General features: G+C 73.0%; 49 protein-coding genes. 28 read left to right on the top strand and 21 right to left on the bottom strand.

The window, feature by feature from the left end; all coding sequences use genetic code 11:
• Positions 1 to 133: 133 nt before the first annotated feature.
• A complete protein-coding gene (locus ACWERV_RS15740) occupies positions 134 to 580 on the top strand; it encodes a DUF2550 domain-containing protein (RefSeq protein WP_398186419.1) in 447 nt (148 codons plus the stop codon).
• Between the two features lie 12 nt (positions 581 to 592).
• Here the strand turns inward: ACWERV_RS15740 and ACWERV_RS15745 are convergent, their stop codons facing one another.
• Positions 593 to 1165 carry a cob(I)yrinic acid a,c-diamide adenosyltransferase gene (locus ACWERV_RS15745; protein ID WP_452933160.1) on the bottom strand — a complete coding sequence of 191 codons (573 nt, stop codon included), beginning with the start codon at positions 1163 to 1165 and terminating at the stop codon, positions 593 to 595.
• Positions 1166 to 1334: 169 nt separating this feature from the next.
• On the opposite strand from ACWERV_RS15745, the gene ACWERV_RS15750 reads away from it, so the two are divergent.
• From ACWERV_RS15750 to ACWERV_RS15760, 3 genes are all read left to right on the top strand, one after another.
• Positions 1335 to 2183: a 3-hydroxyacyl-CoA dehydrogenase family protein gene (locus ACWERV_RS15750; RefSeq protein ID WP_398186413.1), complete on the top strand. Its 849-nt coding sequence runs from the start codon at positions 1335 to 1337 to the stop codon at positions 2181 to 2183.
• A gap of 154 nt (positions 2184 to 2337) precedes the next feature.
• Positions 2338 to 2658: an STAS domain-containing protein gene (locus ACWERV_RS15755; protein ID WP_398186411.1), complete on the top strand. Its 321-nt coding sequence runs from the start codon at positions 2338 to 2340 to the stop codon at positions 2656 to 2658.
• A 163-nt stretch (positions 2659 to 2821) separates the two neighbouring features.
• The gene (locus ACWERV_RS15760; protein ID WP_452933163.1) at positions 2822 to 5554 is read left to right on the top strand and encodes an ATP-binding protein; all 2733 of its coding nucleotides are present in this window, start codon (positions 2822 to 2824) and stop codon (positions 5552 to 5554) included.
• Between the two features lie 406 nt (positions 5555 to 5960).
• Here ACWERV_RS15760 and nucS read toward each other — a convergent pair whose 3' ends face one another.
• Positions 5961 to 6623, bottom strand: a complete 663-nt coding sequence (gene nucS, locus ACWERV_RS15765) for an endonuclease NucS (RefSeq protein ID WP_452933165.1) — start codon at positions 6621 to 6623, stop codon at positions 5961 to 5963.
• A gap of 307 nt (positions 6624 to 6930) precedes the next feature.
• Between nucS and ACWERV_RS15770 the strand changes: the two genes are divergently transcribed.
• On the top strand, positions 6931 to 7323 hold the full coding sequence (locus ACWERV_RS15770; protein WP_398186403.1) for an SCO5389 family protein: 393 nt from the start codon (positions 6931 to 6933) through the stop codon (positions 7321 to 7323).
• A gap of 50 nt (positions 7324 to 7373) precedes the next feature.
• On the opposite strand, the gene ACWERV_RS15775 is transcribed toward ACWERV_RS15770, so the two are convergent.
• Positions 7374 to 8399: an LLM class flavin-dependent oxidoreductase gene (locus tag ACWERV_RS15775; protein WP_452933167.1), complete on the bottom strand. Its 1026-nt coding sequence runs from the start codon at positions 8397 to 8399 to the stop codon at positions 7374 to 7376.
• Between the two features lie 298 nt (positions 8400 to 8697).
• On the opposite strand from ACWERV_RS15775, the gene ACWERV_RS15780 reads away from it, so the two are divergent.
• Complete coding sequence (locus ACWERV_RS15780; RefSeq protein ID WP_398186398.1) at positions 8698 to 9015, top strand: ATP/GTP-binding protein; 318 nt, start codon at positions 8698 to 8700, stop codon at positions 9013 to 9015.
• A gap of 36 nt (positions 9016 to 9051) precedes the next feature.
• Here the strand turns inward: ACWERV_RS15780 and ACWERV_RS15785 are convergent, their stop codons facing one another.
• From ACWERV_RS15785 to mce, 5 genes are all read right to left on the bottom strand, one after another.
• Positions 9052 to 9825: an ABC transporter permease gene (locus ACWERV_RS15785; RefSeq protein WP_398186396.1), complete on the bottom strand. Its 774-nt coding sequence runs from the start codon at positions 9823 to 9825 to the stop codon at positions 9052 to 9054.
• A gap of 1 nt (position 9826) precedes the next feature.
• On the bottom strand, positions 9827 to 10873 hold the full coding sequence (locus ACWERV_RS15790) for an ABC transporter ATP-binding protein (RefSeq protein ID WP_452933170.1): 1047 nt from the start codon (positions 10871 to 10873) through the stop codon (positions 9827 to 9829).
• A 135-nt stretch (positions 10874 to 11008) separates the two neighbouring features.
• Entirely contained in the window at positions 11009 to 11944 is a 936-nt protein-coding gene (locus ACWERV_RS15795; protein WP_398186390.1) for a coiled-coil domain-containing protein, read from the bottom strand.
• Positions 11945 to 12049: 105 nt separating this feature from the next.
• Positions 12050 to 15613 carry a polarized growth protein Scy gene (gene scy / locus ACWERV_RS15800; RefSeq protein ID WP_452933172.1) on the bottom strand — a complete coding sequence of 1188 codons (3564 nt, stop codon included), beginning with the start codon at positions 15611 to 15613 and terminating at the stop codon, positions 12050 to 12052.
• 177 nt (positions 15614 to 15790) lie between these two features.
• Positions 15791 to 16273 (bottom strand): methylmalonyl-CoA epimerase, encoded by a 483-nt coding sequence (mce, locus tag ACWERV_RS15805; RefSeq protein WP_452933173.1) that lies wholly within the window; start codon positions 16271 to 16273, stop codon positions 15791 to 15793.
• 137 nt (positions 16274 to 16410) lie between these two features.
• Here mce and ACWERV_RS15810 point away from each other — a divergent pair, with 137 nt between their 5' ends.
• A complete protein-coding gene (locus tag ACWERV_RS15810; RefSeq protein WP_398186381.1) occupies positions 16411 to 17616 on the top strand; it encodes an acetyl-CoA C-acetyltransferase in 1206 nt (401 codons plus the stop codon).
• A 20-nt stretch (positions 17617 to 17636) separates the two neighbouring features.
• The gene (meaB, locus tag ACWERV_RS15815) at positions 17637 to 18593 is read left to right on the top strand and encodes a methylmalonyl Co-A mutase-associated GTPase MeaB (protein WP_398186377.1); all 957 of its coding nucleotides are present in this window, start codon (positions 17637 to 17639) and stop codon (positions 18591 to 18593) included.
• A 9-nt stretch (positions 18594 to 18602) separates the two neighbouring features.
• Here meaB and ACWERV_RS15820 read toward each other — a convergent pair whose 3' ends face one another.
• Together ACWERV_RS15820 and murJ are read right to left on the bottom strand one after the other, a co-directional pair.
• The gene (locus tag ACWERV_RS15820; RefSeq protein WP_452933175.1) at positions 18603 to 19163 is read right to left on the bottom strand and encodes a PadR family transcriptional regulator; all 561 of its coding nucleotides are present in this window, start codon (positions 19161 to 19163) and stop codon (positions 18603 to 18605) included.
• A 115-nt stretch (positions 19164 to 19278) separates the two neighbouring features.
• Positions 19279 to 20820, bottom strand: coding sequence for a murein biosynthesis integral membrane protein MurJ (gene murJ / locus ACWERV_RS15825; protein ID WP_398186514.1), 1542 nt, complete (start codon positions 20818 to 20820; stop codon positions 19279 to 19281).
• A gap of 546 nt (positions 20821 to 21366) precedes the next feature.
• Here murJ and ACWERV_RS15830 point away from each other — a divergent pair.
• Positions 21367 to 22554: a lipid II:glycine glycyltransferase FemX gene (locus ACWERV_RS15830; protein WP_452933294.1), complete on the top strand. Its 1188-nt coding sequence runs from the start codon at positions 21367 to 21369 to the stop codon at positions 22552 to 22554.
• Positions 22555 to 22612: 58 nt separating this feature from the next.
• On the opposite strand, the gene ACWERV_RS15835 is transcribed toward ACWERV_RS15830, so the two are convergent.
• Positions 22613 to 23974: an MFS transporter gene (locus ACWERV_RS15835; RefSeq protein ID WP_452933177.1), complete on the bottom strand. Its 1362-nt coding sequence runs from the start codon at positions 23972 to 23974 to the stop codon at positions 22613 to 22615.
• Positions 23975 to 24043: 69 nt separating this feature from the next.
• Here ACWERV_RS15835 and ACWERV_RS15840 point away from each other — a divergent pair, with 69 nt between their 5' ends.
• A complete protein-coding gene (locus tag ACWERV_RS15840) occupies positions 24044 to 25030 on the top strand; it encodes a DUF5937 family protein (protein WP_452933295.1) in 987 nt (328 codons plus the stop codon).
• Positions 25031 to 25147: 117 nt separating this feature from the next.
• On the opposite strand, the gene ACWERV_RS15845 is transcribed toward ACWERV_RS15840, so the two are convergent.
• A complete protein-coding gene (locus ACWERV_RS15845; RefSeq protein ID WP_452933178.1) occupies positions 25148 to 25441 on the bottom strand; it encodes an MTH1187 family thiamine-binding protein in 294 nt (97 codons plus the stop codon).
• Positions 25438 to 25788 carry a DUF3817 domain-containing protein gene (locus ACWERV_RS15850; RefSeq protein WP_452933180.1) on the bottom strand — a complete coding sequence of 117 codons (351 nt, stop codon included), beginning with the start codon at positions 25786 to 25788 and terminating at the stop codon, positions 25438 to 25440. Before ACWERV_RS15850 ends, ACWERV_RS15845 begins: the two co-directional genes overlap by 4 nt.
• Before the next feature lie 232 nt (positions 25789 to 26020).
• Here ACWERV_RS15850 and ACWERV_RS15855 point away from each other — a divergent pair, with 232 nt between their 5' ends.
• The 12 genes from ACWERV_RS15855 to ACWERV_RS15910 all read left to right on the top strand — a co-directional run bounded on the left by ACWERV_RS15855 (position 26021) and on the right by ACWERV_RS15910 (position 35465).
• The gene (locus tag ACWERV_RS15855; protein WP_452933182.1) at positions 26021 to 26836 is read left to right on the top strand and encodes a DUF2127 domain-containing protein; all 816 of its coding nucleotides are present in this window, start codon (positions 26021 to 26023) and stop codon (positions 26834 to 26836) included.
• Between the two features lie 3 nt (positions 26837 to 26839).
• Positions 26840 to 27478: an AIM24 family protein gene (locus tag ACWERV_RS15860; RefSeq protein WP_452933184.1), complete on the top strand. Its 639-nt coding sequence runs from the start codon at positions 26840 to 26842 to the stop codon at positions 27476 to 27478.
• A complete protein-coding gene (locus tag ACWERV_RS15865; RefSeq protein ID WP_398186356.1) occupies positions 27478 to 28128 on the top strand; it encodes an AIM24 family protein in 651 nt (216 codons plus the stop codon). The genes ACWERV_RS15860 and ACWERV_RS15865 overlap by 1 nt, the downstream gene beginning before the upstream one ends.
• A complete protein-coding gene (locus ACWERV_RS15870) occupies positions 28125 to 28850 on the top strand; it encodes an AIM24 family protein (RefSeq protein WP_398186353.1) in 726 nt (241 codons plus the stop codon). The genes ACWERV_RS15865 and ACWERV_RS15870 overlap by 4 nt, the downstream gene beginning before the upstream one ends.
• 76 nt (positions 28851 to 28926) lie before the next feature.
• Positions 28927 to 29409: a MarR family winged helix-turn-helix transcriptional regulator gene (locus ACWERV_RS15875; protein ID WP_452933186.1), complete on the top strand. Its 483-nt coding sequence runs from the start codon at positions 28927 to 28929 to the stop codon at positions 29407 to 29409.
• A gap of 172 nt (positions 29410 to 29581) precedes the next feature.
• Positions 29582 to 30142, top strand: coding sequence for a SigE family RNA polymerase sigma factor (locus ACWERV_RS15880; protein WP_452933188.1), 561 nt, complete (start codon positions 29582 to 29584; stop codon positions 30140 to 30142).
• Positions 30135 to 31082 (top strand): hypothetical protein, encoded by a 948-nt coding sequence (locus ACWERV_RS15885; protein WP_452933189.1) that lies wholly within the window; start codon positions 30135 to 30137, stop codon positions 31080 to 31082. The genes ACWERV_RS15880 and ACWERV_RS15885 overlap by 8 nt, the downstream gene beginning before the upstream one ends.
• Before the next feature lie 37 nt (positions 31083 to 31119).
• Entirely contained in the window at positions 31120 to 32376 is a 1257-nt protein-coding gene (locus ACWERV_RS15890; RefSeq protein WP_452933191.1) for an Ig-like domain-containing protein, read from the top strand.
• Between the two features lie 87 nt (positions 32377 to 32463).
• Positions 32464 to 32973 carry a MarR family winged helix-turn-helix transcriptional regulator gene (locus ACWERV_RS15895; protein WP_398186337.1) on the top strand — a complete coding sequence of 170 codons (510 nt, stop codon included), beginning with the start codon at positions 32464 to 32466 and terminating at the stop codon, positions 32971 to 32973.
• A 50-nt stretch (positions 32974 to 33023) separates the two neighbouring features.
• Entirely contained in the window at positions 33024 to 33380 is a 357-nt protein-coding gene (locus ACWERV_RS15900) for a DUF3817 domain-containing protein (protein WP_398186334.1), read from the top strand.
• An 87-nt stretch (positions 33381 to 33467) separates the two neighbouring features.
• Positions 33468 to 35168, top strand: coding sequence for an acyl-CoA mutase large subunit family protein (locus tag ACWERV_RS15905; protein WP_398186331.1), 1701 nt, complete (start codon positions 33468 to 33470; stop codon positions 35166 to 35168).
• Positions 35169 to 35222: 54 nt separating this feature from the next.
• A complete protein-coding gene (locus ACWERV_RS15910) occupies positions 35223 to 35465 on the top strand; it encodes a hypothetical protein (RefSeq protein ID WP_398344117.1) in 243 nt (80 codons plus the stop codon).
• A 151-nt stretch (positions 35466 to 35616) separates the two neighbouring features.
• On the opposite strand, the gene ACWERV_RS15915 is transcribed toward ACWERV_RS15910, so the two are convergent.
• Positions 35617 to 36264: a TetR/AcrR family transcriptional regulator gene (locus tag ACWERV_RS15915; RefSeq protein ID WP_398186325.1), complete on the bottom strand. Its 648-nt coding sequence runs from the start codon at positions 36262 to 36264 to the stop codon at positions 35617 to 35619.
• A gap of 288 nt (positions 36265 to 36552) precedes the next feature.
• Here ACWERV_RS15915 and ACWERV_RS15920 point away from each other — a divergent pair, with 288 nt between their 5' ends.
• From ACWERV_RS15920 to ACWERV_RS15935, 4 genes are all read left to right on the top strand, one after another.
• Positions 36553 to 37527, top strand: a complete 975-nt coding sequence (locus ACWERV_RS15920) for a co-chaperone YbbN (RefSeq protein WP_452933195.1) — start codon at positions 36553 to 36555, stop codon at positions 37525 to 37527.
• Positions 37528 to 38197: 670 nt separating this feature from the next.
• Positions 38198 to 38836, top strand: coding sequence for a DUF6230 family protein (locus tag ACWERV_RS15925; protein ID WP_452933197.1), 639 nt, complete (start codon positions 38198 to 38200; stop codon positions 38834 to 38836).
• Between the two features lie 96 nt (positions 38837 to 38932).
• Positions 38933 to 39514 (top strand): DUF6114 domain-containing protein, encoded by a 582-nt coding sequence (locus tag ACWERV_RS15930; RefSeq protein ID WP_452933199.1) that lies wholly within the window; start codon positions 38933 to 38935, stop codon positions 39512 to 39514.
• Entirely contained in the window at positions 39504 to 40814 is a 1311-nt protein-coding gene (locus ACWERV_RS15935) for a hypothetical protein (protein ID WP_452933201.1), read from the top strand. The genes ACWERV_RS15930 and ACWERV_RS15935 overlap by 11 nt, the downstream gene beginning before the upstream one ends.
• An 88-nt stretch (positions 40815 to 40902) precedes the next feature.
• Here the strand turns inward: ACWERV_RS15935 and pyk are convergent, their stop codons facing one another.
• The 3 genes from pyk to pta form a co-directional block, all read right to left on the bottom strand.
• Positions 40903 to 42321 (bottom strand): pyruvate kinase, encoded by a 1419-nt coding sequence (gene pyk, locus ACWERV_RS15940; protein WP_398186312.1) that lies wholly within the window; start codon positions 42319 to 42321, stop codon positions 40903 to 40905.
• A gap of 66 nt (positions 42322 to 42387) precedes the next feature.
• Positions 42388 to 43560: an acetate/propionate family kinase gene (locus tag ACWERV_RS15945; protein ID WP_398186309.1), complete on the bottom strand. Its 1173-nt coding sequence runs from the start codon at positions 43558 to 43560 to the stop codon at positions 42388 to 42390.
• A complete protein-coding gene (pta, locus tag ACWERV_RS15950; protein ID WP_398186306.1) occupies positions 43557 to 45641 on the bottom strand; it encodes a phosphate acetyltransferase in 2085 nt (694 codons plus the stop codon). Before pta ends, ACWERV_RS15945 begins: the two co-directional genes overlap by 4 nt.
• A 233-nt stretch (positions 45642 to 45874) precedes the next feature.
• On the opposite strand from pta, the gene ACWERV_RS15955 reads away from it, so the two are divergent.
• Together ACWERV_RS15955 and ACWERV_RS15960 are read left to right on the top strand one after the other, a co-directional pair.
• A complete protein-coding gene (locus ACWERV_RS15955) occupies positions 45875 to 46873 on the top strand; it encodes a 2-hydroxyacid dehydrogenase (protein ID WP_452933204.1) in 999 nt (332 codons plus the stop codon).
• Between the two features lie 23 nt (positions 46874 to 46896).
• Positions 46897 to 47922: an ATP-dependent 6-phosphofructokinase gene (locus tag ACWERV_RS15960; RefSeq protein ID WP_452933206.1), complete on the top strand. Its 1026-nt coding sequence runs from the start codon at positions 46897 to 46899 to the stop codon at positions 47920 to 47922.
• 21 nt (positions 47923 to 47943) lie between these two features.
• Here the strand turns inward: ACWERV_RS15960 and glgB are convergent, their stop codons facing one another.
• The 4 genes from glgB to ACWERV_RS15980 all read right to left on the bottom strand — a co-directional run bounded on the left by glgB (position 47944) and on the right by ACWERV_RS15980 (position 56226).
• Entirely contained in the window at positions 47944 to 50472 is a 2529-nt protein-coding gene (gene glgB, locus ACWERV_RS15965; RefSeq protein WP_452933208.1) for a 1,4-alpha-glucan branching enzyme, read from the bottom strand.
• Between the two features lie 54 nt (positions 50473 to 50526).
• Positions 50527 to 52176, bottom strand: a complete 1650-nt coding sequence (locus ACWERV_RS15970; RefSeq protein ID WP_452933210.1) for a maltokinase N-terminal cap-like domain-containing protein — start codon at positions 52174 to 52176, stop codon at positions 50527 to 50529.
• Between the two features lie 367 nt (positions 52177 to 52543).
• A complete protein-coding gene (gene treS / locus ACWERV_RS15975) occupies positions 52544 to 54244 on the bottom strand; it encodes a maltose alpha-D-glucosyltransferase (protein WP_398186293.1) in 1701 nt (566 codons plus the stop codon).
• Complete coding sequence (locus ACWERV_RS15980; RefSeq protein ID WP_452933212.1) at positions 54241 to 56226, bottom strand: alpha-1,4-glucan--maltose-1-phosphate maltosyltransferase; 1986 nt, start codon at positions 56224 to 56226, stop codon at positions 54241 to 54243. The genes treS and ACWERV_RS15980 overlap by 4 nt, the downstream gene beginning before the upstream one ends.
• Positions 56227 to 56687: the final 461 nt, after the last annotated feature.

The following is a 56687-nucleotide window of genomic DNA, read 5'->3' on the forward strand; positions in this document are numbered from 1 at the left end:
GGCCCGGCGGGGGCGTCAGGACAGAGGTGGGGGGTTGCCGGTCACGGCGTCTCCTGGGTGCGTGTGAGGGGACCGGACCCGTCCGGGGCCTGCGGCGACGTATCCAGCAGACCCAGGAGAGGAGGCCGGTGACATGATCCTCTCCGTGGAGGTGATCGGCGCGGTCGTGGCCGCGCTGCTGCTCGGGCTCTTCGTCTTCGGGCTGCGCCGCCGGCTGATCCAGCGCTCCGGGGGCACCTTCGACTGCAGCCTGCGGCTCGCCCTGCCGGGCGTCGCCGAGCCCGGCGGAAAGGGCTGGCTCTACGGGGTGGCCCGCTACAACGGCGACCGCGTCGAGTGGTTCCGGGTCTTCTCCTACGCCCCGCGCCCGCGCCAGGTGCTGGAGCGGCACGCGATCGAGGTCGAGGGCCGCCGCCAGCCGCAGGGCACCGAGGAGCTGGCGCTGCTGTCGGACGCGGTGGTGCTGGCCTGCGAACACCAGGGCACCCGGCTGGAGCTGGCGATGAGCGACGACGCCCTGACCGGGTTCCTCGCCTGGCTGGAGGCCGCCCCGCCCGGCCAGCGCGTCAACGTCGCCTGAGCCCGCCCGCCGTCAGCGGTTCTCGCCGGGCACCCACAGCACGTCGCCGCGCTCCTTGTTCGCCGTCCTGGCCAGGATGAAAAGCAGGTCCGAGAGCCGGTTGAGATAGGTCGCGGTGAGCGCGTTCATGCTGTCGCCGTGCTCGGCCAGCGCCGCCCACGTCGAACGCTCCGCCCGGCGCACCACCGTGCAGGCCTGGTGCAGCAGGGCCGCGCCCGCGGTGCCGCCCGGCAGGATGAAGCTGCGCAGCTTCTCCAGCTCCGCCAGGAAGGTGTCGCAGTCGCCCTCCAGCCGGTCGACGTAGCTCTGCTCGACCCGCAGCGGCGGGTACTTCGGGTCCGGGACGACGGGCGTGGCGAGATCGGCGCCGACGTCGAAGAGGTCGTTCTGCACCCGGACCAGGACGGCGGTGACGTCCTCGGGCAGGGCGCCCAGCGCCAGGGCGGTGCCGATGACGGCGTTGGCCTCGTTGGCGTCGGCGTAGGCGGCGATCCGGCTGTCGGTCTTCGCGGTACGGCTCATGTCGCCGAGCGCGGTCGTGCCGTCGTCGCCGGTGCGGGTGTAGATGCGGGTGAGGTTGACCATGACCCGAGCGTAGAGCGTGCGCGCGAGGGGGCGGCAGGGCCCGCAGGTCACGGCGTGTGCGACCAAGGACACACCGTGACGCGGCCGACATCCTGCTGCGCACCGCCCGCGGGCGGCGCTAGGGTCCCACCCAATACCCCGAGAGGCCCCAGGGAAAGGTGCGTGTGCTGTGGCGAAGAAGCTCGCCGTCGTCGGAGCCGGACTGATGGGCGCGGGCATCGCGCAGGTGGCCGCACAGGCCGGCTACGAGGTGACGCTGCGGGACCTGACCGAGCAGGCGCTGACACGCGGCACCGACGGCATCAAGGCGTCGTTCGACCGCTTCGTCGCCAAGGGCAAGCTCGACGCGGCCGACGCCGAGGCGGCCCTCGCCCGTATCAGCACCACCACCGACCTGGAGGCGGCCGCGGGCGCCGACCTGGTGGTGGAGGCGGTCTTCGAGAAGATCGAGGTCAAGCAGGAGATCTTCCGCGAGCTGGACCGCATCACCGGACCGGAGACCGTACTGGCCTCCAACACCTCCGCGATCCCGATCACCAAGATCGCCGCCGCCACCGCGCACCCCGAGCGGGTCGTCGGCACGCACTTCTTCTCACCCGTGCCGATGATGCAGCTGTGCGAGCTGGTCCGCGGCTACAAGACCAGCGACGAGACGCTGGCCCGCGCCCGGGAGTTCGCCGAGGGCGTCGGCAAGACCTGCATCGTCGTCAACCGGGACGTCGCGGGCTTCGTCACCACCCGGCTGATCTCCGCCCTCGTCGTCGAGGCCGTCAAGCTCTACGAGTCCGGGGTCGCGACCGCCGAGGACATCGACACCGCCTGCAAGCTCGGCTTCGGCCACGCCATGGGCCCGCTCGCCACCACCGACCTCACCGGCGTGGACATCCTGCTGCACGCCACCGGCAACATCTACGCCGAATCGCAGGACGAGAAGTTCGCCCCGCCGGAGATCATGCGCCGCATGGTGGACGCCGGCGACCTGGGCCGCAAGAGCGGCCAGGGGTTCTACCCGTACTGAGCGTGCCGACGGCACCCGCCCGGATCACCCACAGGAGTGAATTCGGTATCGGTTCGCTCACAGAGGGCAACTTCTGTTTGCGACGGGCCGTCAGTTGTGTGAAGACATACGGACCAGCCCGTTTGCCGGTGCCGAACTCCCCGGGAGAGTGATCATGCACATCAGGGGCGACCACGCCAAGCTGGTCGTCGGGGGCCGCCTCGACGTCCGCAGCGCGGCGGACGCCCGTACGGCCCTGCACACCGCGGTCGACTCCGGCCGCGGCGACCTCGTACTCGACCTGACCGAGCTGGACTCGTGGGACGCGACCGGGCTCGGCGTCATCATGGGCGCCCACCGCAGGGCCGGTCGGGCCAACCGCCGCCTGGTGCTGCGGAATGTGCCGCCCCAGATGCAGAGGCTGCTGGTCGCGACCCGGCTGCACCGCATCCTCGCGATCGAGGCCGCGCCCACCCCGCCGGGCACGCGGTTCTAGCGCGGCTTCTAGCGCGGCGGGGCGCCCCTGCGGGGTGGGCCCCGCGGCCGAGCCGCCCCCGCGCTTCAGCGAAACCGTTTCTGCCTCTAGAGTTTGGGTCCGACGACCTCCTCCCGGCGCGCCCCGCGCGCCCCCGCCAAGGACCCCTAGGACCTCTGAGGACATGGACGAGCACAACGGCGAGCCCGACCGCACGGGGCAGGACGAGCCCTTCGACGCCTTCGGGGTCCGCAAGGGCATCGGCAGGGGCGGCTCCGGTGAGCGCGGCGCGCTCGTGCCCTACCAGCAGCAGCCCCCCGCGACCCGCGACGCCCGCTTCGACACGGGCGGCTACGGGGAGGGCGCCGACCCGACCGCGTTCGAGGGGCTGCGCCCGGCGGAGTCGTCGTACGCCGACTTCCCGGCGTTCCCCGACTTCCCCGAGGTCCCCGCGGCGGGCGCCGAGGACGCCACCGAGCTGCTGCCCAAGGCCGTCCGCGCGGCCCGCGAGCCGCTGGAGCTGATGGCCGCCACCCGCACCCCCAGCGGCGGCAGCGCCCGCGTCCGGCGCATCACGACCGCCGACTACCTGCTCACCGTCAACCCCATCGACGGCACCGAGGTCGTCCGCTGCCCGCCCGGTGAGCGCCGCACCCCCGTGCAGCGCACCCGCGAGGAGCGCGCGGCCCGCCTCACCGCCGCCCGCCCCGCCCCACCGCCGGGGCCGCCCGCGCCCGAACTGCCGCTGCTGGAGCGGGACGAGGAGCGCGAGCGGGTCATCCGGCTGCTGTCCCGGGGCCGTTCCGTCCGGGTCACCGGAGCCTCCGGTGCCGGGCGCACCGCGCTGCTCGAAGCCGTCGCCAAGGCCTGCGCCGACCTCGCGCCCGAGGGCGTGCTGTGGCTGTCCGGCTACCACCGCACCGTCGGCGACGTCCTGCAGAACCTGCACGACACCGTGTGGACCGGCGACGACCACCGCCCCGACCGCGCCGAACTGCCCGTCCTGCTCCGGGAGTTCGGGGCCGTCGTGGTCGTCGACGACGTGGAGTTCGGCGGCACCGCGCTCGCCGAACTGCTCGCCGCAGCACCCGAATGCGCCTTCCTGCTCTCCGCGACCACCGAGGCGCCCGCGCCCGCCGCCGAATCCGGCGTCGAGGACGTCTACCTCGCGGGCCTGTCCCGCACCGCCTGCGTCGACCTGCTCGCACTCGCCGCCGGCCGCGCCCTCGACGAGGACGAGACCGCCTGGGCCGCCGACCTGTGGTTCGAGTCCGAGGGCCTGCCGCTGCGCTTCGTCCAGGCCGGGGCCCTGCTGCGGCAGCGCGACGCGCTGCGCTTCCCCGCCGAACCCGACTGGGACGACTCCGTCTGGGACAACGGCACGCCCGCCGCCCCCTCCGCGCTGCCCGACCTCAGCGGCTTCGACGACACCCCCGGCATACCCCCGGCGGCCGCGCCGCCCGCCCGCATACCCGCGGCCGACGTGCCGCTGCCCTCCCTCGCCGAGAGCGCCGCCCCCGCGGGCCTGCTCGCCTCCCGGCTCAGCGAGGCCGCCCGCGAGGCCCTCGCCTTCGCCGTCGCCCTCGACGGCGAGATACCCCACGCCTCGCACCTGCCCGCGCTCGTCGGCGACACCCACGGCGACGCGGCCCTCGGCGAGATGACCTCCGTCGGGCTCGCCGTCCCCGTCGCCTCGCACTACCGGCTCGCCGCCGGGGTCACCCGCCAGCTCGCCGCCGTCTTCACCGCCGAAGGCGAACTGAGCGAGGTCCAGGCGCACACCGCCGCCCTCCACTACGCCTGGTGGAGCGGCCACCCCTCCGTCACCCCCGCCGGCGCCGCCGCCGAGGCCGAGGCGATCCTCGCCTCCATGGCCGCCTGCCGCCACAACGGCAACCCCGGCGCCGCCGTCCTGCTCGCCCGCACCGTGGCCCCCGCCTTCGCCGCCGCCCTGCACTGGAGCGCCTGGGAACGCGCCCTGCGGCTCGGCCAGGAGGCCGCCCGGCTCACCGGCGAACTGGCCGAAGAGGCGTACTTCCATCACGAGCTGGGCGTGCTCGCCCTCTGCAACGGCGAGTACGACCGCGCCCGCGCGGAGCTGGAGGCGTCCGTGGGGATGCGCGGTGTCCTCGCGGACCGCCAGGGATCCGTCGTGGGCCGCCGCACCCTCGCCCTCGTCGAGGACGTCTCGCCCACCCCGCCGCCCCGTGCACTCCCGCCCGCCGCCGAGGCGTTCGACGACACCCCGCCGCCCGCCGCGGCCGAGACCGCGCCGCTCGCCGTCATCAAGCCCGAGCCCTCGCCGGGCCCCAAGCGGCTCGCCGTCGTCGGCACCCGCCGCAATCTCGTCGCCGCGGGCACGGGTGTGCTGCTGGCGGCGGTCCTCGGCACGGTGGTCACGCTGGGCGCGACGTCCGGCTCCGACGGTTCCGACCAGACCCCCCAGGTCAAGCCCCTGGAGACCACGCAGGACGCCGGTGACCCGGACACCACGCAGCCGGCGTCCCTGCCGGAGTCCGCGTCCACATCCGCCGCCCCTCCGTCGACCTCGCCGACCCCCACGACGCCGAGCGCGTCGGCGACCGCGACTCGCCCGTCTGCGACGCCGACGCGCAGCGCCACCTCCACGCCGCCGACGGCGACTTCTACTCCGCCGCGCCACACCACGTCGGGCGGGACGTCGTCCGGGGGCACTTCCTCCTCAGGAGGGTCATCCTCGGGGGGCGGGACCTCCACCGGAGGCGCCGGTACGGCCGGGGGTACGGGATCCACCGGTGGGACTGGCTCCGACGGCGGCACGGGCACCCCGACGGACACCGCGACACCGTCTCCGACCGCGTCGACCTCGGCGCCCGCGCTGCCGGACTCGATGACGGCGTCCGCCTCCGAGTCGGCCACGGAGGTGGCACCCGGCTGACGCGCCGGGCCCCGTTTTTCAGGGGCGCGTGGGGGTACCTCCCAGGCGGAGCTCTGGGGGAGAACGGAGCGCTCAGCCCCCACCGGGGCGCGGGTCGTCACCGACCCGAAGGGTCTCTTCGGTCCGATCCGGACCACCGGCCGGTGGTGGGTTGCTCGCGCAGTTCCCCGCGCCCCTAAAAACGCGTGGCCCCGCGGCGCAGGCGCACCCCTCAGCCCCCCGCGCCAGCGGAAAGCGCTCGCCCGGCGGCGTAGCCGGAGCCTCGCCCCCGCGGCAGCGGAAAACGCTCGCCCGGCGGCGTAGCCGGAGCCTCGCCCCCGCGGCAGCGGAAAACGCTCGCCCGGCGCGGCAGCCGCAGCCCCCGCGGCAGCGGGGAGTGGGCACCGCCCCCCCGCAGGGGGATCGTTCAGAAGAGGCGGAGTTTGTCGTCCTCGATGCCGCGCATCGCGTCGTAGTCGAGGACGACGCACTCCATGCCCCGGTCCGTCGCGAGGACCCTCGCCTGCGGCTTGATCTCCTGGGCTGCGAACACGCCCTTCACGGGCGCGAGGTGGGGGTCGCGGTTGAGGAGTTCGAGGTAGCGGGTGAGCTGTTCGACGCCGTCGATGTCGCCGCGGCGCTTGAGTTCGACCGCGACCGTGCCGCCGGAGGCGTCGCGGCAGAGGATGTCGACGGGGCCGATCGCGGTGGGGTATTCGCGGCGGATGAGGGTGTAGCCCTCGCCGAGGATCTCGATGCGGTCGGCGAGGAGTTCCTGGAGGTGCGCCTCGACGCCGTCCTTGATGAGGCCGGGGTCGATGCCGAGCTCGTGCGAGGAGTCGTGCAGGACCTCTTCTATGGTGATGACGAGTTGCTCACCCGCCTTGTTGACGACCGTCCAGACCCCGTCGTCGCCCTCCTTGAGGGTGCAGGGCGGGGACATCCAGTTGAGGGGCTTGTAGGCACGGTCGTCGGCGTGCACGGACAGGCTGCCGTCGGCCTTGACGAGGAGCAGCCGGGTGGCGGACGGGAGGTGGGCGGAGAGCCGTCCCGCGTAGTCGACGGAGCAGCGGGCGATCACGAGGCGCATGGTGGGTCACGCTACTAAAGACCGGCCCGCGTCCGCGATTCGGAGCCCCCGCGGGGGTGCCCGCGGGCGTCCCGGTGCCCGCCGCAGGCGCCTGGCACGTGACAGGGGCGAGCCGCACCGTACGAGTTCGGCCGACTACGCGGCGGGGCCGAAAAATGGCCGGTTGTGGGTGCTACCTCCTGGTGCGGGCAGCCGTCGAACCCTACGGTGGGACCCCGGAGGCGAGGTGGGGGCAATGCCGCCGCCGGACCCTCCGGATCCCGTCCGTACGGCCCCGTGCGTTCACGGGGTCACGAGAGGAGTACCCATGTCGCTCGACGTCTCTCCGGCCCTCCTCGAACAGGCCGAGCGAGGCGAGGTCGACGAGCAGGAATTCGTCGACTGCGTCAGGACGTCCCTTCCCTACGCGTGGGAGCTGGTGAGTTCGCTGGTGGCACAGCTCAAGGTGGACGGCGGGGAGTTCGCCGACAACCTGGTGCCGCCGCCGAGCGAGCAGGAGCGCGGCCAGTTGCTGCGCGCCCTGGCCAGTGACGCGATACGCGGGGCGCTGCAGCGGCACTTCGGGGTGCGCCTGGCTTTCCAGAACTGCCACCGGGTGGCGGTCTTCCCGCTCGACGCGGTGGACGGACCCGGTTACGCCGACTTCACCTCGGTCCGCTCGCAGGTGCTGAACCAGTCCCCGGAACTGCGCGACTGCTGACCCGCGCTCGGCGCCGGCGTGCTTCCGTAACGGGTCCAGGGCATGTGAGATCAGGCCAGTTCCGGGAGGACGTCGGCGCCGAGGCGGGCCACGTTCTGCAGTGTGGTGTCGAGGTCGCCCGAGCCCTCGACGAGCAGCGCGAAGCGGGTGATGCCGGTGCGCGCGGCGGTCGCGGCGAGCCGGTCGGCGCACAGCCGGGGCGGGCCCACCGGGTGCAGGGCGCACAGCAGGTCGGTGTAGCCCAGCGGGTCGCGCATGGTGCGCGGGCCGCCGTCCACGGTGCGGTGCGCGGCGAGGCCCTGCTGGAGCCAGCCCGGCATGGCCTTGCGCAGCGCCTCGGCGGCGTCGGCCCGGGTGTCGGCGATCTGTGCGACGCCCGCGGAGACGTGCCCGGCGGCAGCCACGGCCTCCGGGGGGTGGCCCGCCTCCAGGGCGGTGCGCCGCCACAGGGCGACCATCGCGGCCTTGTCGTCGTCCCCGCAGTGCATGCCGAGCAGCATGGGCAGGCAGCGTTCGGCGGCCAGCCGGACACTGCCCGGCGATGTGCACGCCACCACCACCTCCGGGCCCGGCCGTTCCTCCAGTTCGTCCGCCCGGGGCACCACGGGCACCTCGCGGAAGGTGTAGCGGGGTCCGGTTCCGGCCACCGCGGGTTCGCGCAGCCAGCGCAGCAGCAGGTCCAGGGATTCGGGGAAGCCGGTCTCGTAGGCGGCCTTGCCGGCGCCGAAGACCTCCAGGTCGACCCATGGTCCGCCGCGTCCCACGCCGAGGGCGAAGCGTCCGCCGGAGGCGAGGTGCAGCAGCGCGGCCTGCTCGCCGAGCGCGACGGGGTGCGCGGTGGGCAGCACGCTCACGGCGGTGCCGACGGTCAGCCGCCGGGTCCTGCCGAGCAGCAGCGCGGCGAGCGTCACGGCGGACGGGCAGACCCCGTACGGTACGAAGTGGTGTTCGGCCAGCCATACCGCGTCGAGTCCCGCCTGCTCGGCGGCCTCGGCCGTCGATATCGCCCGGTGCAGCGGCTCGGCCTGGCCCTGCCCGGGAAACTGAGCTGCGAGTACGAACGTCCCCAGTCGCATCCGCCCGCTCCCTCCCTCGCCTTCGGCGGCGGCACGGGCCTGCTGCGGCCCTTCGCGGCCCGCCGGATGGACGCCGGGACCGTCCTGTCCCGACTCCCTGCCTAACGTCTGGCACGTGCCAAAGGCACGGGTTCGTGCGGCGATTTCATGATTTTCGCCAGGGGAGCGGCCGATCCACCCGATCGGGTGACGGTGCGCCCGGTGTCCACCCGCCGCGCACCTGCCGCGTTTCGGGCCCGCGGGCCCCCGGCGCGTACCCTGGAAGCCGTCCGCACAGCCACAGATGGCGAGGTGTCCCGTGTCGCCGCGACGCAACCGCCCGCACGGCGCCCAGCGCCCCGCGGAGCGCAGCCAGGAGTCGGGGGTCGGCGGTGCCGGCACCGTGGAGTGGCAGGGGGAGGAATGGGTGGTGCGGCCGGTCGCCGGTTCGGCGTCCGCCAAGCACTACCGCTGCCCCGGCTGCGACCAGGAGATCCCGCCCGGTGTCGGGCACGTGGTGGCCTGGCGCGAGTACGACGGGCTCGACGACCGGCGGCACTGGCACCGCGCGTGCTGGAACGCGCGGGACCGCCGCACCAGCAAGGTGCAGCGGTCCCGTAACGCGCCCCGGTACTGACGCCCCGGCCGGCGTGCGCGGCGGTGCTCGCCCGGCTCAGGCGTCGCGCTGGCGCAGCACGATGTAGCCGCCGATCAGGGCCGCCAGCACCCACAGCGCCATGATGCCGATACCGCCCCACGGGCCGTACGACAGGTGCTCGTCATTGGTCGTGACGACCCGCACGACCTGCTGCCCGGCCTGGTCGGGGAAGTAGTGCGCGACCGACTTGACCTTCGGCACCGCCGCCAGGATCGGCGAGACCAGGAAGAAGAACGGCATCAGGATGCCCAGGCTCAGCATCGGGCTGCGCAGTATCGCCGCGGCGCCCACGCACAGCAGCACCAGCAGCGTCGAGTAGATCCCGGCGCCGACGACCGCGCGCAGCACGCCCGGGTCGCTGATCTTCGCCTTGTGCGAGCCCAGCAGCGCCTGGCCGAGGAAGAACACCACGAAGCTGGTGGCCATCGACGCCAGCAGCGCCAGCCCGCCCGCCACCGCGACCTTGCTGGCGTAGAAGGCGCTGCGCTGCGGCACCGCGGCGAGCGAGGTGCGGATCATGCCGGTGCTGTACTCGCTGGCGATGACCAGCACGCCGAAGACGATCAGCGCGAGCTGGCCGAGCTGCATCCCGGCGAAGCCGGTCGCGGTCGGGTCGAAGGTCGCCTGGTCGTGCGAGGACAGCGAGTCCCAGGTGTTGTTGAACACCAGGCAGATGATCGAGCCGAGGGCGACCGTCATCAGGAAGGACAGGACCAGCGTCCAGATGGTCGAGCGGACCGAGCGGATCTTCGTCCACTCCGAGAGCAGGACGGCGGAAGGCGCAGCCATGTCAGCGCCCCTTTCCGGAGCCGGAGTTGCGCCACTGCGAACCCCACTGCTCACCGCCGGGCTGCCCGCCCGGTTGCGGCTGCGGCGGCGCGGCGACCGGCTGCCCCGGCTGCGCGGGCGGCACCGGTGCGCCCGGCGTCACGGCGCCGTGGGCGTGGTATTCGACCGACTCGGCGGTCAGCTGCATGAAGGCTTCCTCCAACGACGCCCGCTGCGGGCTCAGTTCGTGCAGCACCAGCTGGTGCTTGGCGGCGAGTTCGCCGAGCTGCGCGGATTCGGCCCCGGTGACCTCGAAGGCGCCGTCCGCGGCGGTCGTGGCGGCGATCCCGGCCTCCGCCAGCAGGTCCTTGAGCCGCTCCGGCTGCGGGGTGCGCATCCGCACGTAGGAGCGTGAGTTGCGCTCGATGAAGTCGGCCATCGAGGTGTCGGCGAGCAGCCGCCCGCGCCCGATGACGATGAGGTGCTCGGCGGTCAGCGCCATCTCGCTCATCAGGTGGCTGGAGACGAAGACCGTACGGCCCTGGGCCGCGAGCCCCTTCATCAGGTTCCGGATCCAGTGGATGCCCTCCGGGTCCAGCCCGTTGACCGGTTCGTCGAACATCAGGATCTCGGGGTCGCCGAGCAGCGCCGCCGCGATGCCGAGCCGCTGCCCCATACCGAGGGAGAAGCCCTTGGAACGCTTGCGGGCCACCGCCGTCAGGCCCACCGTCTCCAGCACCTCGCTCACCCGGCGGGTGGGGATGCGGTTGGACTGCGCGATGCACAGCAGGTGGTTGTACGCGGTGCGGCCGCCGTGGATCGACTTGGCGTCCAGCAGCGCCCCGATGTGCTTGAGAGGCTCGCTGAGCTGCGCGTAGTGCTTGCCGTCGATCCGGACGTCACCGCTGGTCGGCGAGTCCAGGCCGAGCATCATCCGCATCGTGGTGGACTTGCCCGCTCCGTTGGGCCCGAGAAAACCGGTCACCACGCCGGGCCGCACGGTGAAGGTCAGATGGTCGACGGCGGTCTTGTCCCCGTACCGCTTCGTGAGCCCCTGCAACTCAATCATGCGCCCGAGGCTAGCAAGAGACGCCGGAGCCCCCGCACCGTTTGGGGCGCGGGGGCTGCGGAATAGGGGTTGCCACCGGGGTTCCGGCGTGCCGGGCGAACGGGGGAGCCGCCCGCCGGCCGGATAACGGCCGGGTCAGCGCGACTGCTGCGCCGGGACGCTGCGGGAGATCGGCTCGTCGTCCGGGGTGGTCGCCGCGGCGACCGCCGCACCGGTCAGCGTCGCCAGCATCTCGCGGACGTTGGTCAGCTGCGCGTTGATGCTGTCGCGGCGGTTGGTGAGCGCCGCCAGCTCGCGCTCGGACTCGCTGCGGATCCGGTCGGCCTTCGCGTTCGCGTCCGCGACGATGTCCTCGGACTGCCGCTGCGCGGTCTCCACGGTCTGGCGGGCGCGGCGCTCGGCGTCGGTCCGCAGCTTCTCGGCCTCCAGGCGCAGCTGCTCGGCGCGGTGCTCGATCTCCGCCAGCCGCTTCTCCGCCTTCGCCTGACGCGACGCCAGGTCGCGCTCGGACTGCTCGCGGCGCTTGGCCAGGTTGGTCTCGAAGTCCGCGGCGGCCTGGGCGGCCTTGGCGCGGGTCTCCTCGAACAGCGCGTCGGCCTCCTCGCGCTTGGCCTGCGCGTCCTTCTGCGCCTCGCCACGCAGGTTGGAGGCGTCGCCCTTGGCCTTCTCGACGATCCGCGCGCCCTCGTCCTCGGCCTTGGCCTTGCGGTCGGACGCGAACGCCTCGGCGTCGTTGCGCACCTGGGCGGCGGCCGACTCGGCCAGCTCGCGGTGCTGCTCGGCGGCCCGACGGGCCTCCTCACGAAGGTCCTTGGCCTCCTCCTCGGCCAGCCGCAGGATCTTCTCGACGCGGGCGCCGAGACCGGCGTAGGAGGGTTCGGCATCGTTCACCTGCGCCGCGGCGTTCTGGGTCTCGAGGTGGAGTTCCTCGATGCGCTTCTCCAGTGCGGTGATGCGAGTCAGCGCGCTGTCACGGTCGGCGACGAGCTTGGTGATGCGGTCGTCCACCTGTCCGCGGTCGTATCCGCGACGCACGAGCTCGAAGCCGAAGGGAGAGGAAGTGTCGCTCATGGGGTTCCTGTCGATGATTCAGACCGGTGAGGTGATAGAGGGAATCCTAGGGGGCTTTGCGGCGTGTCACCGAGCCATTGCGCATTCGGCATGGAGAATGTGCGCTCAATCGAGTGGCTGATCGTCGCTGCGCTTGCCACCTGACCTGGTGGGACCCGTGGAGGCTCCAGCCGAGACCGTACTCTTCGGCGATTTGCCCGCGCCACCCGGAGCCTCGAACTGCTCCAGTGCCGCCAGCACGTCCTGCACCCGGCCGATCTCCGCGTTGATGTCCTCGCGGCGGCGCGAGAGGGTCTCCAGCTCGCGGCGGCCCTGCTCCACGATGTGCTCGGCCTCGGCACGCGCCTCGCGCTTGACCCGCTCGGCCTCGCGCTCGGACTCCGCCTTCTTCTGCTCGGCCTCCTTGAGCAGGCCCTCGACCTTCTTCACCGCGGCGATCCTGACCTTGCTGGCCTCGGACGTCGCGGTCGACTTGATCTCGGCCGCCTTCTGCTCGGCCTCGCGCAGCTGTTCGGTCGCCGCCGCCACCAGCTTGTCGACCCGCTCGCCGACCACCCGCATCGCCTCGGCGGCCTCCTTGCGGGAGCGGTCGTGCAGCGCCTCCACCTCGGACTCCACCCGCTGCCGCAGCTCGTCGGTGCGCTCGCGGATCGTCGTGGCGTCCCGGCGGGCCTCGCCGAGCAGCGTGTCGGCGTCCGTACGGGCCCGCTCGACCATGCCGTTGCCCTCGGCCGTCGCCTCGTTGACCAGCCGCTCGGCCTCCGCGCGGGCCGCCGCGACCAGGGTGTCGGCCTGCTCCTCGGCCGCCTCGGCGAGCCGCCTGGCCTCCGCCTGCGCCTTGCCGACCAGCGTGTCCGCCTGCTCCGCGGCCTCGCTGCGGCGCTTGTTGGCCGCTTCCCGGGCCTCGTCCAGGATGCGCTGCGAGTTGGCCCGCGACTCCTCCGCGGTCTGCTCGGCCTCCGCCAGCCCCGCGCGGGCCTTGGCGCCCAGCCGCTCGGCCTCCTCGCGGGCCTTGCCGACCAGCGTGTCGGCCTGCGTGGCGGCGTCGGTACGCATCCGGTTGGCGTCCTCGCGGGCCTCGGCGCGCAGCCGGTCGGCCTCCTCGATCGCCTCCGTGACCGTACGGTCGGCCAGCGACCTGGCCGCCTCCGACTCCTCCTGCGCCTCCCGGCGCATCCGCGCGGTGTCCTCCGCGGCGCGCTCGCGCTCGGAGTTGGCGTCGGCGTGCAGCCGGTCCGCCTCGCCCTGCGCCTCGGTGCGCAGCCGCTCGGCGGCGTGCTCGGCCGCCGAGCGCAGCCCGGCGATCTCCTGCTCGGCCTCCTGGTGCAGGTTCGCGACCGCGTCCCGTACCTGCTGGGCGGTCTGCTCGGCCGCCGCGACCAGCTCGCCGGCCCGCTGCTCCGCCTCCGCGGACAGCCGGTCGGCCTCCGCCGCCGCGTCCTCGACCCGCTTGCGGGCCGCCGCGAGCAGCTCCTCGCTCTCCTCGCGGGCCCGCGCCCGCTCCTGCTCGGCCTCGGCCCGCGCGGTCGCCAGGTGCTCCTCGGCCGCCCGGCGCCGCCGGGCCGCCTCCTCCTGCGCCCCGGCCAGTGCCTCGGCGGCCTCCGCGCCCAGCCGCTCGGCCGCCGCGGACGCCTCGGCCCGCAGCCGGTCGGCGGTCTCCTGCGCCTCGCCGCGGGTGCGCTCGGCCTCCGCGGCCGCGTCGGCCTGCACCCGCAGGGCGACGTTCTCGCCCTCGGCCCGGGTCTGCGCGGCGTCGGCCGCCGCCTCGTCCCGCAGCCGTACGGCCTCGGCCTCGGCCTGCTCGACCAGGGCCCGGACCCGTTCGGCGGTCTCCTGGCGTACCCGCTCGGCGTCCTCGGCGGCCTCCGCGCGCAGCCGGTCGGCCTCGGCGCTGGCCTCGCGCAGATTCTGCTCGGCCGCCGCGACCCGGGCCTCGGCCTCCTCGCGCAGCCGGACGAGGTCGGCCTCGGCCTCCTCGCGCATCCGGGCCACGACCGTCTCGCCCTCGGCCCGCTGCTCGGCGGCGGCCCGCTCGGCGGCCTCCCGGACCGCCGCGCCCTGCCGCTCGGCCTCGGCCCGCAGCTCGTCGGCCTCGGCGCGCGCGGTGCGCAGCGCCTCCTCGGCCTTGGTGTTCAGCGCGGAGGCCCGCTCCACGGACTCCGCGCGCATCCGCTCGGCCTCGCCGGCCGCCTTCTGCCGCTGCTCGTCGCCGTCCGCCTTGGCCTTGGCCAGCAGCTCCTCGGCCTTGCTGGCGGCCTCCTCGATCTGCCCGACGGCCTCGCGGCGTGCCTCGCCGCGGATCCGCTCGCCCTCGGCGACCGCCTCGGCCCGCAGCTGCTCGGCCTCGCCGCGCAGCCGCCGGGCCTCCTCCTGGAGCTCGACGGTGCGGGCCCGGTACTCCTTGGTGTCGTCCTGGGCGGCGCCGCGCAGCTCCTGCGCCGCGGACTCCGCCTCGCCGCGCACCCGGTCCGCCTCGGCCTGCGCCTCCTTGCGGATGCGCTCGGCCTCCTCGCCCGCGCCCTTGGTCGTCGAGCGGGCGTCCTCCGACGCCTTGGTCAGGATCTCCTCGGCGGAGCGGGCGGCCTGCGCGAGCTGCGCGGCCGCGTCCTCGGCGGCGGCCGCGCGGGCGGTCTCCTGCGCCTCGGTACGGATCCGGTCGGCCTCGGCCCGCGCGTCGGCGACGGTCTGCTCGGCGTCCGCCTTGGCGGTCTCGGCCTCCTTGGTCGCCTCGCTCACCATGCGGGCGATCTCGGCCTTGGCCGTCCGGGTGCGCTGCTCCATCTCGGCCTCGGCGGCGGCCAGCCGCTTGGCGGCGCCCGCGGCGGCCTCGTCGCGCAGCTTGTCCGCCTCGGCGGTCGCCGCGCGCAGCCGCTCGTCGGCCTCCCGGACGCGCTCCTCGGCGAGCCGGGACAGCTCGGTGGCGCGCTGCCGGGCCTCGTCGGTTTCGCTGCGGCTGGTGCTGCGCAGCTGCTCGGCCTCGGTGGTGGCCTCCTGGGCCTGCGAGGACGCGGCGGTCAGCAGCCGCTCGGCGTCCGTACGCGCCCGCCGCAGCACCTGCTCGGCCTCGGCGCGCGCGGCCTGGGCGTCGGAGGTGAGCCGGTCCCTGGTCTGCTCGGCGACCCGGGTGGCCTCGGCGCGGGCGGCGGCGAGCGCCGCCTCGGACTCCGCGCGGGTCTCGTCCAGCAGCCGGCGGGCCTGCGCCTCGCTGCGGGCGCGCAGCTGCTCGGCCCAGGCGACGTTCTCGTTGACGTGGCCCTCGACGCTGGCCCGCCGCTCGGCCAGCTCCTCGTCGAGCTGGCGGCGCCGGGCGATGGCCTCGGCGTGCCACTCGGCCTCGAAGCGGGCCTGGTGCTCGGCCTGCTCCTGGAGGAGGCGCTGGGTCTGGGCGCGGGCCTCGCGCAGCTCGCGCTCGGCGTCGGCGCGCAGCTGGTCGGCCTGGATCTGGGCGTTGCGCAGCAGCTGGTCGGCCTGGTGGCCGATGTTGTCGTACGCGGGGCGGGAGGCGAGCATCCGGCGGGCCTCGTGCAGCTTGGCACGCAGCACCTCGACCTGGTAGCCGAGGTCGTCGGCGTGATCGACCGCCTTGCCCCGCTCGGTCCGCAGCCGCTCCATCTCGGCCTCGAACTGAGAGAGGTGGTCGTCAGCCCGGTAGCTGTCGTTGCCCCGCACTCCGCGGTCCCATCGGTCTCCTGGCGTTCTCACCCGCCAACCGGGTGAGCTTCTCCGTGACCCTGTTTGAATCAGGGCCTACGAAGAATGGTGTCAGATCAACGGCGCGGAGCGGGAGCGTACCCAGACCCCACCCCGGTCGGCCCGGCCACTCTACCGGGCAGCACGGGGATAAGGTCAGTGGTCCTCGACAGGTCGGTGCTCGCCGGAGGGTGTGTCGGCGGCCGCGGGGGAGTGGGCTGCGGCGGCGGTCACCAGTTCGGTCAGGACGCCGTGGCAGTCCTTCGGGTGCAGGAAGGTGATCCGCGAGTCCATGGAGCCGCGCCGCGGCTCGTCGTAGAGGACCCGTACGCCCTTGCCGCGGATGGCCTCGGAGTCCGTGTCGACGTCCGCGGTGCCGAAGGCGATGTGGTGGACGCCCTCGCCGTTCTTGGCCAGCCATTTGCCGACCGCGCTGTCCTCCCGGATCGGCTCCAGCAGCTGGAGGTAGGAGGAGCCGCCGTCGTCCGTACCGTTGATCCTGAGCATGGCCTCGCGTACGCCCTGCTCGTCGTTGACCTCTGTGTGGAAGACCTCGAATCCGTAGGTGGCGCGGTAGAACTCGACGGTCGCGTCGAGGTCGGAGCAGGCGATCCCGATGTGGTCGATACGAGTCAGCATGGAACCAGTGCACCGTAAGGCCCGCGATTACACAACGTGCGCGCTGTCACACGTTCCGCCGGGTGACGTGGCCTCTACCGGTCAGTACATTGACGCTAACCCTCGTTAACCTCTCTTCTGTCGAAGGGATCCGCACCATGACAGCCAGTACCAGCAGCACACGCTCGGTCATCGTCGCAGGTGCCCGTACGCCCATGGGCCGGCTGCTCGGCAGCCTGCGCGGCTTCTCCGGGGCCGAGCTCGGCGGCATCGCGATCAAGGCCGCGCTGGAGCGGGCCGGGGTCCGCGGCGACCAGGTCGAGTACGTGATCATGGGGCAGGTGCTCCAGGCCGGCGCCGGCCAGATCCCCGCCCGGCAGGCCGCGGTCAAGGGCGGCATCCCCCTGTCGGTGCCCGCGCTCACCGTGAACAAGGTGTGCCTGTCCGGCCTCGACGCGATCGCGCTCGCCGACCAGCTGATCCGGGCCGGCGAGTTCGACATCGTGGTGGCCGGCGGCCAGGAGTCCATGACCAACGCCCCGCACCTGCTGCCCGGCTCCCGCGCCGGCCACAAGTACGGCGCGATCGAGATGCTCGACTCCATGGCGCACGACGGCCTCACCGACGCCTTCGAGAACATCGCGATGGGCGAGTCCACCGAGCACCACAACACCCGGCTCGGCATCGCCCGCGCCGACCAGGACGCCTTCGGCGCGCTGTCCCACCAGCGGGCCGCCGCCGCGCAGAAGAACGGCCTGTTCGACGCCGAGATCACCCCCGTCGAGATCCCGCAGCGCAAGGGCGACCCGGTCGTCTTCGGCAAGGACGAGGGCATCCGCCCGGAGACCACCGCCGAGTCGCTGTCCCGGCTGCGCCCCTCCTTCACCGCCGACGGCACGATCACCGCGGGCACCGCCTCGCAGATCTCCGACGGCGCCGCCGCCGTCGTCGTCATGAGCCGCGCCAAGGCCGAGGAGCTGGGCCTGTCCTGGATCGCCGAGATCGGCGCCCACGGCAACGTCGCGGGCCCCGACAACTCGCTCCACTCCCAGCCCTCCAACGCCATCGCGCACGCCCTGCGCAAGGAGGGGCTGACGGTCGGCGACCTGGACCTCATCGAGATCAACGAGGCCTTCGCGGCCGTCGCCGTCCAGTCCATGAAGGACCTCGGCGTGACACCTGAAAAGGTGAACGTGAACGGCGGCGCCATCGCGCTCGGCCACCCGATCGGCATGTCCGGAGCCCGTATCGTGCTGCATCTGGCGCTGGAACTCGGCCGCCGCGGCGGCGGCACCGGCGCGGCCGCCCTGTGCGGGGGCGGCGGGCAGGGCGACGCGCTGATCCTGCACGTGCCGGCGAGCTGACGTTACGGAGGACGGCTGCGATGGTGGATGTCGGGGAGCTGGTCGAGCAGGCACGGGCCGGACGGCCGCGGGCCGTGGCCCGGCTGATCTCGCTGGTCGAGGGGGCCTCCCCGCACCTGCGCGAGGTGATGGCCGCACTCGCGCCGCTCACCGGCGGGGCGTACGTGGTGGGCCTGACCGGCTCGCCCGGCGTCGGCAAGTCCACCACCACCTCGGCCCTGGTGACCGCCTACCGCAAGGCGGGCCGCCGGGTCGGGGTGCTCGCCGTCGACCCGTCCTCGCCGTTCTCCGGCGGCGCGCTGCTCGGCGACCGGGTGCGGATGTCGGAGCACGCCTCCGACCCGGGCGTCTACATCCGCTCCATGGCCACCCGCGGCCACCTCGGCGGCCTGGCCTGGGCCGCCCCGCAGGCCATCCGGGTGCTGGACGCGGCCGGCTGCGACGTGATCCTCGTCGAGACCGTCGGCGTCGGGCAGTCCGAGGTCGAGATCGCCGCGCAGGCCGACACCTCCGTGGTGCTGCTCGCCCCCGGCATGGGCGACGGGATCCAGGCCGCCAAGGCCGGCATCCTGGAGATCGGCGACCTCTACGTCGTCAACAAGGCCGACCGGGACGGCGCCGACGCCACCGCCCGCGAGCTCAACCACATGCTCGGCCTCGGCGAGTCCCGCGCCCCCGGCGACTGGCGCCCGCCCATCGTCAAGACCGTCGCCGCGCGCGGCGAGGGCGTCGACGAGGTCGTCGAGGCGCTCGACAAGCACCGCGCGTGGATGGAGGAGCGCGGCGTCCTGGCCACCCGCCGGGCCGACCGCGCCGCCCGCGAGATCGAGACCATCGCCCTCACCGCGCTGCGCGCCCGCATCACCGCTCCCGGCTCCTCCCACGACCTCCCGGCCCTCGCCCACCGCGTCACCGAGGGCACCCTCGACCCGTACACGGCGGCGGACTCCCTCATCGAGGGCCTGACGGGCGCGTAGCGGCCCGCCCTACGCCCGGTCCTGCCGGGCGCGCAGGACCGCCGCCGACTCCAGGCACCAGGCGCGGGTCTCGCGTTCGAGGGCGAGGCCGCGGCGGCAGGTGAGGTAGGGGCCGATCGTCGGGGAGTCGCGGAGGTAGTCCGCCTCGGGGAGGTCGCCGCGCAGTAGGGCCAGCAGGTCCTCGTAGCCGGCGATGCGGGCCAGGGAGGATTCGGCGCGCGCGTCGAGCTGGGCGATGACGCGGGCCGGGTCGACATGGTCGGCGGTCTGGACCATCACCAGCAGGTCGTCGCGGATGAAGGTGGGCTTGGAGTCGGCGGTGACGAAGCGCTCCAGCTCCGCGAGGCCCTCCGCGGTGACGGTGAAGACCCGCTTGTTGGGGCGGCTGGTCTGTACGACCTCGCGCCCCGCGACCAGGCCCTCCTTCTCCAGCTTGGACAGCTCGGCGTAGAGCTGCTGGGGCAGCGCGTGCCAGAAGTTGGCGACCCCGATGCCGAACGCCTTGGCCAGCTGGTAGCCGCTGAACTCGTTGTCGAGCAGTGCCGCGAGCACGGCGTGCCGCAGTGCCATCGGGGCTCCCTCCCGCCCGTTCCCGCCTGTCCCGCCCGGGGGGACGGGTGAACCGCTCAGCTTACTCAAGGATTTTAGTATTCGCTTTTGTGAGTACAGCCATTTCGCGGCCGGTTCACGACCTGCGCGGGCGCAGCCGCAGCCCCAGCGGCCGGGCCAGCACCAGCGCGGGCGCCAGCAGCGCCGCACCGCCCAGCAGCAGGCCCGCCGCGTCGCCCGCCAGGCCCGTACCGAGCCGGTCGGTGCACACGTGCGCCGCCCACAGCGACAGGTACGCCCCCGGCAGGAACGCGCCCAGCAGCCGCAGATGGTGGCCCAGCACCCCCGGGCGCCAGCCCAGCCGGCGGCGCAGCAGCGTGGACGTCGCCAGCAGCCCCGCCGTGCACGCCACCGCGTAGCCCGCCGCCATGCCCGTGACCGCCCAGCGGGCCGGCAGCAGCGCGTACGAGGCCGCCGCCAGCGACGCGTTGACGGCCGCGATGAGGACGTTGAGGAAGAACGGGGTCCGCGTGTCGCCGAGCGCGTAGAAGCCGCGGGCCAGCAGGTACTGGCCGGCGAACGCGGGCAGGCCGAGCGCGAAGGCGGTCAGCATCCAGCCGATCGCCGCCGCGTCCGCGTCGGTCGTCGCGCCGTGCTGGAAGACCACGCCGGTGATCTGCGGGGCGAGCGTCACGAACGCCAGCGCCGCCGGGACCACCGCGACCCCGGACGCGTTGAGCCCGCGCGTCAGGTCCGCGCCGATCGCCGCGTGGTCGCCGTCCGCTGCCGCCCGGCTCATCCGCGGCAGCAGCGCGGTCACCAGCGACACCGTCACGATGCCCTGCGGGACGACCCACAGGTTGTACGCGTTGCTGTACGCGGCATAGCCGACGCCCGCGCCGTGCCCCGCCGCCAGCGCGTGCTCGCCCGCGGACGTCGACAGCCGGGTCACCACCCAGTACGCGCCCTGGTTGACCAGCACCAGCAGCAGCGTCCACACCGCCGCCCGCATCGGCTGCGTCAGGCCCGCACCGCGCCAGTCGAAGCGCGGGTGCCAGCGGAAGCCGGACGCGCGCAGCGACGGCAGCAGGCCGAGCGCCTGCACCGCGATACCCGCGGTGCTGCCCAGGCCCAGCACCAGCGCGTCCCCGTCGTCGATGCCGCCGCGCGCGGTGCCCAGGTAGAGGCCGAACACCGCGATGACCACCAGGTTGTTGAGCACCGGCGTCCACATCATCGCCGCGAAGCGGTCCCGCGCCCCCAGCACCTGGCCGAGCAGCGTGAAGACGCCGTAGCAGAGGATCTGCGGCAGGCAGTAGCGGGCGAGCGTCACCGTCAGGTCGCGCTGCGCCCCGTCGAACTCCGGCGCGTACGCGGACACCAGCAGCGGCGCCGCGAGCACCGCCAGCGCGGTCACCGCGAGCAGGCCCACCGCGCACAGCGTCAGCAGCCGGTCGGTGTACGCCTGCCCGCCGTCCGCGTGCTCCTTCGCCGCGCGCACCAGCTCCGGGATGAAGACGGACTGGAGGGCGCCGCCGATCATCAGCGCGTACACGATGTTCGGGACGGTGTTGGCGACGCTGAAGGCGTCACCCGCCGCGGCGGTGCCGACAGCCGCGGTGATCACCGCGAGCCGGAGGAACCCGGTGGCCCGGGAGACCAGCGAGCCCGCCATCATCGCCCGGCCGCTGCGGGCGAGGGATTTCCTGGCGTGCCGCGTACGGGGGCGGGTTGCCGCCGGCGCCAACCCGTTCCCCTGTTCTTCGCGCTCGCGCGCGGGACGGGGGGTGCGGGCCTTTTGTGCCACCGGGCGGTGGCGGCCTTCCGGGCGGTGCGCCCGGACCCCTGCGGATGTCTGTCGCGTACGACGACGCTCCTGTCCTGCGCGCAGTTCCCCGCGCCTCCTCTCGCTCCGGGCTGCCACTTGCGGTGGCACCCGCGACCTTGCCGCCGGTGGCTGGCTTTCGCCACGGGGTGCCTCTTGCGGTGGGCCCGCGACCTTCTGCCGGTGGGGGGTTGCTCGCGCAGTTCCTCGCGCCCCCAAACGCTCACCCCGCGCGCGCGGAGGCGAGCCGCACCTGCGGAAAGTGTGGGGCCAGGGCGCGGGCCGGGACATAGGCGGGGGGTGTCGGGAATCTCTCGGTCACAAAGACCCTTCCGCAGGCGTGGGAAGTCGTGAGCGGGCCGGTTCCGGGCCGCCGTACGGGGAGGACCGCTCGTGACGATGACCACTCACCAGCAGTTGCCGAAGGCGAACGCCCCCGCGGGGGAAGGGAACGGACTCCGGCTCACCGCGATAGACGCGGACCTGCACGCCGCCTTCCTGCGGCGGCCGGGCGGGCACACCGCGAGCTTCCTGCAGACGCCGGCCTGGGGGCGGGTCAAGTCGGGGTGGCGGACGGAGAGCCTGGGGTGGTTCGACGACGCCGGGCGGCTGCTCGGCACCGCGCTCGTGCTCTACCGGCAACTGCCGGGCCTGCGGCGGCTGTTCGCCTACCTGCCGGAGGGCCCCGCGGTGGACTGGGCCGATCCGCAGCTGGAGCGGTGGCTGGCGCCGCTCGCGGACCATCTGCGGGAGGCGGGGGCCTTCGCCGTACGGATGGGGCCGCCGCTGGCCTACCGGCGGTGGTCGGCGCGGACGCTGAAGGACGCGGTGGGGCCGGGGCGGCGGGTGGGGGACATCCTGCCGGACCTGGTCGAGCCGCTGGGCGCGGCCGTCGCCGACCGGCTGCGCGAGTCGGGCTGGCGGCGCTGCGGCGAGGACGGCCAGGGCGGTGACGCCCAGCCGCGGCTGGTGTTCGAGGTGCCGCTCGCCGGGCGCGGTCTGGACGACCTGTGGACGGGGCTCAACCAGGAGTGGCGCCGCAACATCAAGAAGGCGGGCAAGAGCGGGGTGCGCACCGACGTGGAGGGCCCGCGGACGCTGCCCGCCTTCCACGAGCTGCTGCGCGTCACCGAGCGCCGCGACGGCTTCGACCTGGGCCGCGACCTCGACTACTACCAGCGGCAGTACGCGGAGCTGAACGCCGAGCAGCCGGGCCGGATGCGGTTGTACACCGCCCGCCACGAGGGCGAACTGCTGGCCGCGCACACGCTGCTGGCCGCTCCGGACGGCGTCCGGGTCTGGTACCAGACGGGTGCCTCCGCCGACCACCGCCGCGAGGTGCGGCCGAGCAACGCGCTCCAGTGGCGGATGCTGTGCGACGCGCTGCTGGCGGGCGCGGCCGTGTACGACATGCGCGGGGTCCCGGACGACCTGGACCCGGCGTCCCGCGCGCACGGCCTGCTGCGCTGGAAGCTGGGCACCGGCGGGGAGGCCGTCGAGACGGTGGGGGAGTGGGAACTGCCGTTGCAGGGCGCGGTCAACAAGGCCCTGCACCGCGCGATGCACGCCTACCTGACCCGCCGCTGAGCCCCGCGGCGGCGCCGGGAGCCGGGCGAACCCGCAGGTCCGCGGTGGGCGACGCGCGTCACGCGGTGAGCATCACCGGCGCCTGGCGGGTGCGCCGCACCGCGCGCAGCACGAGCAGCACGCACACCGTGCCGCCCGCGCCCGACCCGGCGATGACGGCGTAGGGCGGGGCCCATTCGGCGAGCGCGCCGCCGACGGTGATGCCGAGGCCCTGGAGGGTCATCAGGCCCGCGCCGAGCAGCGTCATGGCCTGGCCGCGGGTGTGGTCGGGCACGTCGGTGACGAACCACTTGTCCATGCCGAGCGCGTACGCCGCGCTGAGCCCGGTCAGCAGCAGCAGGACGAGCGCCACCGGCAGCGACGGGTCGATCGCGAAGAAGACCAGCGGGACGAGCGAGACGCCGGCCAGCGGCAGGACGATACGGTCCCGGGCCGCGGGTGACAGCAGTGTGCCGGCGAGGATCTCGCTCGCGGCGGTGCCCGCGGGCATCGCGGCGAGGAAGAGCCCGTAGCCGACCGAACCGGCGCCGACGTCCTCGGCGAAGGGCGCGGCCAGGCCCTCGGCGACGATGAAGAACATCGGCGGTATCCACCACATCAGCAGCAGCGCCCGGATCCGCGGGTCGGCCATCAGGCGCCCGGCGGACTGCAGCGACTCGCGCAGCAGTTGCCCGCTGTGGGTGACGCGGGCGGGGCGGTCGCGGGTGCCGAGCCGCAGCAGCAGCGCGGACCCGGCGAAGGTCGCGGCGGTCAGCAGCAGCGCGGAACGCGGGCTGAGCCACACCAGGATGAGGCCGCCGACGCCGAAGCCGACGATCTGCGAGCCCTGGGCGACGATCCGCACCAGCGAGCGGCCGAGCACGTACCGCTCGCCCGTGAGGATGTCGGCCAGGCTCGCGGCGCGGGTGCCCGTGAACAGCGGCGCGATGAGCGACATCACCACGCGCAGCGCGAAGAGCGCCGCGATGGGTGTGCCGGGTATTGCGGTGGCCGCGACGCAGGCGCAGGACAGGACGTCGCAGGTGACCAGGACCCGGCGCGCGGGGTAGCGGTCGGCGATGCCGGACAGCAGCAGCCCGCTGAGCGCGTAGGGCAGGTAGGTCAGGGCGAAGACGAGGGCGGACAGCACCGCCGAGCCGGTCTCGGCGTAGACGAGGACGGCGAGCGCGACCTCGGCGAGCACCCCGCCGAGCATGGACAGCACGTGCGCGGCGAAGATCGGGCGGAATTCGCGTATCCGGAAGACCGCTCCGTAGCCGATGGCGGGCACGGTTTCCCGCTGGTTCTCCTGCTGGCCGCCGGGGGTGTTGGCGGTGTTCCGCGGGACGTCCGCGCTTTCCGCGCGGGTTTCCGCGCGTGTTTCTCCGGCCGGCGAAGCGGGGTCGACCCCGCGTGGCGGGTGCTCGCTGTCCGTTGTCATGCCATCACCCTGGAGCCACTCGGACCCCACGTGTAGTCTTTCGCGTACAGCCGAATCTTGGGGGTCATGATGTCGCTTCGCATGCGATTTGCGGCTGAGGACCTGCTCAAGTGCCGTTTCGCGATCTCCCCGCTGCGCGAGACGCAGGGCGCGGTGCGTACGCTCTCCCGCCCCGACCGGCACGGCCACCACCTGCCGTGGCTGCGGCAGGTACGGGCCGCGGCGGCCGGGCTGGACCTCGCCCCGTTGTGGCTGCTCGCGCCCGAACACGGCTACGGCCCCGACTTCCTGCAGCCCGTCCCGGACCTGCCGCTCGCCTCGCTCGACGAGGAGCTGGACCGGGTCCGGGCCACCCCGGCGGCCACCGCCCGCCGTCAGCTGGCCGCCGCCCTCGCCCAGACCCCGGGCGCCGCGGACAGCCGCCGGGGCCGCGCGATGCTCAACGACCCGGCGGGCACCGTGCAGCAGCTCGCCGGGCTCTTCGAGCACGTCTGGGCGGCGCTGCTGGCCCCGCACTGGCCGCGGCTGCGCGCGGTGCTGGAGGCCGACGTGGCCTACCACGCCCGGCGGCTCGCGGACGGGGGCATGCAGCGGCTCTTCACCGGGCTGCACCCCAGGCTGCACTGGTCCGACGGCGCCCTGACCACCCCCGGCACCGCGGGGCCGCTGCCGGAACCCACCGGGCGCGGCCTGGTGCTGGTGCCCAGCGTCTTCTTCTGGCCCGAGGCGGGCGGCGCCTTCGACCCGCCCTGGCAGCCCGTCGTCGTCTATCCCGCGCGCGGCATCGGCGGTCTGTGGGCGCCCGGCGGACCGACCGCGTCCGACACCCTGGTGCGGCTGCTGGGCGCCAACCGCGCGGCGATACTCAGCGGGCTGGACGCCCCCAGCACCACCACCGCGCTGGCCCACCGGCATGTGATGGCCATGTCGTCGGTGTCCGCGCATCTCGCGGTGCTGCGCGACGCGGGCCTGCTGACCTCGCGCCGCTACGGCCACCAGGTGCTCTACGAGCGCACCCCGCTGGGCATCGCGCTGGCCACCGGCGGGCTGCTCTGACCTGCCGGACGGGCCCCGCGGCGGCCGGAGTCACCGGGTCCGCCCAGCAGCGGTACGGCTTCCGCACATGACGCGAACGTGACCGCGGTGCTTCCGGAAGATGTCCGGATCCTGCTGTCAGTCGGCCAGATACCGTTCGACCGTGGCCACCTTGGAGTCGAGGCCCCCGGTCACCCCCGGCCGCAGATCGGCCTTGAGGACGAGCGAGACCCGCGGCGCCCGCGCCTCGACCGCGGCGACGGCGCGGCGTACGACGTCCATCACCTCGTCCCACTCGCCCTCGATCGAGGTGAACATCGCGTCCGTGCGGTTCGGCAGCCCGGACTCGCGCACCACCCGCACGGCGTCCGCCACGTACTCCCCGACCTCCTCGCCGACACCCAGCGGCGTGACGGAAAAGGCGACGATCACGCGCCCACCGCCTCGGAGCGCCCGCGCGCGGCCACCGCCGCGGTCACGGCGGCCTCCGACTCGCGGGCCAGCGTGCGCTCGGCGAAGAAGCCGCCGGTCGGCAGCACCGACAGCAGGAGCAGCCAGCCCGCGCGCTTCCAGCCCCAGCCGGCGCTGCGCCAGGCCAGCGCCCAGAAGACGACGTACAGGATGAAGAGGATGCCGTGCACCATGCCCATGACCGGCACCGCGTTGAAGTCCGTGGCGCGCTTGAGCACCGAGCAGACGAGCAGCAGCAGGAAGGAGACCGCCTCGGGGGCGGAGATCAGGCGCAGCCTGCGCAGCGCGCCGGCGGTCTTCAGGTCCACGGGGTACCTCACTGTCGTACGGGGCGGGCCGGTCCGGCCGGTCGGGACGGTTCGCGATCCGGTCTTGTGATCGCATTCACAAGACCTCCCCATTATCAACCCCCGGCATCGACGACCTGCCCCGGGGGTAGGTCCGGGGCGTGGAAACCGCGCGAAGGGCGATAGCGTCCCTGTCCACGACACCGTTCGTGATGAGTGCACGACACCGAACACCCACGGGGACCGAGGGACGATGAGCATCGACTGGGACCGCCGGCACTGCGCGCGCAAGGGCCACATCACCTACGCGCCCGACGAGCTGCGGCTGCGCGGCCGGCTGCACGCCGCCACCGCGGTCGGCGAGGTGTGGCGCTGCCTGCGCTGCGGTGACTTCGTGCTCGGCGAGCCGCACGGCTCCGGCCCCGCCGACATGGCGCCGCTCGTACCGCGCGGCCGGGCGCTGCGCGACCTGTTCATCCTGCGCTTCCTCGCCGTCGAGCGGATCCTGCGCGGGCTGCTCATCGTCATCGCCGCCTGGGCGGTGTGGAAGTTCAGCAACTCCCAGGACGCGGTCCGCAAGCTCTTCGAGGACGACCTGACGGCCTTCAAGCCGGTCGCCGACCACTTCCACTACGACCTCGACCACTCGCCCGTCGTCGACTCCATCCGGAAGTTCTTCGACTACAAGAAGTCGACGCTGCAGATCGTCGCGGCCGCGCTGCTCGGCTACGCGCTCATCGAGATCGTCGAGGGCTTCGGCCTGTGGTGGGCCAAGCGCTGGGCGGAGTACCTGACCGTCGTCGCGACCGCCGCCTTCCTGCCGCTGGAGGTCTACGAGCTGACGGAGAAGGTCAGCTACTTCAAGATCGGCACCCTGGCGCTCAACGTCCTCGCCGTCCTCTACATCCTGCTCGGCAAGCGGCTGTTCGGCCTGCGCGGCGGCCACAAGGCCTTCGAGGCCGCGCGCCGCAGCGCCTCGCTGCTGGAGGTCCAGGAAGCGGCCGGCGCCCCCGGCGAGGAGCCCGAACCGCTGCCCGTACGCCCGCGTACGGCCACCGAGGCCGGCTGAGGCATGGCCGTCTTCCGGCTCCAGGGCAGCCGCGTCCTCGCCGTCGACCTTGCGGGTGACGCGGTCAAGGCCAAGAAGGGCGCCATGGTCGCCTACGAGGGCGAGGTCACCTTCAAGAAGATGACCGGCGGCGGCGAGGGCCTGCGGGGCCTGGTCACCCGGCGCGTCACGGGCGAGGCGATGGCCGTCATGGAGGTCAGGGGCCAGGGCACGGTGTACTTCGCCGACCGGGCCACCGAGATCAACCTCGTCCGGCTCACCGGCGAGAAGCTGCACGTCGAGGCGAGCAACCTGCTGGTCACCGAACCGTCGCTGCGCACCGGCACCACCTTCACCGGGCTGCGCGGCGCCTCGCAGGGCAACGGGCTGTTCACCACCACCGTCGAGGGCACCGGACAGGCCGCGATCATGTCCGACGGGCCCGCGATCGTGCTGCGCGTCACCCCCGGCACCCCGCTGGTCGTCGATCCGCAGGCGTACGTCGCCCACACCGGGGATCTGCGCCAGCAGCTGCGCAGCTACGTGTCCCTGCGCACCCTCGTCGGCGAGGGCTCGGGGGAAAGCTTCCGCATCCACTTCGAGGGCGACGGCCTGGTCTACGTCCAGCCCAGCGAGCGCACCGCCATCGGGGGCCAGATCTGATGCCCTTCACCCGGATCAACTCCAAGCTCGTCGAGGCCCGCGTCGTGCCCGGCCGGCGGATGTTCAGCCAGCGCGGCGCCATGCTCGCCTACCGCGGCGCCGTCACCTTCACCCCCAGCATCACCGGCGGGCAGGGCGGCGTGATGGGCATGATCGGCCGCCGGGTGGCGAACGAGGCCACCCCGCTCATGGTCGTCGAGGGCGACGGCACCGTGCTGTTCGGCCATGGCGGCCACCACATCCACTCCGTGGACCTCACCGGCGAGACGCTCTACGTCGAGGCCGACCGGCTGCTCGCCTTCGACGGCTCCCTCGCCCAGGGCACCATGTTCATGGGCTCGCAGGGCGGGGTGATGGGCGTGATACGGGGCCAGGCCACCGGCCAGGGGCTGTTCACCACCACGCTCCAGGGCAAGGGCTCGGTCGCCGTCATGGCGCACGGCGGCGTCTTCGAGCTGCACGTCACGCCCGGACGCCCCGTCCACGTCGATCCGCAGGCGTACGTCGCGCACCGCGGCGACCTGCGCAACAAGCTCGTGACCGCGATCGGCTGGCGCGAGATGGTCGGCCGCGGCTCCGGCGAGGCCTTCCAGCTCGAACTGAGCGGCCAGGGCACGGTCTACGTCCAGGCCTCGGAGGAGAAGCTGTGACCCACCCCGCCCAGGGCCCCGTCGTCTTCGACGCCTTCACGCTGCCGAGCAACGACAACGTCAACCCGTACGCCTTCAGCGTCGACCTCGACGGCCAGTGGTTCCTCCAGAAGGGGAAGATGATCGCCTACTACGGGCAGATCGACTTCCACGGCATCGGCCACGGCCCGCTCGACCGCCTCGTCGCCGCGAACTTCCACTCCCCGCTGCACGCCGCCGCCTGGGTCGTCGCCCAGGGCCGCGGCAAGATGCTGCTCGCCGACCGGGCGTACGACATCAACTCCTACGACCTCGACGACGGCAACCTCACCATCCGCTCCGGCAACCTGCTGGCCTTCCAGCCAGGGCTGACCCTCAAGCAGTCGATCATCCCCGGCTTCCTGACGCTGCTCGGCACCGGCAAGTTCGTCGCCGCCTCCAACGGCGCGGTGCACTTCGTCGAACCGCCCATCCGCGTCGACCCGCAGGCCCTCGTCGGCTGGGCCGACTGCCCGAGCCCCTGCCACCACTACGACCACGCCTACATGCGCGGCGTCCTCGGCGGCATCCGCGCGCTCACCGGTATCGGCGGCGCGTCCGGCGAGGAGCACCAGTTCGAGTTCAGCGGCGCCGGGCAGGTGCTGCTGCAGTCCACCGAGGACCTCATGCCCGGCACGGACACCGGCGGCGTCCCCATGAGCGCCGGGCCCGGCGTACCCGGCGCGGCCCGCCCCGGGAGCTGACGGCAGCCGCTGCACACGGTGACGGCCCCGCTACCCGGGTGAACGTACGAATTTCAACGGACGGTAGAATTCGCCCATGACGACGGAGACCGCGGACAGCGCGACGACCTGGCTCAGCGAGGAGGAGCAGCGCGCCTGGCGCGTCCACCTCGATGTCAGCCGGCTGCTCATGTACCAGCTGGAGCGCGACCTGCAACCCTTCGGACTGACCAACAACGACTACGAGATCCTCGTCAACCTCTCCGAGGCCGAGGACCACCGCATGCGGATGAGCGACCTCGCGAAATCCACCCTGCAGAGCAAGAGCAGGCTCTCGCACCAGATCACGCGCATGGAGGCCGCCGGGTACGTGCGGCGGGAGAACTGCGAGTCGGACCGGCGCGGGCTCTACGCCGTGCTCACCGAGCACGGCTGGGACACGATGCGGGAGGTCGCGCCGCGGCATGTCGCGTCGGTGCGCGAGCACTTCATCGACCTCATCGACCGGGACGGCCTCGCGGCCTACCACGCCGCGCTCGCCCCGGTCGCCAGCCACCTGCGGGCCACGCGCCCGCACTGAGCCCCACGCCCTGCCGGGCGGCGCCACCACCGGGACCTCGCCCCCGGTGGTGGGCCGGTCGATCGCGACGCCCACCGCAAGAGGCACCCCCCGGCGCCGCAGCCCGCAGGGAAAACTCATGTGTCACCTCTTGGCGCCCTCGCGCGTGATAGATGCGGGAGGGCCACGAAAGATGACCGCACAACCCGCGGAGCGCACCGCGGATTTCGATGACTTCTACGCCGCCACGGCCAAGAAGATGGTCGCCGTCGTGTACGCGGTGACCGGCGACCTCGGCGAGGCGGAGGACGCCGTCCAGGAGGCCTACGCGCGAGCGTGGACCCGCTGGGCGGCGCTCACCGCCGAGGGCGACCCGACCCCCTGGGTCAGGACCGTCGCGCTGCGCCTCGCCGTGAGCACCTGGCGCAAGGCGCGCAACCGCATGCGCGCCCACTTCCGGCACGGCCCGCCCGCGGACGCGCCGGCGCTCGCGCCGGACCGGGTCGCGCTGGTGGACGCGCTGCGCACGCTCGGCGACGACCAGCGCACCGCCGTCGTGATGCACCATCTGCTGGACCTGCCGGTCGACGAGATCGCGCGGGAGACGGGGGTGTCGTCCGCCGCGGTGCGGACCCGGCTGAGCCGTGGCCGCAAGGCCCTCGGCGCCAAGCTCAGGGAAGAGCCCGAGCCCGCGGACCCCGACCGTGCCCGGCACGACCGGCGACCCCTCCGAGAGGTGCCCCTCCATGGCTGACGAACTCGACGACCGCCTGCACGAGCTGGCGCACGACGCCGAACAACTCGTCGTCCTGGCCGGTCCGCAGGCCGCGCGGGCCCGGGGCGAGCGGCGCCGCGCCCGGCGCCGCGCGGCCGCCGCCGGCACGGTGACGGCGCTGGCCCTCGGCGTCACCTGCTGGCAGCTGCTGCCGCGGCTGGAGCAGGAGGACCGCGCCCGCACCACCGCGCCCGCCGCCTCCGGCAGCGCCACGCCCGAACCCACGATCTCCACGCAGGCGCTCACCGACCGCCTGCTGCCCACGAGTTCGCTGCCCTTCGCGCCGAAATGGCGCTGGACGGTCGCGGACAACGGAACGACGAACGACGTGCCCTCCTCGTGCGGCTACCCGGTGCCGGCCGGTGTGATCGCCCAGGACGGCCGCACGTACATGGCGGAGGCCGTCAAGGCCATCGCGTACGAGCGGCTGCTGGCCTTCCCCGACGAGCCCGCGGCGGTCGCGGGGGCCGCGGAGCTGCGGGAGCGGATCGACGCCAAGTGCGCGATGGACATCACCACGGTCGAGAACAGCGTGTGGGGGCGGCTCGTGGCGGACCGCGCCATGGGCAGCTCGAAGAAGATCTCCGCTGTGACGGTGTGGATCCAGCACGAGGGGCAATACGTCGCCGTACTGGTGGTGGACAGCCCCCACAGCCCGCTGCAGTGGGAGCCGGGAGACGAACCGGACGGACCGCGCCCGGCCGGCTGCCTGGCCGACACGCTCGACGACCTGGCCATGCCCCCCTCCCCGGACGCTCCGTCCACGGCGACGAGCCCCGGCTCCGGTCGCGGCGCCGCCGCCGGCGGCACGACCCGGTACTTCACCGTCGGCGGCGATGCCGCCGGCGACACCCACGTCTCCGGCAAGGACGGCTCCGGCGCCGACAAGGGCCCGTACTCCTCGTCCGCCGACTGCTGACCGACCGCTGACCGACTGCTGACAAGGACCCGACACCGTGTTCCGCACCTTCGGCATATCCCGCGGCCGCGCCCTCGCGGCCCCCGCCCTGCTGCTCGCCCTGGCGCTCGGCGCCGCCGCGTGCGGCGGAGACGACACCGCGTCCGGCGACGGAGCCGCCCCCGGCGACGGCGGCCCGGCCGCCACCGCGTCCGCCGCGGCCGGGAAGGTCACCGTCTCCCCGGCCGCGGGCGGGAGCGTCGCCCCCGGCACCCCCGTGACCGTCACCGCCGCGAGCGGCACCCTCGGCACCGTCACCGTCACCCCGAAGGGGAAGTCGTCGGACGGCGTCGATCCCGTGGAGGTGACCGGCAAGCTCGCCGCCGACCGCCGCACCTGGACGTCCGACCGCACCATGACGCCCGGCACCGCCTACACCGTCACGGTCACCGCCACCGACGGGGCGGGCAAGCAGGCCACCACCACGAGCGACTTCCGCACCGCCGCCGCGGGCAAGGTCAACGGCGTCACCGCGACCCCGCTCAACAACGCCGTCGTCGGCGTCGGCCTGCCGCTCTCGCTCGCCTTCGACAAGCCGGTGGCGAACAAGGCCGCCGTCGAGCGGGCCCTGAGCATCACCACCACCCCCGCCGTCAAGGGCAGCTGGGGCTGGCTCACCGACCCGCTCACCGGCATCCAGCGGGTGGACTGGCGCCCTGACGTCTACTGGCCCACCGGCACCAAGGTCACCCTGACCGCCCGGCTCAGCGGCATCGACACCGGCGACGGGCGCTTCCTGCGCCGCGACATCCACGACACCTTCAGCGTCGGCACCGCCCGGATCTCCTACGCCGACCTCGCCAAGCACACGATGCGGGTCACCGAGAACGGCCGCACCGTCAAGAACTTCAAGATCTCCGGCGGCAGCTCCGCCTTCCCCACCTGGAACGGCACCATGGTGGTGATGGCCAAGCAGTCCACCGTCCGGATGACCTCGTCGTCGGTCAACATCGCGACCAGCGAGGACTCCGCCGACTTCTACGACGAGGACGTGCACAACGCCGTCCGCGTCACCACCTCCGGCACCTTCGTGCACGCCGCGCCCTGGAACGACCGCTACATGGGCAAGCAGAACAAGAGCCACGGCTGCATCGGGCTGAGCGACGCCGACGCCAAGTGGTTCTTCGACAGCGCGGTGCGCGGCGACGTGGTGGTCTCCACCGGCTCCACCCGGGCCGTCGTCGACAAGGGCAACGGCTACGGCGAGTGGAACCTGTCCGTGGCCCAGTGGCACGCGCTCAGCGCCCTCACCTGAGGAAGAACCGCAGGCCGCGGGGCTGCCGGATGCCCGACTGCCGAGACGGCCGTGACCACGATGTGACCGACGGGTAGGCTCAAGCGCGTGTCAAAGCCCCTGAGCCTGCCCTTCGACCCCATCGCCCGCGCCGACGAGCACTGGACCCAGCGCTGGGGCGGGGTCCCGTCGATGGGCGCGATCACCTCGATCATGCGCGCCCAGCAGATCCTGCTGGGCCAGGTCGACGCGGTGGTCAAGCCCTACGGCCTGACCTTCGCGCGCTACGAGGCGCTGGTGCTGCTCACCTTCTCCAAGGCGGGCGAGCTGCCGATGTCCAAGATCGGAGAGCGCCTGATGGTGCACCCCACGTCGGTGACCAACACCGTCGACCGGCTGGTGGCGTCCGGTCTGGTCGCCAAGCGCCCCAACCCCAACGACGGCCGCGGCACCCTGGCCTCGATCACCGACAAGGGCCGCGAGATCGTCGAGTCCGCCACGCGCGACCTGATGGCGATGGACTTCGGCCTCGGCGTCTACGACGCGGAGGAGTGCGCGGAGATCTTCGCGCTGCTCAGGCCGCTGCGGATCGACGCCGGGGATTTCGAGGCGGAGTGAGCACGGGGGCGAAATCGGGGGCCTGAGGTCGCCGGGTTACGCTCGTTGCCATGAAACACAGCGTGCTGACCCGCTACCGGGTGATGGCCTACGTGACCGGCGTCCTGCTGATCGCCCTCACGCTCGCCGTCATCGGCAAGTACGGGCTCGACATCAGCGGCGCGGGCACCGCCACCACCGTGATCGGCTTCGCCCACGGCTGGCTCTACGTCGTCTACCTGATCTTCGCCTTCGACCTGTGCTCGAAGGCGAAGTGGCCGCTCGGCCGGATGGCCTGGGTGCTGCTGGCCGGCACCGTGCCGACCGCCGCGTTCTTCGTCGAGCGCCGGGTCTCGCGCGAGCTGGCCCCGCTCGTCGCTCCGTCGCAGGCGGACGAGCCGGAGCCCGTCCAGCCCGCGAAAGCGTAGGGCCCGCCCCAGAAAAAACGCGGCTCACCCGGTTGGTGAGCCGCGCGTCATCGACATTTACTAGGACGTCCTAGTAAATTCGAGAGTATGGACGCTTCGGAGATCGAGACAGGCCGCACCCGCTGGCAGGCACGCTACGACTCCAGCCGGCGCCGCGACGCCGACTTCACGACGCTCTCCGGTGACCCGGTGGAGCCGGTGTACGGACCGCCGCCCGGCGCCGACGTACCGGGTTTCGAGCGGATCGGCTGGCCGGGGGAGTACCCCTTCACCCGCGGCCTGCACGCCACCGGGTACCGCGGCCGGACGTGGACGATCCGCCAGTTCGCCGGCTTCGGCAACGCCGAGCAGACCAACCGGCGGTACCGCCAGATCCTGGCCAACGGCGGCGGCGGCCTGTCCGTCGCCTTCGACATGCCGACGCTCATGGGCCGCGACTCCGACGACGCCCGCTCGCTCGGTGAGGTCGGCCACTGCGGGGTCGCGATCGACTCGGCCGCGGACATGGAGGTGCTCTTCCGCGACATCCCGCTGGGCGACATCACCACCTCCATGACGATCTCCGGGCCCGCCGTCCCGGTCTTCTGCATGTACCTGGTCGCGGCCGAGCGGCAGGGCGTCGACCCGGGGGTGCTCAACGGCACGCTCCAGACGGACATCTTCAAGGAGTACATCGCGCAGAAGGAGTGGCTCTTCGCCCCCGAGCCGCACCTGCGGCTCATCGGCGACCTGATGGAGCACTGCGCGACCGCCATCCCGGCGTACAAGCCGCTGTCGGTGTCCGGCTACCACATCCGCGAGGCGGGCGCGACGGCCGCGCAGGAGCTGGCCTACACCCTCGCCGACGGCTTCGGCTACGTCGAGCTGGGCCTCAGCCGCGGCCTGGACGTCGACACCTTCGCGCCCGGCCTGTCCTTCTTCTTCGACGCCCACCTGGACTTCTTCGAGGAGATCGCCAAGTTCCGCGCCGCCCGCCGCATCTGGGCCCGCTGGATGCGGGACGTGTACGGGGCGCGGTCGGACAAGGCGCAGTGGCTGCGCTTCCACACCCAGACCGCGGGGGTGTCGCTCACCGCCCAGCAGCCGTACAACAACGTCGTGCGCACCGCCGTCGAGGCGCTCGCCGCCGTGCTCGGCGGCACCAACTCGCTGCACACCAACGCGCTGGACGAGACGCTCGCGCTGCCCAGCGAGCAGGCCGCCGAGATCGCGCTGCGCACCCAGCAGGTGCTGATGGAGGAGACGGGCGTCGCCAACGTCGCCGACCCGCTCGGCGGCTCCTGGTACGTCGAGGCGCTCACCGACCGCATCGAGCGCGACGCCGAGGCCGTCTTCGACCGCATCCGGGAGCTGGGCGAGCGGGCCGTGCCGAGCGGTGAGCACCCGATCGGGCCGATGACGTCCGGCATCCTGCGCGGCATCGAGGACGGCTACTTCACCGGCGAGATCGCCGAGGCCGCCTTCCAGTACCAGAGCGCGCTGGAGAAGGGCGACAAGCGGGTCGTCGGCGTCAACTGCCACACCGGCTCCGTCACCGGCGACCTGGAGATCCTGCGGGTCGGCCACGAGGTCGAGCGCGACCAGGTGCGGCTGCTCGCCGACCGCCGCACCGCGCGCGACGAGGCCGCCGTGCGCCGCGGCCTGGACGAGATGCTGGCGGCCGCACGCTCCGGCGGCAACATGATCGCGCCCATGCTGGACGCGGTACGGGCCGAGGCGACGCTCGGCGAGATCTGCGACGTGCTGCGTGCCGAATGGGGCACATACGCGGAACCCGCCCGCTTCTGAGCGCCCCATGCGTCCCTCCGTCCGCCCCCCAAGGCGCTGACCTGGACATTGGCCGTGGTCGGTAGATTCGTCAACGACCCGACCGCCCTCCAGGAAAGGACGTGTGTGGCCCTCGAAGCGACCGTCGGTGACGACGGGATGGTCTACATAAGGGAGACGGAACAGCCGGACGTGGTGGCGGTGACCACCACCGCGAAATGGGAGGCCTTCGTGAAAGGCGTCCTGGCGGGGGAGTTCGACCACTTCGCCGCCGACCTGGCCGGGGGAGAGACCGCCCCGGCACGCAGCCTCTCCTGAGCCCCCGGCTCGGAGCGGCACGGGGCCCGGGGGAGGGCCCGGGGGGGCTCGGAAAGAGCAGTACCGGCGGGGAGCCGGGATGACGGGGACGCGCGCAGCGCGATGAACGGGAAAGGCGGGGCCGCACGCCGTACGGGCGGTGCGGGACCTCTCAGTCGAGGTCCTGGGCCGTGTGCAGCCCCGCGAGTCCGACGACGAGGAGCCCGGCGAGCCGACGCGCCCACTCCTCGTCGGCCGGCTCGGACGAGACCATGACGCGGTGCACGACCGCCCCGGCGACCACGTCGAAGATCAGGTTGTCCCGCCAGGGCGCCGTGGCGCCGTCGTCCGCGGGGATCTCGCCGCGCGCCTGGGCGCGCTTGCGGCCCAGCACCACCAGGTGCTTCTGCCGGTCCACGATGGCCGCGCGGATCCGCAGCCGCAGCGCGTCGTCGTACGCCGCCTCGCCGATCACCGCCATCAGCGCGGTCCTGGTCTCCGGGCGGTCCAGCAGCTCGGCGAAGCGCAGCACCACGCCGCGGATGTCGGCCTCCAGGCTGCCGCGGTCGGGCAGTTCGAGCTGCTCCTCGAAGAGCGCGGCGACCGCGTCCACGGCCAGTTCGTTCTTGCCCGCCCAGCGCCGGTAGACGGTCGTCTTGGCCACCCCGGCGCGCGCCGCGACGTCGCCCAGCGTCAGCCTGCTCCAGCCGACCTCGGCCAGCGCGGCGCGGGTGGCCGCGAGAATCACCCGGTCGAGCCCGGCACTCCGCGGCCGCCCGGTGCGTCGGGCCGGTGGCGGACCGGCGGCGGTGGGAGGCATACGCGGACCATACCCGTCGGTAAGTACGGTGACGAGTGAGCTGATTCACAGGGTGCGCCGCGGTGTGGGGCGGGCAGGGGCAGTTACGCTACAGCTCGTAGCGAAACACGAGCGACTTCGGCGACAACCACGCCGGTGCGGATGGGGATCCGCACCACCACTGACGCGCCGCCACCGGCGGCGCGCCACCACACGACCGGGTGGTCGGAGCCCCGCGAACCGGCGGGAGGTCCGGCCTGATCCCGGGACTGTGCACCACTGGGGTCCGCGAGGGGGGAGGATTGCCTCATGCAGCCACGGAACATGTCCATGAGCGGGGTGGTCGACCTCGCCGCGGTGAAGGCGGCCAGTGAGGCCAAGGCCAAGGCCGAGCAGGCCCGGGTGCAGCGGCAGGAGGCCGGCGCCGCCGGTGCGGCCGCCCCCGCTTCCCCGCTCGTCATCGAGGTGACCGAGGCGACCTTCGAGAGCGACGTCCTCCAGCGCTCCACCGAGGTCCCGGTCGTCATCAGCTTCTGGGCCGACCAGGCCGAGCAGAGCAAGCAGCTCAACGCGGTGCTGGAGCGGCTGGCCGGTGAGTACCGCGGCCGGTTCGTGCTGGCCACCGCCGACGTCTACGCCAACCAGCTCCTCTTCCAGCAGTTCCAGGTCCAGGGTGTGCCCGCGGTCTTCGCGGTGATCGCCGGACAGGCGATGCCGCTCTTCCAGGGCCTGGCGCCGGAGGACCAGATCACCGAGGTGCTCGACCAGCTCGTCGCGGTGGCCGAGCAGCGCTTCGGCATCGTCGGCGAGGAGGTCGACCCCGGCGCCGCGCCGGAGCCCGCCGCCGTGCCGGAGCGCCCGGCCACCCCGCAGGAACTGGCGCTGGGCGCCGCGCACGACGCGCTGGACGCCGGTGACCTGAGCGGCGCGGTCCAGGCGTACCGCAACGTACTCGCCGACGAGCCCGCCAACACCGAGGCCAAGCTCGGCCTCGCGCAGGCCGAACTGCTCTCCCGCGTCCAGGGCGTGGACGCGGGCGCCGCGCGGCAGGCCGCCGCCGACGCCCCGGGCGATGTGCAGGCCCAGCTCACCGCCGCCGACCTGGACCTGGTGGGCGGCCATGTCGAGGACGCCTTCGGGCGGCTGGTCGACACCGTGCGCCGCACCGCGGGCGACGACCGCGACACCGCGCGGCTGCGGCTGCTGGAGCTGTTCGAGGTCGTCGGCCCGGACGACCCGCGGGTGGTCAGCGGTCGGACCGCGCTGGCCAGGGTGCTGTTCTGAGTCCTGTTCTCCCGCGTACCGCGGCCTCGTGACGGGGCCGCGGTACTCAGCGGTTGAGTGATCCGGCGACCTCTCTTTATCAAACCGTGACAGTGGGCGGTCACTGTCACGGGGAGTGAGAACGCGACCCCGATTTGCTGGTCGATCGTCATATATGCCGGACTTTCTCCCCCATGTTTTGACTACACCACGTCAGCATGCCTCGAACGGCTGCGCGCCTCACGACACTTATCCGTTACTCGCTAGTAATGAGCCCCTTGTGCGGCGGCCCCGAATGGACCACGATCGGCCAAGCTCGGTCCGTAGCCAGCGCCCGGCAGCCAGCCGGTGCCCGGCCCCACGGGTCCCCGCCGAGCGGAAGAGCGCGGCAACCGCCGCGCCTTCGGGACAGGGGGGTCTCCGTCCGCCGTGATGGAACCGGATGGAGCCTGTCCAGCAGGTTGCGCGAGAGCGTGGCCAGTGGTTGTCGCTCGGGGGTGATCGCCGATGTCCCGGACACCGCCGTCCGGACTTCCCCAGGCAGTTCCGCAGGGCTTTCCCGCAGGACTCGCCCCGGGAGGCAGACGGCCATGCCCGGCGCGGCGCTCTCCTTCCCGAGGACGTAGCACTTCTCCCATCCCAGGCCCGGACCAGGTCCGGGCCGGAGATGTACGTCCGAGAAGGAGGAAACATGGAATCGCACGTTCGGGGCGGTACCAGATGGCGGCGGTTCGCCGTCGTCATGGTGCCGAGTGTGGCCGCCACCGCGGCGATAGGCGTGGCGATCGCGCAGGGCGCGCTCGCGGCGTCGTTCAGCGTGTCCGGCCAGCAGTTCAAGGTCACCGCGGACACGCTGCACGGCGAGGGATTCGAGCAGTACGGCTCGCTCGACGTCAAGCAGGGCGGCGACCCGAAGGACCCCAAGTCGTACGCGCCGGTGGCGGTGTCGGCGTTCACCGACGCCACCATCACGGGCCTGTGCCAGTCGGTCGTCATCCCGACGCCGATCGGGGACGTGACGCTCGTCCTGAAGGCCGGCAACGACGGCAAGAAGGTCAAGGCGCACAACCTCTACATCGACCTCGACCAGCTCGACGCGGACGCGGTCTTCACCAACATCAACATCGGTGTCGCGGCGGGTGCGAGCGGCCAGCCCGGTCCCGGCATCAAGGCCGGCGACAAGGCCGACCCGAACTCGTTCGCGCAGACGGCCGAGTCGGCCGACCTGACGGACGTCAAGCAGACGGCGTGGGCGACCAGCGCGGGCACCTTCCGCCTCACGGGCCTCAGCCTCAGGCTCCACCTGGGCTCCGGGGGCCAGTGCTACTGAGCACGGTCTGACTCGCTCTGGGCGGGCCGCGCCCCGCGCGGCTCGCCCACGGCACCCCTTTCTTCACGCAACGCCAGTTCCAGGGAGCTGTTTTCCATGAGCGCCGAGTCGCAAGGGTCCCCCGACGCCTTCACCCGCGGCCGCATCGCCTTCCGGCACTGGCGGTGGGACCGGCCGTTCTGGGCCGGGCTGGTGACCATCATCGGCGGGGCCGCCATCGGCTACGTCCCGTACCACAACATGACCTTCGGTCAGCTGGGCGTCCGGGTCGGCACCACCGCGGGTGCCAGCGCGCTGATCATCGGCGTGCTGCTCATCACGCTGAGCCTGACGATGTGGTTCCAGCGCGAGGTGCGGATCTTCGCCGGTGTCGCGAGCATCCTGCTCGGCCTGGTGTCCATCCCGATGACCAACCTCGGCGCCCTCGTGGGCTTCCTGTTCGCGATCGTCGGCGGCGCGCTGGCCATCGCCTGGGCGCCCGGCACCCCGGTGCCCGACGACCCGGGCGAGCAGGCGGAGCTGCCCGGCGACGGCCCGAAGCCGGTGGACGACGCGGCCGACCCCGCCGCCGTCCCCCACTTCCACGCCGACCCGTTCACCACGCCCGAGCCGGTGCACGCCGGAGCGGGGGCAGACGACGAGACCACCGAGCAGAACGGGAGGCACCGTGCTGAGTGACGAAGCTCAGCCGGGCGAGAGCGCGCGCCGCGCGCGGACCGGGTCCGGCCCGCGGCACGCGGCCCCGCGCAGGTCCCTGCTGACGAAGCTGCACATGCCCGCGGGCAAGGCGGTGGCGCTCGCCGCCATGCCGACCGCCGTGCTCATGGGCATGGGCCTGACCCCGCACCTGGCGCAGGCCGACGAGCCCAAGAACCCGTTCAAGCCGGGCCCGTGCGTGACGCAGTCCGAGACCCCGACGCCCTCGCCGTCCGAGACGGCGAAGAAGGGTAAGAAGGACACCTCGGATTCGGCGAAGAAGGACGACAAGGGGACGCCGAAGCCGACGACGAGCCCGAGCGCCACGACGGCGACCGGCAAGAACGATTCCGCGCCCACGCCGGAGACCTCGCCGTCCGCCGCCGACGCCAAGCCCGGCACGGCCGCGTCCGCCCCGACGACCGCACCCAGCGCGAGCCCGAGTCCCACCAAGTCCGTCAACCCGCTGGACCCGCTGGGCCTCGGCGACCTGCTCGGCGGCCTGCTGGGCCTCGGCGGCGCCTCACAGCCCACCGCGAGCCCCACCCCGACCCCCACGCAGCCCTCGGCGAGCCCCACGGCGTCCCCGAAGGCCACGCAGGACGCGAAGCCCACGGTCAAGGACACCGTCCAGGACACCGTCAAGGACGTCACGAAGACGGCCGACGGCGCGCTCCAGAAGACCAAGGACACCGTCAAGGACACCGCCGAGGGCGCCACGGACGGCGCCTCGAAGACCGCCAAGTCCCTGACCGGCGACGACTCCGCGGCCACCTCCGGCGACCCGCAGTCCTTCCCCTGCCCCAGCTACGACGCCAAGGCCCTCGCGGACGCCCAGACCGAGCAGGGCATACCCCTGCTCCCGGACGACCCCTGGGTCCTCAAGAGCTCGCTGCTGACCCTCTACGGCCTGAAGTACGACGGCATCGTGCAGGTCAAGACCTACGGCGGCACGGTCAAGGACGTCCTGAAGTTCACCGCGACCGGTATCGACATCGGTGACCTGCACCAGATCGTCGACGGCCCCAGCGGCAGCAAGACCCATGTGATGGCGGCCAAGGGCTCCACGTCGACGTTCCGCAACGGCACGGTGACCATGTACACCGAGTCCCTGAGCGGCAACCTCCTCGGCGTCGTCCCCATCACCTTCACCCCGAAGGCCCCGCCCCCCCTGACCCTCCCGGTCCTCTTCTTCACCGACGTCACCGTCATCCAGGCAGGCCAGTTCGGCGGCACCCTCACGGTCCCCGGCATGAAGGTCCTCCCGGGCCAGGACGCCTGACCCGGCCTCCTCCCGGACGCCGGACGGCCCGCGGCCCGCACCCCGGACGAGGGGTGCGGGCCGCGGGCCGTCGGCCGGTGGAAAGGCCTCAGGCGCCCAGGTGGTGGACGCGGACGAGGTTGGTGGTGCCGGGGACACCGGGGGGCGAGCCGGCGGTGATGATGACGGTGTCGCCCTCGGTGAAGTCGCTGAGCTTGAGCATCTCGCGGTCGACGATCTTGACCATGTCGTCGGTGGTGTCGGCGTGCTCGACGACGAACGCCTCGACGCCCCAGGTCAGCGCGAGCTGGTTGCGGGTCGCGGGGTCGGTGGTGAAGGCCACGACCGGCTCGGGCACGCGGTAGCGGGCCAGACGGCGGGCGGTGTCGCCGGACTTGGTGAAGGCGACCAGGGTCTTGGCGTCGAGGAAGTCGGCCAGTTCGGCGGCCGCGCGGGCGACCGCGCCGCCCTGGGTGCGGGGCTTCTTGCCGGGGGCCAGCGGCTGGAGGCCGCGGCACAGCAGCTCCTCCTCGGCGGCCTCGACGATGCGGGACATCGTCTTGACCGTCTCGACCGGGTACTTGCCGACCGAGGACTCCGCGGAGAGCATGACCGCGTCGGCGCCGTCCAGGATGGCGTTGGCCACGTCGGAGGCCTCGGCGCGGGTGGGGCGGGAGTTGGTGATCATCGACTCCATCATCTGGGTCGCGACGATCACCGGCTTGGCGTTGCGGCGGCACAGCTCGACGAGCCGCTTCTGGACGACCGGCACCTGCTCCAGCGGGTACTCCACCGCGAGGTCGCCGCGGGCGACCATCACGGCGTCGAACGCCATGACGACGTCCTCCATGTTCTTGACCGCCTGCGGCTTCTCCACCTTGGCGATGACGGGGACCCGGCGGCCCTCCTCGTCCATCACCCGGTGCACGTCGCGGACGTCCTTGGCGTCGCGCACGAAGGACAGCGCGATCATGTCGACGCCCATCCGCAGTGCGAAGCGCAGGTCCTCGATGTCCTTCTCGGACAGCGCCGGGACGTTCACCGCCGCGCCGGGCAGGTTGATGCCCTTGTGGTCGGAGATGACGCCGCCCTCGACGACGAGCGCGCGCACCCGCGGTCCGTCGACCTCGATGACGCGCAGTGCGACGTTGCCGTCGTTGATGAGGATCGGGTCGCCCTGCGAGACGTCGGCGGGCAGGCCCTTGTACGTCGTCCCGCAGATGGTGCGGTCGCCGGGGACGTCCTCGGTGGTGATGGTGAACTCGTCGCCCGCGACCAGCTCCACGGGTCCGTCGGCGAAGGTGGCCAGCCGGATCTTGGGGCCCTGGAGGTCGGCGAGGATGCCGACCGCCCTGCCGGTCTCCTCGGCCACCTTCCGCACGCGGCTGTAGCGGCCCTCGTGCTCGGCGTGGCTGCCGTGGCTGAAGTTGAGTCGGGCCACGTTCATGCCGGCCTCCACCAGTGTCTTCAACTGGTCATAGGAGTCGACGGCGGGACCCAGGGTACAGACGATCTTGGCTCGGCGCATGGGCGCTATCCTATCGGTTTGTTCCGCTCCGGAATATTCCTGGGGCTTCGCGTGGCAGTGAGGTGGTCAGCCGCCCTGCGGGGCGGCCGCCAGTGCGTAAGTATCGCGGGCGATCTCCAGCTCCTCGTCGGTGGGGACCACCGCGACGGCCACCCGGGACGAATCGGCCGACACCAGGCGGGGCGCGTGGCCGCGGACGGCGTTGCGCACCGGATCCATGGTGACACCCAGACTGTCCAGACCGGACAAGGCCGCCCCGCGGACCGCCGCCGAGTTCTCGCCCACCCCGGCGGTGAACGTGATCGCGTCGAGCCGCCCCAGCACGGCGGTGAAGGCCCCCACATAGCGCCGCAGCCGGTGCACGTAGACGTCGAAGGCGAGCTGCGCCGCCTTGTCGCCCTCCGCCATCCGGCGGCCGATCTCCCGCATGTCGTTGTCGCCGCACAGGCCCAGCAGCCCGGAGCGCTTGTTGAGCAGCCGGTCGATCTCGTCCGTGCTCATCCCGCCGACCCGCTGGAGGTGGAAGACCACCGCCGGGTCCAGGTCGCCGGAGCGGGTGCCCATCACCAGGCCCTCCAGCGGGGTCAGCCCCATCGAGGTGTCCACGCACACCCCGCCGCGCACCGCGGAGGCCGAGGCGCCGTTGCCCAGGTGCAGCACGATGACGTTGACGTCCGCCGGGTCCCGGCCGAGCAGCCGGGCGGTCGCGCGGGAGACGTACGCGTGCGAGGTGCCGTGGAAGCCGTAGCGGCGGATGCCGTAGCGGTCGGCGGTGGCGGTGTCGATCGCGTAGCGGGCCGCGGCCTCGGGCAGCGTCGCGTGGAAGGCGGTGTCGAAGACCGCGACCTGCGGCAGGTCCGGGCGCAGCTCGCGGGCGACCTTGATGCCGGTGATGTTCGCCGGGTTGTGCAGCGGCGCCAGCGGCACCAGCTCCTCGATGCCGGCCAGCACCTCGTCGGTGATCAGGGTGGGTTCGGTGAAGCGGGTGCCGCCGTGCACCACCCGGTGGCCGACCGCGGCCAGCTCCGGCGAGTCCAGGCCGAGCCCGCGCTCGCGCAGCTCGTCCGAGACCGTGCGCAGCGCCTCGGTGTGGTCGGCGGTCCCGCCGGGCTCGCCGATCCGCTCCACCACCCCGGACGCCAGGCGCTCCTCGCCGTCCATGTCGATGAGCTGGTACTTCACCGACGACGAGCCGGAGTTCAGCACCAGCACCCTGCTCCCGCGTGCCGCCGTGCTCACTGGGCGTCCCCCTGCTGTGCCTGGATCGCGGTGATCGCGACCGTGTTGACGATGTCCTGGACCAGCGCGCCGCGCGACAGGTCGTTGACGGGCTTGCGCAGGCCCTGGAGGACCGGGCCGACCGCGACCGCGCCCGCCGAGCGCTGCACGGCCTTGTACGTGTTGTTGCCGGTGTTCAGGTCCGGGAAGACCAGTACGGTGGCCTGCCCGGCCACCGCCGAGCCGGGCATCTTGGTGGCCGCGACCGACGGGGCGACCGCCGCGTCGTACTGGATCGGGCCCTCGACCAGCAGCTCCGGGCGGTGCTCGCGCACCAGCGCGGTCGCGGTGCGGACCTTGTCGACGTCCGCGCCGCTGCCGGAGGTGCCGGTCGAGTACGACAGCATCGCGATGCGCGGCTCCACGCCGAAGCGGGCCGCGGTGGCCGACGCCTGGATCGCGATGTCGGCGAGCTGCTCGGCGTCCGGGTCGGGGTTGACCGCGCAGTCGCCGTAGACCAGGACCTTGTCGGCCAGGCACATGAAGAAGACCGACGAGACGATGGCCGCGCCCGGCCGGGTCTTGATGATCTCGAAGGCCGGCCGGATGGTCGCCGCGGTCGAGTGCACCGCGCCGGACACCATGCCGTCGGCGAGCCCCTCCTGCACCATCAGGGTGCCGAAGTAGGAGACGTCCGCGACGACGTCGTACGCCAGCTCGTACGTCACCCCGCGGTGCGCGCGCAGCTCCGCGTAGAGCGCGGCGAAACGATCCCGCAGCGGCGAGGTCTGCGGGTCCAGGATCTGGAGCCCGGGGTCGTCCAGGGTGATGCCGAGATCGCCCGCCCTCTTGCGGACCACGTCCTCCTCGCCCAGCAGCGTCAGCTCGCACACGCCCCGCCGCAGCAGCACCTCCGCGGCCCGCAGGATGCGCTCCTCGGCGCCCTCCGGCAGCACGATCCGCCGCTTGTCGGCGCGGGCCCGCTCGATGAGCGCGTGCTCGAACATCATCGGCGTCACCCGCGCCGAGCGGGCGACCGACAGCCGGTCGGTCAGCTGCGCGGTGTCCACGTGCGTCTCGAAGAGCCCGAGCGCGGTCTCCGCCTTGCGCGGGGTGCCCGCGCCCAGCTTGCCGTCGAGCGTGAACAGGCCCGCGGCGGTCGTGAAGGACCCGGTGGACACCGCCAGCACCGGGGTGCCGGGCGCCAGCCGGTCGGCGAGGTTCAGTATGTCCGGGCCCGGCTTCTCGTCCAGCGTCAGCAGCAGCCCGGCGATCGGCGGGGTGCCCGCGGAGTGCGCCGCGAGCGCCCCCACGATGAGGTCGGCCCGGTCGCCCGGGGTCACGACGACACAGCCCGGCGTCAGCTTCGGCAGGAAGGTCGGCAGCATCGCGCCGCCGAAGACGAAGTCCAGCGCGTCCCGCGCCATCCCCGCGTCGTCGCCGAGCAGCACCTCGGCGCCCAGCGTCTCGGCGATCTGCGACACGGTCGGGGCCCGCAGCGCCGGCTCGTCCGGCAGCACGTAGACCGGTACGTCGGTGAAGCGCGCGAGCCGCTCCGCGGTCTCCTCCGCCTCGGCCGGCTCGACCCGGTTGGCGACCATCGCGATGACGTCGCAGCCCAGGCTGGTGTACGCGTGGTGGGCGTTGCGCACCTCGGCCGCCACCGACTCGGCGGTCTGCGCGCGCTCCCCTATGACCACGATGACCGACGCGCCGCACTCGTTGGCCAGCCGCGCGTTCACCGCCAGCTCGGCCGGCAGGCTGGTGCCGGCGAAGTCCGAGCCGAGCACCAGGACCGTGTCGTAGTCGGCCGCGACCCGCAGGTAGCCCTCCACCAGCCGGGCCGTCAGCGCCTCCTGGCCCTGCTCGGCCTGCAGTTCGGCGGCCTCCTCGTAGCCCAGCCCGAAGACCGTGGCCGGGTCCTGCACGAGCCGGTAGCGGCTGCGCAGCAGCTCGAAGATGCGGTCCGGCGTGTCGTGCACCAGCGGCCGGTAGACGCCGACCCGGTCCACCTGCCGCGTCAGCAGCTCCATCACTCCCAGCTCGACCACCTGGCGGCCGTCGCCACGGCCGACCCCCGTGACGTAGACGCTGCGCGTCACCCGATTACTCCGTTTCGTCTTCCCCGTATCCGGGCAGCCGCCCGCGTACGCAACGACGCTAACGTGCCCGCGCGGCAGACGCCCGCCGAGGCCCGCGCAGCGGATCGTTACCGTGTCTTAACAGGGCCGTCCGGGCCCGCCGTGGCCCGTACGGCACCGCCCGGATGCGCCCTGCCGGGGATCACCGCACAGTGCACGTAGGGTGAAGACGAGCGAGCGAGGAGGGCGGTGCGATGGACGTCCTGGCCACCGGGGTGCAGCGCGACGAGCGGCCGCTGCTGGAGGCCGCCTTCGCCGGGCGGCACGAGATCCGCTGCCTGGACACCCCGCTCACCTTCGACACGCTGCCGCTGGCCGCCGGGTACGAGGCTGTCTCGACGAGCGTCAACGCGGTGCTGGATGCGCCGGTCCTGGAGGGCCTGGTACGCGGCGGCACCCGGTTCGTCGCCCAGCGCTCCACCGGCTACAACAACATCGACATCGCGCACGCCGAGCGCCTGGGCATGACCGTCGCCCGGGTGGCCGCCTACTCCCCGCACTCCGTCGCCGAGTTCGCCTGGGCCCTCGCGCTCGCCCTGGACCGGCGCATCGTGCGCTCCGCGAGCCGCACCCGCGACTTCGACTTCCGGCTCGACGGACTGCTCGGCCGCGACTTCCACGGCCGCACCGCCGGCGTCATCGGCACGGGCCGGATCGGCGCCGCCTTCACCGCCGTCGCCCGCGGCTTCGGGATGCGGCTGCTGGGCTGGGACCTCACCCCCAACCCGGAGTGCGAGGCGCTCGGCATGACCTACGTCGAGCTGGACCGGCTCTTCCGGGAGGCGGACCTGCTCACCCTGCACGTCCCGCTCGCGCCCTCCACCCACCACCTGGTCGACGCCCGGCGGCTCGGCGAGATGAAGGACGACGCGCTGCTGATCAACACCAGCCGCGGCGCCCTCATCGACTCCGCGGCCCTCGTCGAGACCCTGCGCGAGGGCCGGCTGCGCGGTGTCGGCCTGGACGTCTACGAGGAGGAGGCGGGCGTCTTCTTCTACGACAAGTCACTCGAAGTGATGACCGACGACGTCCTCGCCCGGCTGCTGACCTTCTCCAACGTGCTCGTGACGTCCCACCAGGCCTACTACACCGTCGACGCCGTCGACCAGATCGTCGCCGCGACGCTGCGCAACGTCAACGACTACGTGGCCGGCCGGATCACCGAGAGCACGCTGATCCCGCGCAGCCCCTGACCCACCCCTGGAGAGCCCGCCCCATGCGTATCGGAGTCCTCACCGCCGGCGGCGACTGCCCCGGCCTCAACGCCGTCATCCGGTCGGTCGTGCACCGCGCGGTGACCGGGCACACGGACGAGGTCATCGGCTTCGAGGACGGCTTCGTCGGCCTGCTCGAAGGCCGCTTCCGGCCGCTCGACCTCAACTCCGTCAGCGGCATCCTCGCCCGCGGCGGCACCGTCCTCGGCTCGGCCCGGCTGGAGCGCGACCGGCTCCGCGAGGCCGCCGGGACCGCCGACGAGCTGTGCGCCCGCTACGGCATCGACGTGCTCATCCCGATCGGCGGCGAGGGCACGCTCACCGCCGCCCGGATGCTGTCGGACGCCGGGATGCCGGTCGTCGGGGTGCCCAAGACCATCGACAACGACATCAACGGCACCGACCGCACCTTCGGTTTCGACACCGCCGTGACCGTCGCGACCGAGGCCATCGACCGGCTCAAGACCACCGCCGAGTCCCACCAGCGGGTCATGGTCGTCGAGGTGATGGGACGGCACGCCGGGTGGATCGCACTGGAGGCCGGCATGGCCGGCGGCGCCCACGGCATCTGCGTCCCCGAGCGGCCCTTCGACCCCGCCGACCTCGTCGCCATGGTCACCGAGCGTTTCGAGCGCGGCAAGAAGTTCGCCGTGATCTGCGTCGCCGAGGGCGCGCACCCGGCCAAGGGCACCATGGACTACGGGGTCGGCGAGATCGACAAGTACGGCCACGAGCGCTTCCAGGGCATCGGCACGACGCTCGCCCGCGAACTGGAGCGCCGCCTCGGCAAGGAGGCGCGCCCGGTCATCCTCGGCCACGTGCAGCGCGGCGGCGTGCCGACCGCCTTCGACCGGGTGCTCGCCACCCGCTTCGGCTGGCACGCCGTCGAGGCCGCGCACAAGGGCGCCTTCGGCCACATGACGGCCCTGCACGGCACCCGCGTCGACACCGTGCCGCTCGCCGACGCCATCACCTACCTCAAGACCGTGCCGGAGGACCGCATGGAGGAGGCCGAGTCGGTCTTCTGAGCCTCCTCCCGCGGGCGGCCCTCAGGGGCGGTCGGGCCGCAGCCACACCGCCGCCAGCGGCGGCAGCGTCAGCACCACCGTGTGCGGGCGGCCCTGGTACGGCGTCGGCTCGGTCTTGACGTGGTCCGGCAGCAGCACGCCGCTGCCGCCGTAACGCGTCTCGTCGGTGTTCAGCACCGGCGCCCATACCCCGGCGGGGGAGCCCAGGCGGTAGTCGTGCCGGACGACGGGGGAGAAGTTGCACACGCACAGCAGCGGATCGCCCGCGGTGTCGAAGCGCAGGAAGGCGAAGACGTTGTCCTCGGACGCGCCGCCCTCGACCCACTCGAAGCCGCCGGGATCGGTGTCGCGCTGCCACAGCGCGGGTGTGGCCGCGTACACCGCGTTGAGGTCGCGCACCAGCTCCTGCACCCCGCGGTGGTCGGCCGAGGCCTCGTAGCCCGGGTCGAGCACCCACCAGTCCGGCCCGTTCTCGTACGACCACTCGCCGCCCTGGGCGAACTCCTGGCCCATGAACAGCAGTTGCTTGCCCGGGTGGGACCACATGAAGGCGAGGTAGGCGCGCTCGGTGGCGCGCTGCTGCCACCAGTCGCCGGGCGCCTTGGACACCAGGGAGCGCTTGCCGTGCACGACCTCGTCGTGCGAGATCGGCAGCACGTAGTTCTCGCTGTACGCGTACACCATCGAGAACGTCATCTCGTTGTGGTGGTACTTGCGGTGCACCGGCTCGTGCCCGAGGTAGCCCAGCGAGTCGTGCATCCAGCCCATGTTCCACTTCAGGCCGAAGCCGAGGCCGCCGAAGCCGGTGTGGCCCACATGGTGCGTCGCGCGCGTCACGCCGTCCCACGCGGTCGACTCCTCGGCGATCGTCACGACGCCCGGACAGCGCCGGTAGACGGTCGCGTTCATCTCCTGGAGGAAGGCCACCGCGTCCAGGTTCTCCCGGCCGCCGTACGCGTTGGGCACCCAGTCGCCACCCTCACGGCTGTAGTCCAGGTAGAGCATCGAGGCGACCGCGTCCACCCGCAGACCGTCGATGTGGAAGTCCTCGCACCAGTACACGGCGTTGGCGACGAGGAAGTTGCGCACCTCCGTGCGGCCGAAGTCGAACTCCAGCGTCCCCCAGTCCGGGTGCTCCGCGCGCCGCGGGTCGGCCGGCTCGTACAGCGGCTCGCCGTCGAAACGCGCCAGCGCCCAGTCGTCCTTCGGGAAGTGCGCCGGGACCCAGTCCATGATCACGCCGATCCCGGCGCGGTGCAGCGCGTCCACCAGGAAGCGGAAGTCGTCCGGCGAGCCCAGCCGCGGCATCGGCGCGTAGTACGACGTCACCTGGTAGCCCCACGAGCCGCTGAACGGGTGACCCGCGACCGGCATCAGCTCCACGTGCGTGAAGCCCAGGTCCTTGACGTACGCGGGCAGCACGTCCGCGAGATCCCGGTAGCCCAGGCCCGGCCGCCACGACGGCAGGTGCACCTCGTAGACGGAGAAGGGCGCGCGGTGCACCGGCACGTCCGCGCGGTGCGCCATCCACTCCTCGTCCCGCCACGTGTAGGCCGACTCCGTCACCACCGACGCGGTCGCCGGCGGCACCTCCGTGGCCCGCGCCATCGGGTCGGCCTTCATCCGGCGGTGTCCGTCCGGGCCGGTGATCTCGTACTTGTACGCCGTGCCCGCGCCCACCCCCGGCACGAACAGCTCCCACACACCGGACGAGCCCAGGCTGCGCATCGGCAGCGAGCTGCCGTCCCAGTACGTGAAGTCCGCGGCGAGCCGCACCCCGCGGGCGTTGGGCGCCCACACCGCGAAGCGCGTACCCGTCACACCGCCGTGCGTCATGACCCGCGAGCCCAGCGCCTTCCACAGCTCCTCGTGCCGGCCCTCCCCGATCAGGTGCAGGTCCAGCTCGCCGAGCGAGGGCAGGAAACGGTAGGGGTCGTCGCCGGTGATCTCCGCGGAGTCGTACGCGACCTCCAGGCGGTAGGCGGGCGCCGCGGCGAGGGGGAGGTGCGTGCTGAAGAGGCCGTCGCCCTCGGGGTCCAGCTCGGCGCGGAGGCCGTCCGCGACGAGGGTGACGCTCTTCGCGTAGGGCTTCAGGGCGCGCACCCTGACCCCGCCCTTCTCGGGGTGCGCCCCGAGGACGCTGTGCGGGTCGTGGTGCTCGCCGGCCAGGATCCGCCGCCGGTCCTCCCCGAAGAGGGCGCCCTCCCCTGCGGGGTGCGTTTCGGGGCTTCCCCCTGCGGCGGGGGCCGAGCCACCGGGGGCGCGCGGGGGTGCCTCCCGGGCGGAGCTCCGGGGGAGAGCGGAGTGCTCAGGCCCCACCGGGGCGCGGGCAGGGACCGGCCCGAAGGGGCTGTCCGGTCCGCTCCGGACCACCGGCCGGGAGGTACCCCCACGCGCCCCCGGCGTGCCCTCCCCGGCAGGCGCACCCTCCTCCGTGAGGGGGGCCGGGTCCGGGGCGCGGCCCGAAGCCGCCGGGTGCGGGGTCGTGGCGTCGTAGCCGCGGGCCGCGGCCTCGGGGAGGCCGCCGGGGGGAGTGGGTTCGGGGGTCACGGGGTTCTCCTCGGGCGGACGGACGGACGGGCGGACGTACAGGTCGGGTGGGGACTACGCCGAGGCGAGTCGGGCAAGCGCGGACAGCGGAATGGGCAGCCATGCCGGACGGTGTCGCGCCTCGTACCGCGCCTCGTACACCGCCTTGTCCGTCTCGAAGGCCCGTATCAGTACGGGCTGCTCCCGCGGATCGGTGCCGGAGACGGCGGCGTATCCGGCGCAGTACGCGGCGCGGTGGCGTTCGGCCCAGGGGCCGTTCCCGCTGTGGTGGGCGGCGTAGTCGAAGGAGCGCAGCATCCCGGCGACGTCCTGTACCGGCGGCGCCGGCCTGCGGCGTTCGGCCAGGGGGCGGGCGGGCTCGCCCTCGAAGTCGATGAGCACCCATTCCCCGTCGGGGCCGCGCAGCGCCTGGCCGAGGTGCAGGTCGCCGTGGATGCGCTGGGCGGTGACGGGGGAGCCGGTGCGGGTCGCGGCGGCGCCGAGGCGCGCGAGGTCGTCGAAGGCGGAGCGCAGCGCGCCGGCGTACGGGCGGACGGCGGGGACCTCGGCGGCGGTCTCGTCGAGCCGCCGGGTCATTCCGGCGGCGACGCGTTCGAGCGCGGGACCGTCGAGGGTGTGGACGGGCAGCGCGTCGGCGAGGGAGGCGTGCACCTCGGCGGTGGCGCGGCCGAGCGCGGCGGCCTCGGCGCGGAAGTCGCCGTCGTCGGCGACGGAGGCGAGCGCGAGGGCCCAGCCGTCGGCGGAGCCGGGCAGATAGCGCTGGAGCACGCCCAGGGTGGCGGGTTCGGCGTCCGCGGCGGCGGGCAGCGACTCGAACCAGGCGACGGGTTCGGCCACCCGGCGCGAACCGGTCCGGGCGAGGGCGAGGGAGAGTTCCAGGTCGGGGTTGGTGCCGGGGGAGACGCGGCGGAAGAGCTTGAGGATGAAGGTGTCGCCGTAGACGAGCGAGGTGTTGGACTGCTCGGCGGTGGAGACCCGCGGGGGGAGTCCGGGCGGGAAGACGGCGTCCGGCTCGGTGGTGAAGCGCAGCGGTCCGGTGCGGCCGGGGAGGGTGAGGCGTTCCAGCAGCAGGGCGGCGAGCCGCGGGTCGTGCGGGGCGTCGTAGAGGGTGAGCCCGTCGTAGGGGCCACCGACGGCGGGGCCGAGCGCGCTGCGGATGAGGGCGGAGGGCAGCAGGGGGTGGGCGCCGAGCAGCAGTTGGTAGCAGTCGGCGGGGCGGCCCGGCTGTTCGACGTCGACCAGCAGGTGCAGCAGCCCGACCGGTCCGAGCCGTCCTCCCGGCGGCACCAGCTCGGTGGCGGCGGCCAGCCGGAAGCCGCTGATGGGCAGCCCCTTCCCGGCGAACCACCGCTGCCGCGGCAGCCACGACCGCAGCAGCGGCTCCAGCGAGCGGACGAGCCCGGCCCCCGCCGTCCCGCCCGGCGCGGCGGGGATGCCCGCACCCGGCGTGGCGGTGGCCGTGTCACCCGGCGCGAGCGAGGTCGCGGTCGCCGGTGTGGCGGGGCCCCGGGTGCCCGGCGCCGTACCGGTGTCCGTCCCCGGCGCGGCGGCCTGCCCTTCGGGCGCGGCGGAACCCGGCGCGACCGGTGCGACCGGCCCGGCCGGTGGGACGTGCGCGGTCGGTGCCGCGCCCGCCGGTGCGGGCGAAGGGGGCTCCTCCGTGGGCGGGGTGGAGGGAATGCGGGTCCAGGAGCTGTCCGACATGACGTCCTTTCCCCGGGGAGTCGCGCACCCGGCCGCTTCGACGAGCGGCAGGGGCGCCAGCCTCCCGGATGACGGGTTCGGGCTGTCCGGCGACACGGGGAGCCTGCCCCGGGCGGGTGACAGGAAACCGCCGTACGGCCCGCCCGCGTAACAGTCCGGCGCCGCGGTGCGTGGGGCGGCCCGGCGAACGGGGGTGTGCGGACAAGCCGCTGACGCCGGGTGTGCGGCGCGATATCTGGATCCTGCCAAAGGTGCGTCAGGCCCGCTACCCGGGCGCCTCCGCAAGGGGGCCGGGGTCTCGGGGGTGGGGGTCTCGGATGCGAGGGGTCTCGGGTGCGGGGGGCCGGACCGTTCCGGCCCCCCGCCGTCATGACGCGTTGGGCCGCAGCCGGAACCAGTAGAAGCCGTGGCCTGCGAGGGTGAGCAGGTACGGCAGCTGGCCGATCGCCGGGAAGCGGACCCCGCCGATCAGTTCGACCGGGTGGGAGCCGGCGAAGCTGCGCAGGTCCAGCTCGGTGGGCTGGGCGAAGCGGGAGAAGTTGTTGACGCACAGCACCAGGTCGTCGCCGTCCTCCCGGAGGAAGGCGAGCACGGCCGGGTTGCTGGAGGTCAGCTCGGTGTAGGAGCCGAGTCCGAACGCGCGGTTCTGTTTGCGGATCTCGATCATCCGCCGGGTCCAGTGCAGCAGCGAACTGGGCGAGCTCATCTGCGCCTCGACGTTGGTGACCTGGTAGCCGTAGACCGGGTCCATGATCGTCGGCAGGTAGAGCCGGCCGGGGTCGCTGGAGGAGAAGCCCGCGTTGCGGTCCGGTGTCCACTGCATGGGGGTGCGCACGGCGTCGCGGTCGCCGAGCCAGATGTTGTCGCCCATGCCGATCTCGTCGCCGTAGTACAGGATCGGCGACCCGGGCAGCGACAGCAGCAGAGCGGTGAACAGCTCGATCTGGTTGCGGTCGTTGTCGAGCAGCGGGGCGAGCCGGCGGCGGATGCCGATGTTGGCCCGCATACGCGGATCCTTGGCGTACTCCGCGTACATGTAGTCGCGTTCCTCGTCGGTGACCATTTCGAGGGTCAGCTCGTCGTGGTTGCGCAGGAAGATGCCCCACTGGCAGGTGTCGGGGATGGCCGGGGTCTTGGCCAGGATTTCCGACACCGGGTAGCGGGACTCGCGGCGCACCGCCATGAAGATCCGCGGCATGACGGGGAAGTGGAAGGCCATGTGGCACTCGTCGCCGCCCTTGCGGAGGTCGCCGAAGTAGTCCACGACGTCCTCGGGCCACTGGTTGGCCTCGGCGAGCAGCACCGTGTCGGGGTACTGCGCGTCGATCTCGGCGCGCACCTTCTTGAGGAAGTCGTGGGTGCGCGGCAGGTTCTCGCAGTTGGTGCCCTCCTCCTGGTAGAGGTAGGGGACCGCGTCGAGCCGGAAGCCGTCGATGCCGAGGTCGAGCCAGAAGCGCAGGGCGCCCAGGATCTCCTCCTGCACCGCCGGGTTCTCGTAGTTGAGGTCCGGCTGGTGGGAGAAGAAGCGGTGCCAGTAGTACTGCTTGCGGACCGGGTCGAAGGTCCAGTTGGACGCCTCGGTGTCGACGAAGATCACCCGGGCGTCGGGGAACTGCTTGTCGTCGTCGGCCCAGGTGTAGAAGTCGCCGTACGGGCCGTCGGGGTCGTTGCGGGACGCCTGGAACCACGGGTGCTGGTCGCTGGTGTGGTTCATGACGAAGTCGATGATCACGCGCATGCCGCGCTGGTGCGCGGCGTCCACGAATTCCACGAAGTCGGCCAGGTCGCCGAACTCCGGCAGGACCGCGGTGTAGTCGGCGACGTCGTAGCCGCCGTCGCGCAGCGGGGAGGCGAAGAACGGCGGCAGCCACAGGCAGTCGACGCCCAGCCATTGCAGGTAGTCGAGTTTGGCGGTGAGCCCTTTCAGGTCACCGACGCCGTCGCCGTTGCTGTCCTGGAAGGAGCGGACGAGGACTTCGTAGAACACCGCCCGTTTGAACCAGTCGGGATCACGGTCCTTGGCCGGTGTGTCCTCGAACTTGTCAGGGACGGGTTCGTTGACGATCAACTGAGTGACCCTCCGATCGATGGAGTAGGTCGCAGCGACAGGACGTGCGCGGGCGCGCGGCCCGGCTCAAGGCGCACATAGTTGTCTCTGCCCCAGTGGTAGGTCTCGCCGGTGAGCGCGTCGCGCACCGGCACGGAGTCGTGCCAGGACAGGCCGAGCTCCGGCATGTTCAACGACACGGTCGCCTCCTGGGTGTGGAACGCGTCCAGGTTGACGACCACCAGTACGACGTCGTCGCCGCGGCGCTTGGAGTAGGCGAGCATCGCGTCGTTGTCCACCGGGTGGAAGGTGACGTCCCGCAGCTGCTGGAGCGCCGGATGACGGCGGCGCAACCGGTTGAGCGTGGTGATCAGCGGGGCCAGCGAGCGCCCCTCGGCCTCGGCCGCCGCCCAGTCGCGCGGCCGCAGTTCGTACTTCTCCGAATGCAGGTACTCCTCACTTCCGGGCGCGGCGGAGGCCGCCTCGCACAGCTCGAAGCCCGCGTAGACGCCCCAGCTGGGGGAGAGGGTCGCCGCGAGCACCGCCCTGACCTCGAAGGCCGGACGGCCGCCGGTCTGGAGGTAGGCGTGCAGGATGTCGGGGGTGTTGACGAAGAAGTTCGGCCGCATCCAGGCGGCCTTCTCACCGCTCAGCTCGCGGACGTAGGCCTCCAGCTCGTCCTTGGCGGTGCGCCAGGTGAAGTACGTGTAGGACTGCTGGAAGCCGATCTGGCCGAGCGCGCTCATCATCGCCGGGCGGGTGAAGGCCTCGGCCAGGAAGATCACGTCCGGGTCGGTGCGGTTGACGTCGGCGATGACCTTCTCCCAGAAGACCACCGGCTTGGTGTGCGGGTTGTCCACCCGGAAGATCCGCACCCCGTGCGCCATCCAGTGCCGCAGCACCCGCAGCGTCTCGCGCACGATGCCGGGGAAGTCGGTGTCGAAGGCGACGGGGTAGATGTCCTGGTACTTCTTCGGCGGGTTCTCCGCGTACGCGATCGAGCCGTCGGCGCGGTGCGCGAACCACTCGGGGTGCTTCTCCACCCACGGGTGGTCCGGCGAGCACTGGAGGGCGAAGTCGAGGGCGACCTCCATCCGCAGCTCGCGGGCGCGGGCCACGAAGTGGTCGAAGTCCTCCAGGGTGCCCAGCTCCGGGTGGATCGCGTCGTGGCCGCCCTCGGGCGAGCCGATCGCCCACGGCGAGCCGACGTCGTGCGGGGCGGCCGTCAGGGCGTTGTCGCGGCCCTTGCGGAAGGCGGTGCCGATCGGGTGGATCGGCGGCAGGTAGACGACGTCGAAGCCCATCGCGGCGATCGCCGGCAGCCGGTCGGCGGCGGTGCGGAAGGTGCCGTGCCGCACCGGCACCCCGTCCTCGACGACCGCGCCCTCCGAGCGCGGGAAGAACTCGTACCAGGAGCCGAACAGCGCCCGCTGCCGTTCCACGTGCAGCGGCTGCGGCCGGGTCGCGGTCACCAGCTCGCGCAGCGGGTACCGGTCCAGGACGGTGACGGCGTCGGGGGCCAGCGCGGCGGCGTGCCGGGCCGCGACCGGGCGCTTGGTGTCGCGCAGCCCGTCGACGGCCGCGAGGACGGCCTGCCGCCCGTCGTTCTTCGGCACCCCGGCCGCCGCCCGCTCGTACAGCAGCGCGCCCTCGGTCAGCACGAGTTCGGTGTCGATGCCCGCCGGGATCTTGATCCCGGCGGTGTGCCGCCAGGTCGCCACCGGGTCCGACCAGGCCTCCACGCTGTACGACCAGCGGCCCTCGGCGGAGGGCGTGACATGTGCCCCCCAGCGGTCGCTGCCCGGCTCCAGCTCGCGCATCGGGGTGTACGGCCCCGAGCGGCCCGCCGGGTCGCGCAGCACGACATTGGCGGCGACGGCGTCGTGCCCCTCGCGGAACACCGTCGCCGTCACCTCGAAGGTCTCGCCGACGACGGCCTTGGCCGGCCGACGGCCGCAGTCCACCAGCGGCCGGACATCGAGTACGGGAATGCGACCGATCATTTCCTCACCTGACAGCGCTGGGACGGCATGGACAACGGCACGAGCACACGGCGGTCCGCCGGCATCCGCCGGGACCGGGACGACGTCTACGACTTCCGCTCTTTTTAACTGTTCTTGGCGTTGTAGGCCTGCCTGCGGGGCCGCGGCCACCGGTGATCACCCGGGTGGCGGTCGCAGGGCCGTTCGGGTGGCCTCGCCGGGCGACGGATGCTCCGTTCGGGTGCTGCGCACCGGGGAGCCTGCCCATGTCCACGCGCGTGACGCGTGCCGTGACGGCGTTTCGGGAGCACGGCCGGAGTGCTGCGGTCCACGCCCCCCGGGCCCCCGGCGTGCGCGGGCTTCGGCCACGCCCGGGGAGTCCCGCCCGGTCCGGTTTCGTACCCTGACGCGCGCCCCTGAATGCGCCCCCGCGTACGCCCCCATGGAGCCCAGAGCCGCAATCGAGCCACCTGTGAGCCGTG

This window comes from Streptomyces sp. NPDC004031 (genome assembly GCF_053604375.1).

What these genes read in the sequence shown, in the direction of transcription:
- ACWERV_RS15900 (WP_398186334.1), top strand. Translation starts at nt 33,024, where the DNA reads ATGAAACACAGCGTGCTGACCCGCTACCGGGTGATGGCCTACGTGACC.
- ACWERV_RS15865 (WP_398186356.1), top strand. Translation starts at nt 27,478, where the DNA reads ATGCCCTTCACCCGGATCAACTCCAAGCTCGTCGAGGCCCGCGTCGTG.
- ACWERV_RS15955 (WP_452933204.1), top strand. Translation starts at nt 45,875, where the DNA reads ATGGACGTCCTGGCCACCGGGGTGCAGCGCGACGAGCGGCCGCTGCTG.
- ACWERV_RS15835 (WP_452933177.1), bottom strand. Translation starts at nt 23,974, where the DNA reads ATGACAACGGACAGCGAGCACCCGCCACGCGGGGTCGACCCCGCTTCG.
- ACWERV_RS15880 (WP_452933188.1), top strand. Translation starts at nt 29,582, where the DNA reads ATGACCGCACAACCCGCGGAGCGCACCGCGGATTTCGATGACTTCTAC.
- meaB (WP_398186377.1), top strand. Translation starts at nt 17,637, where the DNA reads ATGGTGGATGTCGGGGAGCTGGTCGAGCAGGCACGGGCCGGACGGCCG.
- mce (WP_452933173.1), bottom strand. Translation starts at nt 16,273, where the DNA reads ATGCTGACTCGTATCGACCACATCGGGATCGCCTGCTCCGACCTCGAC.
- pyk (WP_398186312.1), bottom strand. Translation starts at nt 42,321, where the DNA reads ATGCGCCGAGCCAAGATCGTCTGTACCCTGGGTCCCGCCGTCGACTCC.
- ACWERV_RS15810 (WP_398186381.1), top strand. Translation starts at nt 16,411, where the DNA reads ATGACAGCCAGTACCAGCAGCACACGCTCGGTCATCGTCGCAGGTGCC.
- ACWERV_RS15885 (WP_452933189.1), top strand. Translation starts at nt 30,135, where the DNA reads ATGGCTGACGAACTCGACGACCGCCTGCACGAGCTGGCGCACGACGCC.
- ACWERV_RS15755 (WP_398186411.1), top strand. Translation starts at nt 2,338, where the DNA reads ATGCACATCAGGGGCGACCACGCCAAGCTGGTCGTCGGGGGCCGCCTC.
- ACWERV_RS15760 (WP_452933163.1), top strand. Translation starts at nt 2,822, where the DNA reads ATGGACGAGCACAACGGCGAGCCCGACCGCACGGGGCAGGACGAGCCC.
- ACWERV_RS15925 (WP_452933197.1), top strand. Translation starts at nt 38,198, where the DNA reads ATGGAATCGCACGTTCGGGGCGGTACCAGATGGCGGCGGTTCGCCGTC.
- ACWERV_RS15960 (WP_452933206.1), top strand. Translation starts at nt 46,897, where the DNA reads ATGCGTATCGGAGTCCTCACCGCCGGCGGCGACTGCCCCGGCCTCAAC.
- ACWERV_RS15930 (WP_452933199.1), top strand. Translation starts at nt 38,933, where the DNA reads ATGAGCGCCGAGTCGCAAGGGTCCCCCGACGCCTTCACCCGCGGCCGC.
- nucS (WP_452933165.1), bottom strand. Translation starts at nt 6,623, where the DNA reads ATGCGCCTCGTGATCGCCCGCTGCTCCGTCGACTACGCGGGACGGCTC.
- ACWERV_RS15775 (WP_452933167.1), bottom strand. Translation starts at nt 8,399, where the DNA reads ATGCGACTGGGGACGTTCGTACTCGCAGCTCAGTTTCCCGGGCAGGGC.
- ACWERV_RS15770 (WP_398186403.1), top strand. Translation starts at nt 6,931, where the DNA reads ATGTCGCTCGACGTCTCTCCGGCCCTCCTCGAACAGGCCGAGCGAGGC.
- murJ (WP_398186514.1), bottom strand. Translation starts at nt 20,820, where the DNA reads ATGATGGCGGGCTCGCTGGTCTCCCGGGCCACCGGGTTCCTCCGGCTC.
- ACWERV_RS15795 (WP_398186390.1), bottom strand. Translation starts at nt 11,944, where the DNA reads ATGAGCGACACTTCCTCTCCCTTCGGCTTCGAGCTCGTGCGTCGCGGA.
- ACWERV_RS15980 (WP_452933212.1), bottom strand. Translation starts at nt 56,226, where the DNA reads ATGATCGGTCGCATTCCCGTACTCGATGTCCGGCCGCTGGTGGACTGC.
- ACWERV_RS15830 (WP_452933294.1), top strand. Translation starts at nt 21,367, where the DNA reads ATGACCACTCACCAGCAGTTGCCGAAGGCGAACGCCCCCGCGGGGGAA.
- ACWERV_RS15915 (WP_398186325.1), bottom strand. Translation starts at nt 36,264, where the DNA reads ATGCCTCCCACCGCCGCCGGTCCGCCACCGGCCCGACGCACCGGGCGG.
- ACWERV_RS15920 (WP_452933195.1), top strand. Translation starts at nt 36,553, where the DNA reads ATGCAGCCACGGAACATGTCCATGAGCGGGGTGGTCGACCTCGCCGCG.
- ACWERV_RS15745 (WP_452933160.1), bottom strand. Translation starts at nt 1,165, where the DNA reads ATGGTCAACCTCACCCGCATCTACACCCGCACCGGCGACGACGGCACG.
- ACWERV_RS15875 (WP_452933186.1), top strand. Translation starts at nt 28,927, where the DNA reads ATGACGACGGAGACCGCGGACAGCGCGACGACCTGGCTCAGCGAGGAG.
- ACWERV_RS15855 (WP_452933182.1), top strand. Translation starts at nt 26,021, where the DNA reads ATGAGCATCGACTGGGACCGCCGGCACTGCGCGCGCAAGGGCCACATC.
- ACWERV_RS15840 (WP_452933295.1), top strand. Translation starts at nt 24,044, where the DNA reads ATGTCGCTTCGCATGCGATTTGCGGCTGAGGACCTGCTCAAGTGCCGT.
- ACWERV_RS15820 (WP_452933175.1), bottom strand. Translation starts at nt 19,163, where the DNA reads ATGGCACTGCGGCACGCCGTGCTCGCGGCACTGCTCGACAACGAGTTC.
- ACWERV_RS15785 (WP_398186396.1), bottom strand. Translation starts at nt 9,825, where the DNA reads ATGGCTGCGCCTTCCGCCGTCCTGCTCTCGGAGTGGACGAAGATCCGC.
- ACWERV_RS15905 (WP_398186331.1), top strand. Translation starts at nt 33,468, where the DNA reads ATGGACGCTTCGGAGATCGAGACAGGCCGCACCCGCTGGCAGGCACGC.
- ACWERV_RS15740 (WP_398186419.1), top strand. Translation starts at nt 134, where the DNA reads ATGATCCTCTCCGTGGAGGTGATCGGCGCGGTCGTGGCCGCGCTGCTG.
- ACWERV_RS15860 (WP_452933184.1), top strand. Translation starts at nt 26,840, where the DNA reads ATGGCCGTCTTCCGGCTCCAGGGCAGCCGCGTCCTCGCCGTCGACCTT.
- ACWERV_RS15970 (WP_452933210.1), bottom strand. Translation starts at nt 52,176, where the DNA reads ATGTCGGACAGCTCCTGGACCCGCATTCCCTCCACCCCGCCCACGGAG.
- ACWERV_RS15790 (WP_452933170.1), bottom strand. Translation starts at nt 10,873, where the DNA reads ATGATTGAGTTGCAGGGGCTCACGAAGCGGTACGGGGACAAGACCGCC.